A 54,514-nucleotide genomic window follows, 5' to 3' on the forward strand; every position below is an offset into this window, starting at 1 on the left:
CGGTCCGGCCGCGCCGCCCGCCACGCCCGAGATCCAGCGCGCCGCCCGCCAGGCGCCGCGTCCCGGCGCCGCCAGCCTCGACCGGCGGCCCGACGAGGACGACCGCCGCCGCGACGCCGGCCCCGGCAAGGCGATCAGCCGCGTCAAGGGCGCGCCGAACCGCCGCGAGGGCCGGCTGACCATCCAGGCCGTGGCCGGGGACGCCGACGGCGCCGAACGGATGCGCAGCCTCGCCTCGGTGCGCCGGGCCCGCGAACGCGAGCGTGAGAAGCGCAAGGGCGGCCAGCAGGAGCAGGCGCGCGTCGCCCGCGAGGTGGTCATCCCCGACGTCATCACCGTGGGCGAGCTCGCCAACCGGATGGCGACCCGCGGCGTCGAGGTCATCAAGTTCCTGATGCGTCAGGGCGTGATGCTCAAGATCAACGACGTGATCGACAGCGACACCGCCGAACTGGTGGCCACCGAATTCGGCCACACTGTCAAGCGCGTGTCCGAAGCCGATGTCGAAGAGGGCTTCATCGGCGCCGAGGACATCGACGACCACCTGGAGCCGCGGCCCCCCGTGGTCACGGTCATGGGCCACGTCGACCACGGCAAGACTTCGCTGCTCGACGCCCTGCGCTCCACCGACGTGGTGTCGGGCGAGCACGGCGGCATCACCCAGCACATCGGCGCCTACCAGGTCCGCCTGGAGAACGGCCAGCGCGTGACCTTCCTGGACACGCCCGGCCACGCGGCGTTCTCGGCCATGCGGATGCGCGGCGCGAACGTGACGGACATCGTCATCCTGGTGGTCGCCGCCGACGACGGCGTGATGCCCCAGACGATCGAGGCCATCCAGCACGCCAAGGCGGCCGGCGCCCCGATCATCGTGGCGATCAACAAGATCGACAAACCCGACGCCGATCCGACCCGGGTGATCAACGAGCTGCTGCAGCACGAGATCGTGGTGGAAAGCCTGGGCGGCGACACCCAGGCGGTCGAGGTCTCCGCGACCCAGAAGATGGGCCTGGACGACCTGATCGAGGCCATCCTGCTGCAGGCCGAGGTCCTGGACCTGAAGGCCAATCCGGACCGCACCGCGGACGGCATGGTCATCGAGTCCAAGCTCGACAAGGGGCGCGGCGCCGTGGCCACCGTGCTGGTCAAGCGCGGCACGCTGAAGCGCGGCGACATCGTCGTGGCCGGCCCGAACTTCGGCCGCGTGCGGGCCCTGCTGAACGAGCGCGGCGAACAGCTCGCCGAGGCCGGGCCGTCGGTCCCGGTGGAGATCCTGGGCCTGGACGGCACGCCCGACCCGGGCGAGCCCTTCGCCGTGGTCGAGAGCGAGGCCCGCGCCCGCGAGCTGACCGAGTACCGCGTCCGCGTGAAGCGCGAGAAGGCCGGCGCGCCGGTCCAGGGCGCGTCCCTGGCCGACATGATGGCCAAGCTCGCCGACAAGAAGGTCTCGGAGCTGCCGGTCATCATCAAGGCCGACGTGCAGGGCTCGGCGGAAGCCATCGTGGGCTCGCTGGACAAGATGGCGACGGACGAGGTCCGGGCGCGCGTCATCCTGTCGGGCGCCGGCGCGATCAGCGAAAGCGACGTCATGCTGGCCAAAGGCGCCGGAGCCCCGATCCTGGGCTTCAACGTCCGCGCCTCGAAGCAGGCCCGCGACCTGGCCGAACGCGAAGGCGTCGAGATCCGCTACTACGCGATCATCTACGACCTGCTGGACGACATCAAAGGCGTGCTCTCGGGCATGCTGGCGCCGATCCAGCGCGAAACCTTCCTCGGCAACGCCGAGGTTCTCCAGGTCTTCGACATCACCAAGGTCGGCCGCGTCGCCGGCTGCAAGGTCACCGACGGCGTGGTCCGCAAGGGCGCGCGCGTCCGGATCGTCCGTCAGGGCGTGGTGGTGCTGGAGCTGGGCGTCCTGCAGACGCTCAAGCGCTTCAAGGACGAGGTCAACGAGGTCCCGTCCGGCCAGGAATGCGGCATGACCTTCGCCGGCTTCCAGGACATCAAGGTTGGTGACGTGATCGAGTGCTTCAACCTCGAAGAGGTGAAGCGGTCGCTCTAGACCGGGTCCTTCAATATTGAAGCGTTGGGGCGCGGGCCGCGAGGTCCGCGCCCTTTCCGTATCCGCAGATCACGAAGCGCGCACAGCGTTGTGGCGCGGCGCCCAATGGCGCGGCGCCGCCGATTTCCTCCGCACCCCGAAGCGCTCCCGCCGTTGCCCGCCGCACGGACGGCTGGCGAGGTGGCCTCGACGTCGAGGGGATACGACAGACATGAGTGACAGCGTGACGGGTCCGGCTGGCGTGCTGACGCGCCGGCGGTTCTTCGAGCAGTTGATGGCGGTGGGCGGGGTGTCGCTGGCCATGGCCGGCCTGGACGCCCTGGGCTTCGGGTTCGCGTCGGCCCAGGCCGCGCCGCCGGTCCTGTCGGGCGGGGCCAAGGGGGCGAAGGTGGTGATCCTGGGCGCCGGCCTAGCTGGCCTCACCGCCGCCTACGAGCTGGGCAAGGCGGGCTACCAGGTCACCGTCCTCGAGGCCCGGAGCTTCGCCGGCGGCCGCTCCCAGACCGCGCGCAAGGGCTTCCGGCACACGGACCTGGCGGGCAACACCCAGGTCTGCGACTTCGACGAGGGGCTCTACATCAACCACGGGCCCTGGCGGATCCCGTACCACCACCACTCGACCCTGCACTACACCAAGCTGTTCGGCGTGCCGCTGGAGGTGCTCGTCAACGACAACGACGCGGCCTACGTCTATTTCGAGAAGGGCAAGGGCGCGCTGGCCGGCAAGCCGGTGCGCAAGGGCCAGATCGCCGCCGACACCCGGGGCTACGCCGCCGAACTGCTGGCCAAGGTGGCGGGCAAGGGCGACCTGGACGCCGCCCTCTCACCCGCCGACCGCGAGACCTTCATCGCCTATCTGGTCAACGAGGGTCGGCTGTCGAAGGCCGACCTCGCCTATCATGGGACCGAGGGCCGGGGCTTCGACGTGGCCCCGGGCGCGGGCCTCGATCCCGGTCCCGGCAAGGAATCCACGCCCTACGCCCTGACGGACCTGCTGGGCTCGGGCGCCTGGCGGGTGCTGACCTCGGTGGCGGGCTGGGAGCAGCAGCGGACCATGTTCCAACCGGTGGGCGGCATGGACCGCATCGCCGCGGGCTTCGTGAAGAACCTGCCGCCGGACGTGATCCGCTACGAGACCGTGGTCGACCGCATCCAGCAAGGGCCCAAGGGCGTCACCGTCTCGTTCACCGACGCCAAGGGCGCCAAGGGGGCGATCCAGGCCGACTACTGCCTCTGCACCATCCCGCTGTCGGTGCTGAAGAACATCCGCCTGGACGTCTCCAAGCCGTTCCTGGAGGCCATGAGCGGCGTCTCCTACGCGGCGGTGAACAAGATCGGCCTGCAGATGAAGCGCCGGTTCTGGGAAGAGGACCACGGCATCTACGGTGGCCACATCTACACCGACATGGCGGGGATCAATTCGATCTCCCTGCCGTCCACCGGCTGGCAGGGCCAGAAGGGCGTGCTGCTGGGCTACTACGCCTTCGGCGGCGAGGCCGCGCGGATCTCGGCCCTGCCGCCCGACGAGCGGGCGAAGTTCGCCCTCGCCGCCGGCCAGAAGGTGTTTCCGCAGTACGCGGAGAGCTTCGAGACGGCCTTCTCGTTCTGCTGGCACCTGGCCGAGCACAACCTCGGCGGCTGGGCGGAATGGAGCGAGGCCGGCCGCAAGAGCGCCTATCCGACGCTTCTCGAACCCGACGGACGCCTCTATCTGGCGGGCGAGCACCTGTCGTACCTGACCGGCTGGCAGGCCGGCGCGATCGAGAGCGCGTGGCAGCAGGTCGCCAAGCTGCACGCGCGGGTCCAGCAGGCGTGAGGGAGACGATGCGTAAAGTCCTGTTCGCCGCCGCGGTGGCGGCCGCACCCGTCCTGATGCTTCCGGGCGTCGCCCTGGCCGCCGGCCCCGGGGAGGCCCTGTTCAACGACAACTGCGCCGCCTGCCATCAGCGGACGGGCCTGGGCGTGCGCGGCGCCTTCCCGCCGCTCGCGGGCTCCAAGCTCGTCGTGGGGCCGCCCGCGGGCGTGGCGACCACGGTGCTGGTCGGCCGGGGCGGCATGCCCGCCTTCAAGAGCGAACTGACCGATCAGCAGCTCGCCGCCATCCTGACCCACATCCGCTCCTCCTGGGGGAACAAGGCCGGCCCCATCAAGGCCACCGAGGTGGCGGCCTTCCGGTCGCGGGCCTCGGCCACGGCCCAGACCCGCAGCCTACAGGCCCACTGAGCGTTGAGAGGCCGTGATCCGGAGCGCCGGAGGCGCTAGCCTGTGCCCCTGACCCAGTTCGGAGGCTTCCCCTTGCGCACGCTCGTCATCCTGCTCGCCGCCCTATCGCTTTCCGCCTGCGCCTCGGTGCGCAAGCTGGACGCGGCGAGCGACGTCCACGCGCTGCTGGTCGCTATCCGCGACGATGACCAGCAGGCCTTCGACGCCCACGTGGACCGCGAGGCCCTGAAGGACGAGATCGAGGCCCGCCTGACAGCCGAGGGGCGCAAGGACGAGCGGCTGGGGGGCCTGGCGGCCATCCTCGCGCCGGCGCTCGCCGACCTGGCGGGCGAGACCCTGATCCAGCCCAGCGTCTTCCGGGGCGTGGCGGCCTATTACGGCTACGACCGCAACACGAAGATCCCCAATCCCATCGCCATCTCCCAGGCGTTGAAGCCGCTGCCCGACGGCCGGGTCTGCGCCACGCGCAAGAAGGACGGCCCCTGCCTGCTCATCTTCACCAAGGGGCCGGACGGCCAGTGGCGGCTCTCGGGCTTCGAGGGTGAACTTTCCGAACTGCGCCTGAAGGGCCGATAGGCTTAAGCTCCCTCCAGCACGGGGGAGACGAGATGGGCTACGAGGCGGCGCTTTCGGAGTACGCGAAGTTCGGCTTCAGCCACGGCCGGTGGACGCGCGACGTCTATCGGCGCGGCTCGGGGCCGGCGGTCATCGTCATCCACGAGATGCCGGGCCTGCACCCCGACGTCATCCGCTTCGCCGACCGGGTGGCGGCGGCGGGCATGACGGTCTTCTGTCCAGTGCTGTTCGGCGTTCCGGGCCGGCCCGCGACCCATCCGGCGGGCGCGCTCACCATGCTGGGCGGGCTGTGCATCCGCCGCGAATTCAACGTCTGGGCGGGCGGCCGCTCCAGCCCGATCGTCGACTGGCTGAATGCGCTGGCCCGCCAGGTCCACGCCGAGTGCGGCGGCCAGGGCGTGGGCGCTGTGGGCATGTGCTTCACCGGCGGTTTCGCGCTGGCCATGATGACCGAGCCTTCGGTGGTCGCCCCCGTGCTCTCCCAGCCCTCGCTGCCGATCGGCAGGAAGAACGCCGCCGGGATCGACGCCTCGTCCGCCGAGGTCGCCTGCGCCCGGCGCCGCTTCGTCGAAGAGGGGCTCTCCATGATGGCGCTCAGGTTCAAGGGCGATCCCTTCGTGCCGGACGAACGGTTCGAGACGCTGCGGCGCGAGCTCGGCCCCGCCCTGGAGGTCATCGAGATCGATCCCAAGGACGCCAAGCCCGGCGGCCTGAAGCATCCTCACTCGGTGCTGACCATCAACCTGAAGGAGGACGGCCCCACCAAGGCGGCCGAGCAGCGCGTGATCGCGTTCTTCCGGGAGCGCACCGGGGCGGCGTGACGCTGGACTTGGGCGGCCGACCTCTCTAGAAGCGCGCCCTTCCCTGACGGGCGCGTCCGATCCGCGCCTCAGGCCGAAAGGTTCGAGACCATGAAACGCCCCCAATCCAAAGGTCCGCAGGGCCCCTCCCAGCGCCAGCTCCGCGCCGGCGAGCTGGTCCGCCACGCCCTGGTGGAGATCTTCCGCGAGGAGGAGATCAACGATCCCGTCCTGGCCGGCGTGTCCGTCACGGTGACGGAGGTGCGGGTCAATCCCGACCTGCGGCACGCCACCGTCTTCGTCGAGCCCCTGGGCGGCGACAACGCCGACGAGGTGGTCAAGGCCCTGAACAGGCACTCGCGCTTCATCCGCGGCCATCTGGGCCGGGCGATCGAGCTCAGGTTCACGCCCGACCTGCATTTCCGGCACGACGAGACCTTCAACGAGGCCGCCCGCATGGCCAAGCTGTTCGATGATCCCCGGGTGCGCCAGGACCTGTGGCCGGACGCGCCGTCGGATGCTTGGAAGGACGAGGACTGATGGGCCGCCGCAAGAAGGGCCAGGCGGTCTCGGGCTGGATCAATCTCGACAAGCCCTATGACCTGGGCTCGACCCAGGCCGTCAGCCGCGTCCGCCGGATATTCGACGCCCAGAAGGCCGGCCACGCCGGCACCCTCGATCCCTTGGCCACGGGCATCCTGCCGATCGCGCTGGGCGAGGCCACCAAGACCGTCCCCTTCCTGATGGACGCCGACAAGGCCTACCGCTTCACCATCGCCTGGGGCCGCACCACGGCGACCTACGACCGCGAGGGCGAGGTGCTGGCGACCTCGGACGTCCGCCCGACGCTGGCCCAGGTGGAGGCCGTGCTGCCCCGTTTCGTGGGCGAGATCGACCAGGTTCCGCCGGCCTTCTCGGCCATCAAGGTCGACGGCGAGCGCGCCTATGACCTCGCCCGGGCGGGCGAGGCGGTGGAGCTCGCGGCCCGCAAGGTGGTCGTCCACTCGGCGCGGATCGCCGACGCGACGGACCCCGACCACGTGACCATCGAGATCGAGTGCGGCAAGGGCGCCTACGTCCGCGCGCTGGTGCGCGACATCGCCGAGGCGCTCGGGGCCTGCGGCCACGTCAGCGAGCTTCGCCGCACCCGCGTGGGGGCGTTTACCGAGCAGGATTCCGTGACGCTGGAATTCCTTGAGGATTTGGGGCATAAGGCCCGCCAGGCGGAGGCCCTGCTTCCGGTCGAGACCGCGCTGGACGACATCCCGGCGCTGGCCGTGACCGATGAAGACGCCTTCCGACTGAAGCAGGGACGGTCGATCGTTCTCGTTCCCCGACAGGTCGAAGTGGTCAAGGCCGGGCTCAAGCCGGGCTCCAGAACCGTTTCAGCCATGTCGGGCGGTGCGATCGTGGCGCTCTGCGAGATGCGTGCGGGCCGGCTCGAACCCTCGCGCGTCTTCAACCTTTGACGAGAGCGGAGAAACCCGATGTCGATCACGGCCGAACGCAAGGCTGAGCTCATCAAGACCCATGCCCGCGGCGAAGCGGACACGGGCAGCGCCGAGGTCCAGGTGGCGATCCTTTCCGAACGGATTGCGAACCTCACCGAACACTTCAAGACGCACAAGAAGGACAACCATTCGCGCCGGGGCCTGCTGAAGCTGGTCTCCCAGCGCCGCTCGCTCCTCGATCACCTGAAGAAGTCCGACGCGGCTCGCTATCAGGACCTGATCGAGAAGCTCGGCCTGCGCCGCTAGTCTGGTTCTTCGGGGACCCGTCCGGCCAGCCGGCGGGTCCTCGTCACATTTACCGCCGCTCCCTTCGCGACAGGCCGAAGGATCAGGGCGGCGGGACGGGCCCTGAAGGTCAGGCTCCCCGTTCTTCGTACGTGAGGGTTCGAACGAAATCCTCGCCCCCGCCTGTCTGACTGGAGAGGATTTCGGAAGTCCGACGCCCTGTCCGCCCCCGCCGGGAATACGCCCGCGGGATGAGAAAGAAGCCAAAATGTTCGATATCAAGCGCAAGACCATCGAGTGGGGAGGCAAGACCCTCACGCTCGAAACCGGCCGCATGGCCCGCCAGGCCGACGGCGCCGTCCTCGCCACCTACGGCGAGACCATGGTGCTGGCCACGGCCGTTTACGCCAAGCAGGCGAAGCCCGGTCAGGACTTCTTCCCGCTGACGGTCAACTACCAGGAGAAGTTCTACGCCGCGGGCAAGATCCCCGGCAGCTTCCCCCGCCGCGAGGGCGCGCCCTCCCAGAAGGAAACCCTCACCAGCCGCCTGATCGACCGTCCGATCCGCCCGCTGTTCGTGAAGGGCTTCAAGAACGAGGTCCAGGTGGTGGCGACCGTGCTCGCCCATGACCTCGAGAACGATCCCGACATCGTGGCCATGGTCGCCGCCTCGGCCGCCCTGGTGCTGTCGGGCGCGCCCTTCATGGGCCCGATCGCCGGCGCGCGCGTCGGCTTCATCGACGGCGAGTACGTCCTCAACCCGACGCTCGACGAGATGAAGGACAGCAAGATGGACCTCGTCGTGGCCGGCACCGCCGAAGCCGTGATGATGGTCGAATCCGAGATCCAGGAACTGTCCGAAGAGCAGGTCCTGGGCGGGGTCACCTTCGCCCACAAGGGCATGCAGCCGGTGATCGACGCGATCATCGAGCTGGCCGAGCACGCGGCGAAGGAGCCGTTCGACTTCCAGCCGGACGACACCGAGGCGCTGGCCGCCAAGGTGAAGGAGCTGATCGGCGGCGACCTGCGCGCGGCCTACCAGATCACCGGCAAGTCCGAGCGCCACGCGGCCATCAGCGCGGCCAAGGACAAGGCCGTCGGCCACTTCGGCAAGTCCGAGGCCAACCCGGACGGCTACGACGTCAACAAGCTTTCCGGCGTGTTCAAGGAGATCGAGGCCGACATCGTGCGCCGCTCGATCCTCGAGACCGGCAAGCGCATCGACGGCCGCACCGTCGACCAGGTCCGCCCGATCGTCTCGGAAGTGGGCGTGCTGCCCCGGGCCCACGGCTCGGCGCTGTTCACCCGCGGCGAGACCCAGGCGCTCTGCGTGGCCACGCTCGGCACCGGCGACGACGAGCAGCTCATCGACGCCCTCGAAGGCAAGTACTTCGAGAAGTTCATGCTGCACTACAACTTCCCGCCCTTCTCGGTGGGCGAGACGGGCCGAATGGGCGCCCCCGGGCGTCGTGAGGTCGGCCACGGCAAGCTGGCCTGGCGGGCCGTCCGCCCGATGCTGCCGTCCTACGAGGAGTTCCCGTACACGATCCGCATCGTGTCCGAGATCTTCGAGTCCAACGGCTCGTCCTCGATGGCCACGGTCTGCGGCAGCTCGCTGGCCCTCATGGACGCCGGCGTCCCGCTGAAGAAGCCGGTGTCCGGCATCGCCATGGGCCTGATCCTCGAGAAGGACGGCTTCGCGGTCCTTTCCGACATCCTCGGCGACGAGGACCACCTCGGCGACATGGACTTCAAGGTGGCCGGCACGGCCGACGGCATCACGTCCCTGCAGATGGACATCAAGATCGCCGGCATCACCGAGGAGATCATGAAGAAGGCCCTCGAACAGGCGAAGAGCGGCCGCGACCACATCCTGGCTGAGATGAACAAGGCCATGACGGCGCCGCGCGCCGAGCTGGGCGAGTTCGCGCCGAAGATCGAGTCCATCAAGATCCCGGTCGACAAGATCCGGGAAGTGATCGGCTCGGGCGGCAAGGTGATCCGCGAGATCGTGGAAAAGACCGGCGCCAAGATCGACATCGGCGAGGACGGCACGATCAAGATCGCGGCCGCCGACCAGGCCAAGATCGACGCGGCCAAGGACTGGATCAAGTCGATCGCCTCGGAGCCCGAGGTCGGCCAGATCTACACCGGCAAGGTCGTGAAGATCGTCGACTTCGGCGCCTTCGTGAACTTCTTCGGCGCCAAGGACGGCCTGGTCCACGTCTCGCAGATCTCGAACGAGCGCGTGAACAAGGTCTCGGACGTGCTGACCGAAGGCCAGCAGGTGAAGGTCAAGCTCCTGGGCTTCGACGACCGCGGCAAGACCCGCCTCTCCATGAAGGTCGTCGACCAGGAGACCGGCGAGGACCTGTCGGCCAAGCAGGAGGAGAAGGAAGAGGCGTAAGCCTCCGACTTCATCGCAGTAAGCGTTGGAAGGGGCGGCCGGAGCGATCCGGCCGTCTTTTTTCATGAAACCACGGAAAACACAGAAAGACACAGAATGGCGCTGCGGCTCTTTTGTGCAGGCGCGCTCGCGCGCCTTCCGTGTTTTCTGTGGTTCCTGGAAGGCCGGCCCGCCGCTCCGCGGCCATTCCCGGTTCCAGAAGTTCAAAGCAAAAGGCCCGCCGTCGCCGGCGGGCCTTTCGTCAGTCGCTCTCCGGTAGGCGTCAGCCGCGCAGTTTGCGCAGCAGGACGTCGATGTCGCGCGCGATGGCCGCGTCCTCGGCCTTCAGGGCCTCGATGCGGCGCACGGCGTGCAGGACGGTGGTGTGGTCGCGCCCGCCGAAGCGGCGGCCGATGTCGGGCAGGGACCGGGTGGTGATCTGCTTGGCCAGCCACATGGCCACCTGGCGCGGGCGGGCCACGGCGCGGGCCCGGCGTTCCGAGATCAGGTCGGCCTGCTTCAGCGCGTAGTGTTCGGCCACGGCCTTCTGGATCATGTCCACCGTCACCTTGCGCTCGGTGCACGACAGGTGGGGGCGCAGGATCGCCTGGGCCTCGTCCAGCGTCAGGCGGGCGATGTCGCCGCCCACCCGGGCCACCAGGGTGTTCAGGGCGCCTTCCAGCTCGCGCACGCTGTCGGTGAAGCGGTCGGCCAGGAACTGCAGCACCTCGCCGCGGGCGGCGGGGTGGAAGCGGCCCTGGGCGGCCAGGGTCTGCAGCTTGCGCTCCAGGATGCCCAGGCGAAGGCTGCGGTCGGCCGGCTCGATGCCGCATACCAGGCCCGCCTGCAGGTGCGAGCGCAGGCGCGGCTCCATCTCGGAAAGCTCGGTGGGCGAGCGGTCGGCGGTCATCACCACGCGGCGGCCGTCCTCGACCAGGGCGATGAGCGTGTGGAACAGCTCTTCCTGGGTCTGGGTCTTGCCGGCCACGAAGTGCACGTCGTCGATCAGCAGCAGGTCGGCGTTGCGCAGCTCGTCCTTGAACGCCTGGGTCTGCCGGTCCTGCAGGGCCTTCACGAAGGTGGTCGTGAAGCGCTCGGCGGTCAGATAGACCACCCGCTTGCCCGGCGCCGAGCGCATGGCCTCCCAGGCGAGCGCGTTCAAGAGGTGCGTCTTGCCGAAGCCGTAGGGGCCGTGGAACAGCACCGGGTTGAAGTGCCCGTCGGCCCAGGAGGCCACGCGGCGCGCGACCGCGAAGGCGAATTCGTTGGCCGGGCCCGAGACGAAGGTCTCGAACGAGAACCGCTCCTGCAGGCCCTGCAGGCGGCCCTGGCGGGCGGCCACCGGCGCGGGGGCCTCCACTTCGAACACGTCCGGCGCGGCGGCGCCTCCGTTGGCGGCAGATGGCGTGGCGGCCGGGGCCGGCGCGACGGTGCCGGCGGACTCCACCTCCATCCGCGACTTCAGGTCCAGCCGGCGGCCCAGCGGATCGTTCTGCGCCCAGATCTCCCCGATGCGGCGCCACGCATGGCGCCGAATCCAGTCGCGCGCGACCCCGGTGGCGGCGACCACGCACACTTCGTCGCCCTGCTCCCTGAGCGCCGCCTGGCCCAGCCACGACCCGAACGTGGCCTCGCCCAATTCCCGCTTCAGGATCAGGCAGGTCTTGGTCCACACGGCTCCCGCCGGCGCCACCGCCATTGCTCCCGCAGCCCCCCCGCTTGTCATCCCTTCAACCCCATCGAACCTGCCGACGCCCGGTCCGGGCCCCGAACCCCCAGACCGGAGATTTTCAAACACAAACAGACTCTTGTCCGGCGAACGCATGTGCTCCGCCGGCGTCCCGTTTTTGCCCGGGATCAGCTTGAAGACGCCTGTAAGACCTCGAAGACTAGTCGGGGCCTTCCGCCGGTCAACGGTGATTCTTCGCGCTGTCGACGGATATTTCGGTTGACTCACAGCCGAGCCTTTTGGGGCCAAGGGAAAGCCTGAAAACTCGCTCCGCCGGCGGACCAGATTCGCCGCGACCGGGGCCTCCGGAAGCGCTCCGCGCACGAAAAAACAGCGCCCGGAGCCGGGCGCTGTTCAGAAAGAATACCGAGTGGAATGGAGGGGAAAGCGTCCCCTCCGGATCGGCCCTCAGGCGGCCGACAGCTTCTTCAGCTGGGCGGCCAGGCGCGAGACCTTCCGCGAGCCCGTGTTCTTGTGGAACACGCCCTTGCTGACGGCGCGCATCAGTTCGGACTGGGCCTTCACGAAGGCGTCCTTGGCCGCGGCGGCGTCGCCCGAGGACACGGCCTCTTCGAACTTGCGCAGGTAGGTGCGCACGCGCGAGCGGCGGGCGGTGTTCACTTCAGTGCGGCGGGCGATCTTGCGGACCGCTTTCTTGGCGCCGGGCGTGTTGGCCATTCGTCAAAGCTCTCGAAACGGATCGCGCCCGGCCACGGACCGGGCGGGCGAAAATGGAGGCGCGGATATACGCAAGGGCGGGCTGCGGGTCAACCTGTCTCCCCCGCGAAAGCGGCGGGGGGGGGAGGGTCACCGCCCCTTGAACTGCGGCTTCCGCTTCTCGACGAAGGCGGCCATGCCCTCCTTCTGGTCCTCGAAGGCGAAGAGGGAGTGGAACAGGCGCCGTTCCATGGCCACGCCGGCGCTCAGGGTGGTCTCGTAGGCGGCGTCCACCAGCTCCTTGTTCATCAGCACGGCCAGCGGCGACTGGGCGGCGATCCTGGCGGCCGCCGCCAGGGCCTCGTCCAGCAGCTTTTCGGCGGGGACGATGCGGCTGACCAGGCCCGCGCGCTCGGCCTCGGCCGCGTCCATCATCCGGGCGGTCAGGATCATGTCCATGGCCTTGGACTTGCCGACGTAGCGGGTCAGCCGCTGGGTGCCGCCGATGCCCGGCATGACGCCCAGGTTGATCTCGGGCTGGCCGAACTTCGCCGTCTCGGCGGCGATGATGAAGTCGCACAGCATGGCCAGTTCGCAGCCACCGCCCAGGGCGTAGCCCGCCACCGCCGCCACGATCGGCTTCCGGAACTGTTCGATCCGCCGCGCGGCGGGCGTGAAGAAGTCCATGGAGAACATCTGGGCGTAGGTCTTGTCCGACATCTCCTTGATGTCGGCGCCGGCGGCGAACGCCTTCTCCGAACCGGTCAGCACCACGCAGCGCACGGCCTCGTCGGCCTCGGCGGCGTCCAGGGCCTGCGACAGTTCGCCCAGCAGCTTGGTGTTCAGCGCGTTCAGCGCCTCGGGCCGGTTCAGGCGGATCAGGGTCACGCCCGGGCTGGGGGTCTCGACGAGGATGGTCTCAAAGCTCATGGCCGCTCCGCCTCTCCTATGGCTGGCGCGGCTTTACGGCCCCTCGACGGAATAGCCAAGCGCGCGCAGGCGGGCCGGCACCCCGCCCGGCCCGATCAGGTGGCCCATGCCGACCACCACCACGGTGCGGCCCCGTCCCTTGAGGCGGGCGTCGAGCTGCTCAGTCCAGCGGGCGTTCCGCGCGTCCACCAGGCGGCGGTAGAGGGCGGGCGAGGCCTGGCGCAGCGGCTCCAGGGCCTCGCGGTCGAGGGTGGCGAGGTCGCCGGCGGCCCAGGCGCGCACGAGCGCCTGGTAGGCGTCCGGGTCGTCCTCCATCTCGCGGACGGTCTGGCTCAGCGAGGCGAGCTGGTCGGCGAGCGGCGCCTCGTCGAAGAGCGCGATCTGCTCCTCGGGGGTCTCGAAGGCCCGGCGCCGGGCGCTGGGCGGGGCGGCGGCCGCGATGGCCCGCTCCACGCCGTCCTGGGCGCCGGCCCCGGCCTTGCGGAAGGCCGCCGCCGCGAGCGCGATCTCGGCCAGCCAGGGTTCCAGCCGGTCGAGCACGGCCTTGTCCGCCCCGTAGGCGTCGGCCACCCTCGCCAGCCGCTCGGCGTCCTTGGGCGGCAGCAGGCGGAACAGGGACTGGTCGGGCGCGAGCACGCCGCGGGAGCCCGCGAGCCTGGCCACCTCCTGGTCGGCGGCCGGTCCGATAGGCAGCTCGAACCACAGGTCGTCGGCCTCGGCCAGCGCCCGGGTCAGGGCGGCGGGCCGCCAGTCCAGCCCGGGCGGCAGGATGTGGACCGAGCCGAACAGGATCATCTCGGAATCCTGGTCCCTCACCACCCACACCGGCGGCTGGGCCAGCGCCGGGCCTGCGAACAGCAGGGCGGCGAGCGCCCCCGCGATCAGTCGTCTCATGGCCGCGATCATTTCTGGCAAACCGGGCAATAGAAGGTCGAGCGCCCGGCCTGGACCTGGCGGGCGATCACGCCCCCGCAGCCGGCGTTGGCGCAGGGGCGTCCCTCGCGGTCGTAGACCCGGAAGCTGTGCTGGAAATAGCCCAGGGCTCCGTCCGCCTGGGCGTAGTCGCGCAGGGTGGAGCCGCCGGCGGCGATGGCCTCGGAAAGCACGTCGCGAATGGCCTGGACCAACGGCTCCAGCCGGGCCCTGGCGATCTTCCCGGCCGGCTTGAAGGGCGAGATGCGCGCCCGGTGCAGGGCCTCGCAGACATATATGTTGCCCAGGCCCGCCACGATCCTCTGGTCCAGCAGCAGGGTCTTGGGTCCCTGCCTGCGTCCCGCGAAGGCGGCCTTCAGGCGGGCCGCGTCGAAGGCCGGCGACAGCGGCTCTGGCCCCAGCTCCGAGAACCAGGGGTGCAGCTCCAGCGTCGCGGTGTTGACCAGCGCCATGTAGCCGAACCGGCGCGGGTCGTAATAGGTGATCCGCACGCCGGCGTCGGTCTCGAAGACCACGTGGGCGTGCTTCGGGTCCGGCGGCGCCGCGTAATGAAAATGGCCCGGCCGTTCCTGGCGCTCCGGCGTCTCGATCTCGAACCGCCCCGTCATGCCCAGGTGGACGACCAGGGTGTCCTCCCGGTCGAGCCGGGCCAGCAGGTATTTCGCCCGCCGCTCCAGCCTGACGACCGTGGCCCCGGTCAGGACCTGGACGAAGTTCTCGGGGAAGGGGAAGCGCAGGTCGGGCCGGCGGGCCTCGACGCGCACCAGCCTTCGGCCTTCCAGGACGGGGGCCAGGCCGCCGCGGACCGTCTCGACTTCCGGCAATTCGGGCATGGCCCCTGGTTGGCACGCCATCGCCGGCGCGGGCTAGTTTTTTCCGCGCCTCCCGGGCGCAAAACCGGTTTCCACTTTTGCTGGAGGCGCGCGAACCGCTAAGACGCGCGCCATGACCGGACCTTCCGCCACCTTCGGGTTCCGCGACGTCGACGCCAGCGAGAAGGCGGGCCTCGTGCGAGGCGTCTTCGACCGGGTCGCGCGCCGCTACGACCTGATGAACGACCTGATGAGCGGGGGCGTCCACCGCCTGTGGAAGGACGCGGTCGCCGCGCGCCTCAACCCGCAGCCGGGCGAGACCATCCTGGATGTGGCCGGCGGCACGGGCGACATGGCCCGCCGCTTCGCCCGCATGGCCCGCCGCGCCCAGGAACGCCGGGGCGGCCCGGACGCCCGCGTCTTCGTGATCGACTACAACGCCGAGATGATCGCGGCCGGCCGCGAGCGCGGCTTCGAGCCCGAGATGGCCTGGGCCGTGGGCGACGCCCAGCGCCTGCCGCTCCCCGACGCCTGCGCCGACGCCTATGTGATCAGCTTCGGCATCCGCAACGTGACCGACATCTCCGCCGCCCTGCGCGAGGCCCGCCGGGTGCTGAAACCGGGCGGCCGGTTCCTGTGCCTGGAGTTCTCGCGCCCGACCACCGAGGCCCTGCGCAAGCTCTACGACGCCTATTCCTTCAAGGTGATCCCCGAGATCGGCGCCCGGGTGGCCGGCGACCGCGACAGCTACCAGTACCTCGTGGAGAGCATCCGCCGCTTCCCCGACCAGCGCCGCTTCGCCGCCATGATGGGCGAGGCGGGCTTCAGCCGGGCGGGCTTCACCAACTACACCGGCGGGGTCGCGGCCCTGCACACCGGCTGGGCGATCTGAGACCGTGGCCGGCGTCGGCGCCTTCCTGCGGCTGGTCGGAGCCGGCTGGACCCTGGTCCGCAACGACGCCCTCATGCCGCGCGAGCTGGACCCGCTCTATTCCTCGGCGGTGCGCACGGCGGCCCGGGCCTTGCGGGCCTTGGCCGGACCCCAGGCCCGGCAGGGGCGGCCCGGCGAGCGGCTGGCCCGCGCCCTCGAACAGCTTGGGCCGGTGGCCATCAAGCTGGGCCAGCTCCTCTCCACCCGCGCCGACATCTTCGGCCGGGAGTTCGCCGAGGACCTCAGCCGCCTGAAGGACCGGCTGCCGCCCTTCCCGACCTCGGTCGCCCGGGCCGAGGTGGAATACGCCCTGGGCCGGCCCGTGGAGACCCTGTTCGCGAGCTTCGGCGAGCCGGTGGCCGCCGCCTCGCTCGCCCAGGCGCACGAGGCGACGCTGGTCGACGGCCGCCGGGTGGCGGTGAAGGTGCTGCGCCCCGCCATCGCCCGCCGCGTCGCCGACGACGCGGCGGTGCTGACCCTGGCCGCCCGGCTGGTGGACCGCTGGGTCCCCGCCGCGCGCCGGCTGGAGCCCAGGGGTTTCGCCACGACCGTGGTCCGCGCCACCGAGCTGGAGCTCGACCTGCGCCTGGAGGCCGCCGGCGCCGACGAACTCGCCGAGGTGATGGCCCACGACGGCTACATGACCGCGCCCAAGGTCGTCTGGGAAGGCGTCGGCAAGCGGGTGCTGACCATGGAGTGGGCGCAGGGCCGGCCGCTCTCCGAGGACGATGCGCTCGCCCAGCCGGGGCTGGACCGCAAGGCGCTGGCCGACAGCCTGATCCGCGCCTTCCTGGCCCAGGCCCTGGACCACGGCGTCTTCCACGCCGACCTGCACGAGGGGAACCTGTTCGTGGCCCCGCCGGCCCGGATCACGGCGGTGGACTTCGGCATCATCGGCCGGCTCGGCGCGCCCGAGCGGCGCTACCTGGCCGAGATCCTCTGGGGCTTCCTGCAGCGCGACTACGAGCAGGTGGCGCGCGTCCACTTCGAGGCCGGCTACGTCCCGGCGACCCACAGCGTCTCGGCCTTCGCCCAGGCGCTCCGGGCGGTGGGCGAGCCCATCTTCGGCCGCGCCGCCAGGGACGTGCCGATGAGCCGGGTGCTGACCCAGCTCTTCGAGATCACCGCCCTCTTCGACATGCGCCTGCGCCCCGAGCTGGTGCTGCTGCAGAAGACCATGATGACGGTCGAGGGCGTGGCCCGCCGCATCGACCCCGACCACGACATCTGGGCGGCGTCCGAGCCGGTGGTGCGCCGCTGGATCGCGCGCGAGCTCTCGCCCGCCACCCGCGTCCGCCGCTTCGCCGCCGAGGCCGAGAGCGCGGTGCGGAATCTGGCCCGCTTGGCCCAGACGGCGCCGCAGCCCACCGCCGTCGCGGTGGTCGAGGAACGCCGCGGGGGAACGCCGCTCCTCTGGTTCGCCCTCGGCGCCGCCGCCTCGGGCCTGGCGTTCCTGCTGGCGGCGCTGCTGAGCTAGATCTCCTCTCGCCGGCGAAGCGAAAGGGAGAGGGTGGGGAGGAGCCCCTACGCCTCGTCGTCGGCGTCGCGCCGCGCGGTCTGCCGGCCCTGGGCGCGCCTGGCCTCGCGGGCCTTGACCTCTTCCCAGTAGGCCGGGCCGTCGTCGGGCTTGAACATCGTCCGCGGCGCGCCGGCCTTGCTGGCCACGGCGAAGACGTTGCCTCTGGGGTCGTAGAACAGCCGGTCGCCGTTGGCCCGGGTCAGGGTCAGCGTGCCCTTGGGCGGCTTCTCGACGAAGGCGTGGGCGGTCCTCACGAATTCGTCCACCGACCGAGCGCCGAAGTCCTGGCCGTTGCGCTCGAACGCGCGCCGCGCGTTCTCCTCGGCGGAGTAGCGGCGGCTGGCCGACCACATGGGCTTGCCGTCCACCAGCTTCACCGGGTCCTCCCGGTGATCCATGCGCGGCGTCTCGCGCGCCCCGGACCTCGGCGCGGCTTCCGGCGCCTCGGCCACCGCCATCTGGGTCCCCGCCGCCTGCTGCTGGGCCACCGCCGAGGGGCCGTTGTCGCACGCCGCCAGCGCCAGGACCGCAGCGCCGCCCAAGAGGGCCAGCGCAATCTTCACCCGAGCCATCCCAAACCTCCCGTCAAAGCCGAGCTGGAACGAAATGAGAACACAGCTCCGCCGGTTTGTCGAGTCCTCCCCATTGCCCTACATGAGGGCCCTCTTTCGCGAAGGGGCGGCGAGCTTGGACGGGAAGCGGGTTCTCCTGATCGTCGGCGGTGGCGTCGCGGCCTACAAGGCGCTCGAGCTGACGCGGCTGCTGCGCAAGGCCGGGATCGGCGTGCGCCCGATCCTCACCAAGGCGGGCGCCGAGTTCGTCACCCCGCTCTCCCTCTCGGCGCTCGCCGAGGACAAGGTCCATTCCGAGCTTTTCTCGCTGACCGACGAGGCGGAGATGGGCCATATCGAGCTGTCGCGCTCGGCCGACCTCGTGGTGGTGGCGCCGGCCACCGCCGACCTGATGGCCAAGGCGGCCAACGGCTTGGCCGGCGACCTCGCCTCCACCACCCTCCTCGCCACCGACAAGCCGGTGCTGATGGCCCCGGCCATGAACGTGCGCATGTGGGAGCACCCGGCCGTCCGCCGAAATCTCGCGACCCTGAAGGCCGACGGCGTGCTGTTCGTGGGCCCCGACGAGGGCGTCATGGCCTGCGGCGAATACGGCCCGGGCCGCATGGCCGAGCCCGCCGCCATCTTCCAGGCCATCCAGGACGCGCTGGCCGGCGCGGCGGCGAAGCCTCTCAAGGGCCGACGCGCCATCGTCACGGCGGGCCCCACGGCCGAGCCCATCGACCCCGTCCGCCTCATCACCAACCGCTCGTCCGGCAAGCAGGGATACGCCATCGCCCGGGCCCTGGCCGACCTGGGCGCCGAGGTGACGCTGGTCAGCGGCCCCACCGCCCTGCCGGCGCCCGCCGGCGTCACCCGGGTGGACGTGGAGACGGCGCGCCAGATGCTGGCCGCCTGCGAGGCGGCCCTGCCGGCCGACATCGCCGTCTGCGTGGCCGCCGTGGCCGACTGGCGGCCCGAGAGCCTGGGCGATCGCAAGGTGAAGAAGGGGGAGGGCGGTCCGCCGCCGATCGCCCTCGTTGAGAACCCCGACATCCTGGCCACCCTGTCGAAAGCCAAGGCCCGGCCCAAGCTGGTGGTGGGCTTCGCCGCCGAGACCCACGACGTGGAGGCCTACGCCAAGGCCAAGCTGGCCAAGAAGGGCTGCGACTGGATCGTCGCCAACGACGTCAGCGTGGCGGGGACCATGGGCGGCGACGACAACGCCGTGGCCATAGTCTCCAAGAGCGGAATCGAGCGATGGGAGCGGGCGCCCAAGGCCGAGGTGGCCCGGAGGCTAGCCGCCCGCATCGCCGAGGAGTTCAAGTGACCGCGCCGACCGTCCCGATCCTGCGCCTGCCCCACGCCGAGGGCCTGCCGCTGCCGGCCTACGAGACCGCCCAGGCCGCCGGCATGGACCTGCGGGCCGCCGTGGCCGACGGCGAGACCCTGACCATCAAGCCCGGCGCGCGGGCCGCGGTGCCGACCGGTTTCGCCTTCGCGCTTCCCGCCGGCTACGAGGCCCAGGTGCGGCCGCGCTCGGGCCTGGCGCTGAAGTCCGGCGTCACCTGCCTGAACACGCCCGGCACCATCGACGCCGACTATCGGGGCGAGGTGAAGGTGATCCTCGCCAACCTCGGCGAGGAGGACTTCCACGTCCGTCGCGGCGACCGCATCGCCCAGCTCGTCGTGGCGCCCGTGGTCCAGGCCGCCTGGACCGAGGTGGCGAGCCTCGACGAGACCGCCCGCGGCGCCGGCGGCTTCGGCTCGACGGGCTCCAGCTAGGCGAACGCCGGCGGCGGCTCGAAGCTGCGCACCCGCTCGTCCAGGGCCTGGGCCAGCGCGAGCAGCCGCCCGTCGCCGCCCTGAGGCCCGATGAGCTGCACCCCCACCGGCAGGCCGCCCGACGTGCGCCCCGCCGGGACCACGGTGGCCGGCAGCCGCAGCGCCGTGGCCAGCGAGATCCAGGTCAGGAGGGTGTTGTAGGCGATCTTCCGCCCGTCGGACGGCATCAGCCACCTTTGCTGGAAGGTCCGGTGGTCGTGCGGGAAGGCCGGCACGGGAGCCACGGGCGCCAGGATCGCGTCGAAGCGGTCGAACACCCCGGAGATCTCGTGCCGCAGGCGCGCGCGCACCGCGTCGGCGGCCATCCAGTCGGTGTGGCGGGCGGTGTAGGCGAGCGTCATGGCCGCCAGCGACAGGGGCCCCGCGCCGCGCCGCAGCGCCAGGCGGGCGAGCGGCCGGGTGGTCTCCATGCGCCTGAGCGCGCCGGGCGGCAGGTCCTCGCCCAGCACGGCCCCCAGCAGGGTCTGGTAGGCTTGGAGCAGCGCCCGGGCGTCCACCGGCGCGGGGATCGGCTCCACCGCCGCGCCCGCCGCCCCGATGTCGCGGGCGAAGGCGGCGACGACTTCGCGCACCTCCGGGTCGAGCGGGAAGGCCGGCTCGTCCAGCCAGACGCCGATGCGCGCGGTCCTGAGGTCCATGGGCGGCGCCTTGGGCGCGAGAGGCCCGTCCTCGATCACCGAGAGCAAGAGGCGCAGGTCCCGGGCCGAACGGGCCATCGGCCCCACAACGTTCAGGTCCCGCTCCACGAACGAGCCGGGCCTGGGCGGCACGTGGCCCCGCTGCGAGACCATGCCCCAGGTGGGCTTGTGCGAGAACACGCCGCAGAAGCTGGCCGGGATGCGCAAGGATCCGCCGATGTCCGAGCCGATCTCCAGGGGCGTCACCCGCGCCGCCAGCGCCGCCGCCGCCCCGCCCGACGATCCGCCCGGCGTGCGGGCGAGGTCCCAGGGGTTGTTGGTCGCGCCGTAGAGGCCGTTGAAGCTCTGCCAGTCCGCCGCCAGCACGGGGACGTTGGTCTTGCCCCAGATCACGGCGCCTGCCTTGCGCGCCAGGGCCACGGCGACGGCGTCCTCGCACTGCCGGCGGCGATAGTCGGCGAGGCCCGACGAGGCCGGCATGCCGACCACGTCCAGGGTGTCCTTGATGGTCATGGGCACGCCGGCCAGCGGCCCCACCGGCGCGCCCTTGAACCTCAGGTCGTCGATGGCCCGCGCGCGCTCGAAGGCCCGCTCCAGGTCGGCGTTGACCACCGCGTTCAGGCTGGCGTGGGTCTCCTCGTGGCGGGCCAGGGCCGCCTTCAGCAGCTCGACCGCCGAGACCCGCTTGGCGTCGAGCGCCTGGACCAGGGCCGTGGCGTCGAGGTCCGCGAGCCCGGCCATGCCCTTCAGCGCCCCTTCAGGCCCAGCACGTCCTGCATGTCGTACTCGCCGGGCTCGCGCCCCGCGGCCCAGCGGGCGGCGGCGACGGCGCCCCTGGCGAACAGGCCCCGGTCGCGGGCGGAATGGGAGAGGATCAGGATCTCGTCCTCGGCGGCGAAGACCACGCTGTGCTCGCCGACGATGCCGCCGCCGCGCATGACCGAGAAGCCGATCTCGCCCTCGGGCCGGGCGCCGGTGAGGCCGTCTCGGGCATGGCGGGCGACCTGGCTCAAGGACACGCCCCGGCCCTCGGCGGCCGCCTCGCCCAGCATCAGGGCGGTGCCCGAAGGCGCGTCCACCTTGCGCCGGTGGTGGGCCTCGAAGACCTCGATGTCGTAGGCCTCGGCCGGCAGAGCGCGGGCCGCCTGGGCGACCAGCCCCATCAGCATGTTGACGCCCAGCGAGAAGTTGCCGGCCCGCACCACGGCGACCTTGCGGGCCGCCTCCGAAATCGCGCCGAGCTGCGCCCCGTCGAAGCCGGTGGAGCCGATCACCAGGGCCACGCCCGCCTGGGCCGCGCGGCCCGCCAGCTCGGCCGAGGCCGCGGGCGTGGTGAAGTCGATGACCACGTCGGCGGCGGCGAGCGCCGCGTCCACCGGAACCAGGCCTTCCCCCTCTGCGCCGGGCCGGTCGAAGCGGGCGGCGAGCGCGAGCGCCGGATCGGCCTCCACGGCCAGGGCCACGGCCCGGCCCATCCGCCCCAGCGCGCCCGCGATGGCGATCCTGACTGGCTGGCCCACGACCCCTCCGAAAAATGCTGGGCCTAACTCGCGCGACGCGGCGGCGCGGGTCAAGCGCGGCTCACCCGGGCCTGCATCAGGCGGCGCTCCTGCCCCTCCAGCCGCACGGCGGTCAGCACGCCCGTCGCATAGGCCCCGGTGTCGATCCCCAGGCGATGCGGCGTGAGCTGCGCCTCCTCGGCGGGCGTGTGGCCGTGGACGATGGCCTTCCCGAACGGCCCGGGCGCGCTCAGGAAGTCCTGGCGGATCCACAACAGGTCGCGCTCGGCCTGGTCCTCCAGCGCCACGCCCGGCCGCACGCCCGCATGGACGAAGGCGTAGTCGCCCGCCGTCACCATCAGCTCCAGGCCCCGGTAGAAGGCGAGATGCGCGGGCGGCAGGGCGTCCGCGAACGCGTCGCGGGCCCGGGTCCAGGCCGCCTCGTCGGTGCGGGCCGCCGGCGGCTGCACGCCATAGTCCGCCAGCGTCGGCCCGCCGCCATTCTCCATCCACACCGCCCCGAACGCCGGGTCGTCCAGGAAGCGCAGCAGCGCCTCCTCGTGGTTGCCTTTCAGGAGCCGCGTCTCGAAGGCCGGATCGGCGGCGAGCGCGATCAGCCGCTCGACCACGCCCCTGGATCGCGGCCCCCGGTCCACATAGTCGCCCAGCATGACGATCAGCGGCTTACCCCCGCTCTCGCGCGCATCCGCGGCGATGTCGGCCAACAGCGGCTCCAACAGGTCCAGCCGCCCGTGCACGTCGCCCACCGCATAGACCAGCCGCCCGCCGGTCGACGCCGGGGCTTCGGCCTTGCGCTTTCGGAACAGGCTGAACAGGGGCGGGCTCCTTGGGAAGCCCAGAGGATAGGCTCGCGCTCCCTTACGGACAACGAACGCCGCCGCCCGGGCCAGCGGGCGCCGTCCGGCGTCAGGAGTTCAGCGACACGAGCACGGCGCCGCCGGCGATCAGGGCCACGCCCGCCCAGTTCCAGCCCGACAGCCGCTCCCCGAGGAACACCACCCCGAATACCGCCACGAGGACGACGCTCAGCTTGTCGACCGGCGCGACGCGAGCCGCGTCGCCGAGCTTGAGGGCGCGGTAGTAGCAGAGCCACGATGCGCCGGTGGCCAGGCCTGAAAGCGTCAGGAACAGGTAGGTCCTCGCGGAGATCGTCGAGAGCGGCTGGAGCTGACGCGTCGCCGCCAGGATGCCGGCGAGCACGACGATGATCACCAAGGTCCGGATGAGCGTGGCGAAGTCGCTGTTGATGTTCTCGACCCCGACCTTGCCGAAGATCGCGGTCAGGGCGGCGAAGCCGGCGGACATCAGAGCCCAGGCCTGCCACGGTATGGCCTGCATGAGGCGCCTCCCTCAGGGTGGGGCGATCGGCGGAGCCTGCCGGATCACAGGTCGCCGTCGCCGTAATGTACGACCTGCACGTTCTCGGTGGTCACCAGGCCGAGGTCGCGCATGTCGCCCAGCGCCTCGAGCAGGGCGTCGACCTTCTCCCTGGTGTCGACGATCTCGATCACGAGGGGCAGCCTGGCCGAGAGATCCAGGATCTTGGCGGTGTGGATCGCGTGGGTGTGGCCATAGCCCATCGGCCCCCGAAGCACGGTCGCTCCGGCCAGGCCAAGTTCGCGGGCCTTCAGGACGATGGCCTCGTGGAGCGGCCCATCGCCGTTCCGTTTGCCCTCCTCGGTGTAGATGCGGACGAGGACGGCGGATTGTGGGGCTTTCATGCTCAGCCTCCCTTCACAGAATTGAGCGCGGCGGCGGCGACGTAGCCCGCCCAGACGGCGACCAGGCAGGCCAGCACCGAACCGCCGACGTTGGCGCCCGCGCGCAGCATCTCGCCGTCCTGCGCGAGCGCGAGCGTCTGCAGGCTGAACGACGAGAAGGTCGTGAACCCGCCGCAGAGCCCCACCATGACGAACTGGCGCGCATCCGAGGGGACCAGGACGCGGCCGTCCGGACCGGTGAGCGTCGCGAAGAAGCCGATGACGAAGGAGCCGACGACGTTCACGACCAGCGTGCCCCATGGAAACGTCGGCCCGATCCAGTTCGAGATCAGGCTTGAGCAGCCATAGCGCGCCATGCCGCCCAGCGCGCTGCCGAGGGCTATCCAGAGGTATGTCGCCACGCGACCTCCTGCGTCGCCGACCGCGATGGTGTCGGCCGGTCACTCATGTCGGGGGAGAACGGGTCTGACGCGGCAGGCCCCCGGACAGAATCCCACCGCGTGTTCACGTCGGTAGGAGTCATCAGCCTCACGGCGGTTTTAAGGGGGACTCCATCCCCACGCCCTGATTGGCGCGCGAGAGGCGCCGGGTCAAGCTCCGTCGCGGCGACGCCCGCGCCGCGGCGCTCCGCGACCGGCTTCGGCATGATCTTGCTGGGCAATTCAGCGTTCCCGGGGGCCAATCCGGAAGGATTGGTGGAGCCGAGGGGAGTCGAACCCCTGACCTCCTCATTGCGAACGAGGCGCTCTACCAACTGAGCTACGGCCCCAGGAAGGCGCGGAATAAGGCGATTGGCGGGGCGCCTGTCAAGCGCGCGGTTCGGAAGCCCCGCTTTGCCGCCGCCCGAAAGCCCGCTAAACCCTTCCCCGATGGGCAGCTTTCTCTATTTCATCGTCTCCACCCTGCTGGAACTGCTGGTCTGGGCGATCATCATCAGCGCGGTGATGAGCTGGCTGGTGGCGTTCAACGTCATCAACCTGCGCAACCAGTTCGTCTATGGCGTGGTCCGCTTCCTGGACGCGGTGACCCGGCCGGTGCTGGCCCCGTTCCAGAAGGTCATCCCGCCGCTCGGCGGCGTGGACATCAGCCCGATCATCGCCATCCTCGTGCTGCAGGGCGTCATCCGCTACCTGCTGCCGATGATCTTCACCCCCGTCATCGCCGCGCTGGGCTAGGGCCATGGCCCGCCTCGCCGTCCGGGTGACGCCCAAGGGCGGGCGCGACGCCGTGGACGGCTGGAGCGTGGACGAGGCCGGGCGGCCGGTCCTGAAGGTGCGGGTGAGCGCGGCGGCCTCGGACGGCGCGGCCAACGCCGCCGTCACCGTGCTGATCGCCAGGGCCCTGAAGGTCCCCAAGTCGGCCGTGCGGATCGCCAGCGGCGAGACCTCGCGGGTGAAGCGCCTGGAGATCGACGGCGCCGACGAGGCCGATTTCGCACGGGTGTTCGGCGCGCCGGGCTGAACAGGCCGCGTCGCGGCCCATTCCAACCACGGATTTCACGGATTCCACGGATCGCGGAGGTCATCCGTGAAATCCGTGCAATCCGTGGTTCCCTCCCGGACGGGACCGAATTTTCCGCGCACGCCGGAACCTGTAATTTGAGAAGCGGTTATTCCCCCGACCCTCCAACGACTTGCCTGTCGGACACGGACGGTCACGGATCGGCCCGGCCTCACACCCCTGGCGCCCCCCCCCGACCGCGACCGGGCCGATCCCCCTCCCGACGAGGCCCCGCCGGCGCTAACCTCGGCGCCATGTCCAGAGCCGACCTCGCCCGGATGATCGCCGACGCCCGCCGCATCGTGGTGTTCACCGGCGCGGGCATATCGACCGAATCCGGCATCCCCGACTTCCGCAGCCCGGGCGGCGTGTGGAGCCGGATGAAGCCCATCTATTTCCAGGAGTTCGTCTCCAGCGAGGAGAAACGCCGCGAGGCCTGGGAGCGGGCGTTCTCCGGCGCCGCGGGCTGGGTGGGCCGCGCGCCCAACGCCGGCCACCACGCCGTCGCGCGCCTCGTCGCCCAGGGCAAGGCGTCCAGCGTCATCACCCAGAACGTCGACAACCTGCACCAGGCCTCGGGCGTGCCGCCGGAGAAGGTGATCGAGCTGCACGGCAACGCCAGCTACGCGGCCTGCCTGGAATGCGAGGAACGCCACGAGCTGCCCGAACTGAAGGCCCTGTACGAGGCCACCGGCGACCTGCCCTCGTGCCGCGTCTGCGGCGGCCTGGTGAAGACGGCGGTGATCTCCTTCGGCCAGGCCATGCCGCCCGAGCCCATGGCCCGCGCCGAGGCCGAGACGCTCGCCTGCGACCTCTTCCTGGTGCTGGGCTCGTCCCTGGTGGTCTATCCGGCGGCAGGCTTCCCGATCCTGGCCAAGCGCCACGGGGCCAGGCTCGCCATCGTCAACCGCGAGCCCACCGACCTCGACCCTTACGCCGACCTCGTGCTGCACGACGAGATCGGGCCGGTGATGACGGCGGCGGCGCCGGCGCCCTAAAAGGCGCCTTCCCGCGGATTCGTCACAACGGCGCCTTGATCGGCGCGTTAAGGGCTCCGCTTCCTCGATTTCGCGGAGCTCGCGCCTTGATCCTTCGTCCCGCCGCCGCCGTCCTGTCGCTCAGCCTGTTGCTCGCCGCCTGCGGTTCGGGCGGGGGCGCGGCCGACTCCAGCGACCCCTACGCCGGGCTCGACGCCCAGGTGCTGGCCTGGCGCGGCGACATCGAGGCCGGCCATCCCGCCTGCAAGGCCAAGGTGGACGGCAAGGGCTGCGAAGGCTTCGAGGTCACCTGCAAGGGCGCCCAGGAGATCACGCCCGAGGCGCAGTCGAAGGGCGTCACCGCCCAGGTCGTGGCCGCCATGCGCTTCTCGGGTCGAAATCCCGACGGCTCGACCGGCAAGTCCGGCTCGGCCTTCGCGCGCTTCACCAAGGCCGGCGGCCAGTGGACCCGCGCCGAGGCGGGGCCCGTCAACCTCTCCACCTGCGCGCCGCTCTGACGCGCCCGCCGGCATGCGGCCGCCTCTGGCGGGAAGGGGAAGGCTGCGGCTAAGCTCCGCATTCCTGTCGCTGGAGCCGGTGCGGAGCCCGTATGGAGAGACTGCATAGGCGGCTGAGGGGCGCCGCGACCTTCAAGAATCTCGGGCCCGGCCTCATCACCGGGGCCGCCGACGACGATCCCAGCGGCATCGCCACCTACAGCCAGGCCGGCGCCCAGTTCGGCTTCGCCATGCTGTGGACGACGGTGCTGACCTATCCCCTGATGTGCGCGGTGCAGCTCGTCAGTGCGCGCATCGGCCGGGTGACCGGCAAGGGCCTGGCCATGAACATGGGCGAGGTGATGCCGAGGCCCGCGGTGTCCGGCCTGGTCGTCCTGCTGTTCGTGGCCAACACCATCAACATCGGCGCCGACCTGGCGGCCATGGGCGAGGCGGCCGAGCTGGCGCTTGGCTGGAACGCCCAGGCCATGACGGTGGCCTTCGCGCTGGTCTCGCTGGTCCTGCAGCTCTTCGTGCCCTACGCGCGCTACGCCCGCTTCCTGAAGTGGCTGACCCTGGTGCTGCTGTCCTACGTGGCGGTGGTGCTGGTGGTGGGCGTCGACTGGGGCGCGGCGCTGACGGCCGTCCTCATCCCGCGCTTCGAGCCCAGCCGCGAGGCGCTGATGATGATCGTCGCCGTCTTCGGCACCACCATCAGCCCCTACCTCTTCTTCTGGCAGAGCAGCCAGGAGGTGGAGGAGATCGGCAACCACCGGGGCGCGAAGCCGCTCCGGGAGGCCCCGCGCCAGGCGCGGCGCGAGCTGCGCCGCATCAACGTCGACACCTTCGCCGGCATGGCCGCCTCGAACCTCGTGGCCTTCGCCATCATGCTGAGCACGGCGGTGACCCTGCACGGCCGCCCGGGCGGCGCCCAGATCGAGACGGCGGCCGAGGCGGCCGAGGCCCTGCGGCCGGTGGCGGGCGATTTCGCCTTCGCCCTGTTCGCCCTCGGCATTGTCGGCACCGGCCTCCTGGCCGTGCCGGTGCTGGCGGGTTCGGCCGCCTACGCCTTCGGGGAATCCCGCGGCTGGAAGTGCGGCCTGGAGAACAAGCCGTGGGAGGCGGTGGGCTTCTACGGCGTGATCGGCGCCGCGACCCTGCTGGGCGTCGGCATCGGCTTCTCGCCGCTGGATCCGGTGAAGGCCCTGCTCTGGAGCGCGGTGATCAACGGCGTCGCGGCCGTGCCGATCATCGCGGCGATGATGTGGGTGGCCAGCCGGCGGCGGCTGATGGGCGGCTTCCGGGAACATGGCGCGGTGCTGGTCCTGGGCTGGCTCACCACCGCCGTCATGGCGGCGGCCGCGCTGGCCATGGCCTTCGCGGGCTGAAGCCGCTACCCACGTTACATGAGCCGCATCGTCTATCTCGGGTTTCCGACCGGCCAGGTCGCCGGCGGCCAGAAGATGATCCTGCGCCATGTGGAGACGCTCCGGGCGCTGGGCTTCGACGCCGTCTTCTGGCGCAGGGCCGCCAACGTCATGCCCCGGTGGACGACCTATCGGGGCCCGGTGGAAGTGGAGACGGACTTCCGCCCGGACGACATCCTGGTCGTTCCCGACGACGCGCCCAACGCCATCGCCCACGCCGCGGACCTACCCCTGCGCTCGGTCGTCTTCTGCCAGAACCAGTTCACCTTCGCCGCCCTGGGCTACGCCGGCGTGGCCCGCTTCCCGCCCGGACGCTTCCCCGACTTCATCTCGGTGGGTCGGACCTGCACCGCCTCGATCCTGCGGGCCTTCCCCGAGGCCCGGGTGGAGCTCGTCCCCTGCTTCGCCGACGAGCGGGTCTTCCGGCCCGGCGCCGCGAAGGCCCTCGCCATCGCCTGCGCGCCGCGCAAGCGGCCCTTCGAGGCCCAGGCGATCCAGGCCATGTTCCGCCGTTTCCATCCCGCCCACGCCGGCATCGGCTGGGCGATCCTGGACGAGGCGCCCGAATCGACGGTGGCCGACGTCTTCGCGAGGTCGGCGCTGTTCCTCAGCCTGAGCCGGCTGGAATCGGTGGGCATGACGCCGCTGGAAGCCATGGCCAGCGGCTGCGTCTGCGCGGGGTTCACGGGGATCGGCGGCCGCGACTTCGCCACCCCCGAGAACGGCTTCTGGGTCGCCGAGGACGATTGCGAGGCCGCCGCCGATGCGCTCGCCGAGGCCGCCGACGTGGTCCGGACGGCCGGTCCGGAGCTCGCCCGCCGCGTCGAGGCCGGCCGCGCCACGGCCGAGCTGTGGTCCCACGCGCGCTTCCAAACAGCCCTGGAGGCGGCCTGGATGCGGCTGGCGCCCGACGCCCGCGTCTCCGCCGGCCCCCTGCCCGCATGATCCGCGCGCTCAGGGACGCCGCCTGGCTGGATGGCCCCCGCGCGCATCTGGCTGCGGACCTACTTTGTCGCCGACCGGGCCGACCGCGCCCGCCTGGGCGCCAGGCTGGAGCTGCTCACGCCGGCCCCGCCCGCCCGGCCCAACGACATGCGCTGGCTCTCCGACAAGGAGCTGGTCCGCTACGCCATGGTCACCGCGGAGGCGGCAGGCTGAGGTCCGCCTCGGCCGTCAACGGCTCGGCCTTCAGGTCCTTCACCCAGGCGCCGAAGCGGCCGAGTTCCTGCGCCAGATGCGCCTGCGCCTGCGGCGTCCGCAGGGTCTCGCCCAGGGCCAGGGCGGCGTCGATGGCGGCGGACATCTGACCGGGCTCCACGATCTGGATGCACCGGGGCAGCGGCAGTCCGAAGCGCAGCAGCGGCGGCGGCTCCGGCGCCCGGGGCACGATCATCGGCAGGTGGGCGGCCAGCGCCTCCAAGTTGGCCTTGCCGCCGCTTTCCGGGAAGCTCGACAGGTAGATCTCGGCCCCGCTCTCGACCAGGGCCCGCGGCAGGTTCGGCGCGTATCCCGTGAAGACGTACCGGGCCGGGTCGACGCCCGCGGTCTCCAGGGCCTGCCGGACGGCCCCCTCCAGTTCGGGCGTCGTCGGGCCGATGTGGACGACCTCGGTGTCGGGTCGGGCGAGCACGGCCGCGGCGTAGTCGCCCCAGGTGTGGCCGGCCAAGGTCCCGGCGTACTTGTGCGGACTGCCGCAGGTCGCCAGCCGGACGGGCCGCCCGCCGCGGCCGGACCGGGGCGGCAGGTCGACGTGGGGGGCTGTCAGGCCGACATAGACGGCGTCCAGCCCCGCCGCCCGGCAGGCCAGGTGGCAGGTGAATGTCGGGTCGGCGTGCCCGGAGAACGGCAGCGTGACCCCCAGCGCCGGCACATGGTCGGCGTGGTGCACGAAGTCGACCACGTCGCGGAACGGCCAGCAGGCCAGGACGGCGGCGACGTCCATCGGATGGCACAGCAGGAAGATCCGCGTGGGCCTGAGCGCCGCCAGGGTGGAGTAGATGGCCGCGGCCAGCTCCGGCACCGTCTCGCCGCGCACGATCATCGTCGCCCGCTCGCCCATGTCGGTGCGCAGGCCGTGCGCCCCCATGAAGGCGCGGTAGCGCAGCTCGCGGTAGAGGTCGGTATGGATGATGGCCGCCGTGGCCGGCCGCAGGTGGTTCAGGATGTCGGCCACCACCCGGCTATGGCCGCCGGTGCCGTAGAGGCGGGTGTCGACGATGCAGGGGTTGTCGTTGGATTTCACGCCCGGCCGGTCGCCGAGGCCCAGGCGGCCGGCGACCATGGGGATCAGGGCGTCCAGCCCCGGGGCGAACAGCTTGCGGCCGTAGATTTCCGGCGTCCTGAACTTCCCCGGGAGCCGGATCAGCCTGGTGAAGACGGCGTTGAGGGCCGAGTTCCGGGCCGTCGGATCGGCGATCGCCGCGGCTTCGGCGATCTCCTGTTCGAGCGCGGCGTCCTCGAAGGCGTAGTCCATCGAATTCCCCCTTGCCCGCCTCCTAGCCGATTGCCGGGCGGCCCGGAAGCGCGACCCGGGGTTGGCCGGGTTGCCGATTCGCCCGGACCATGTTCCGCTGGAATCAAGCTTGGTCATGGGGATGGAAGACATGCGGGCTTGGGCGATGTTCGGCGCGGCGGCGGGGGCGGCCGCGATCCTGGGACTGGCGCTTTCCGTCGCGCCCGCGGGCGGGGCCCAGCCGGCGGAGCCCCCGCCCGCCGAAGCCGCGCCGGCCGACGCGCCGAAGGTCAGTCCGGCGCCCGCGCGCCTGGGCGACGACAACGGCCGGATGTGCTGGGACTGGCAGACGCCCGGACCGCCGCCGGCCAGGCCGATCCCGCCCCCGTCCTGCACCACCCTGCCCGACGACGTCACGCTCCGCGACGACGGCCTCTATTCTCAGGGTCAGCTCTGGTGCCCGTCGGCCTGCATCGATCTCTGGCAGGGCCGGTACTTCTGCTGCGCCGCGCCGCCCTACTGAGGGGAGGCGGCCCGCGCCGGGCGGCGCGTCGTGTTCAGGGGGAGGGGTGGTGCCGCCAGGGTGACTCGAACACCCGACCTACGCATTACGAATGCGCCGCTCTACCGGCTGAGCTATGGCGGCCCAAAAGGGCTTTCCGGCCGCGGGCGGGACGGGCCCGGCCGCGAAGGAGCGCCTATTTAGCGGCTCTCGGCGCGCTCGCCAAGCGCCGCCTCGCAGTCCTTCGCCGGACAGGCGCCGCGGGGGGACCCGGGAGGGTCGGCGGCTCGTCCCCGCCGAAGTCGTCCCCGCCGAAATCGTCGCCCCTTGGAGGCTCGTCCACGGGATAGAGCACCGGCTCGGTCAGCATGGGCTCCGAATCGTAGGCCAGCGGCAGGTCGGGCAGTTCGCGCAGCGCGCGCTCGCCGCGGTCGTGGCGCGGGTGGATGAGCTCGCCCGCCTCGGCGAAGGTGATCACGAGGCGCGCCCAGTCCTGGGCGTGGTAGGCGAAGGCGCGGCCCTCGGGGTCGAGGTCGGACCAGTCGGGCTCGTGCGGGGCGCTGATGCCGCGCGCCAGCCATACCCGCGCCTCGTCCGGCGCGCCCGCCGCGAAGGCCACCCGCGCCATCAGGCCGGCGATGCGGGCGGTGACGGGCTCCGCCTCCAGGGCCCCGGCCGCCTCGCGCGCCGCCGCCGGGTCGCCGGCGATCAGCGCCTGTTCCACATAGAGGATCAGGCTCTCCCGGTGGGTGGGGTTCACGGCGGCGAGCTCCGACAGCCGCTTGGCCCGCTCGCGCGGGGTCTCGTCGGTGCGCAGGTCGCGGTAGGCCAGCCACAGCGCCGGGTGCGGCGCGGCGCGCCAGGCGTTCTCCAGGGTCGCGGCCGCCCGGCCGACCTTGCCGCCCTGGGCCAGCAGGCGGGCGGCCATGACCACGCCCGGCGCGAAGCCCGGCTGCAGCTTGGCGGCCTCGACCGCCTGGTCCATGGCGACGGCCCGGGCCTTGGCGTCGGGGGCGTGCTCGAGCTGGGCCGCCGAGGCGGCCAGCAGGGCGGCGCGGGCCCGCTCGGCCACCACGGGCGGCACGATCTTGCGATCCAGGGCGCTCTTCACGAGCTCCAGCGCCGCGGCCCAGTCGCCGGCCTCCAGCTTGTTTTCCAGCAGGGCGCGCCAGGCCCAGCGGGCGCTGCGCGCCTCGCCATAGGCCTCCTGGGCGTGGCGCAGCGCCGTCTCGCGCTGGCCCTGGGACTGGGCGAGCTGCATCAGGCCCTTGTGGCCGGCCAGCCGCATCTCGGGGAAGCCCAGCATGGCGGTGTAGGCGGCGTGGGCCTCGGCCACGTCGCCCGCGGCCTCGGCGGCCTGGGCGGCCAGCACGCGCACCAGCCCCGGCGCGTCCGAGGCGAGCTCGGCGGCCTTGCGGGCCAGCCTGCGGGCCTCGGAGCCGTCGCCGCCGGCCGCGGCCAGGAAGCCGCGCGCCAGGACGTCGTTGGCCTGCCGCCGGCGGGCCTCGGCCCGGGCCCGCTCGGCCCTCTGCGGGGCGTCCAGCACCCAGAGCACCGTGCGCCAGATCAAGGCCGCCAGCAGGCTCGCGATCAGGGCGATCAGGATGGCCGCGGCGGCGGTCATGTCGGCCCGCCAGCCCAGCCAGACGACGCTGGCCTGGCCGGGGTCGCCGGTGAGGGCCAGCACGGCCACCGCGACGGCGGCCACCAGGAAGAAGACGATGGCGGCCCGGATCATGCGTCGTCTCCCCCGGTCTGGGTCGCAAGGTCGTCGGAGGCCCGCGTCCGAAGGGCCGCGACCTGCCGGTCGATCTCGGCGCGGCGCTCGGCCTCGGCCCGCCAGGGCGCCAGGGCGTCGCGGGCGGCGGGCGGCAGGGCGTCCAGCGCCTTGAGCGCGCGGGGCACGTCGCCCTCGGCCAGGGCCCGCTCGGCGCGGGCCAGGGCGGCGTCGGGGCCGGACCCGGAGACGTCCCCCACCCGGCGCACGCTGACCACGCGGGACATCACATAGACGATCCGGTCGCCCAGCCGGGCCCCGTCGGCGGGCCGGCGGGCGGCCGTGGCGGCGCGCGCCGCGTACTCGGGGAAGGTTGCGGCCAGCGCCGCGCGGCTCGGCGCGCCCGTTTCGGCGACGCGGGCGAGGGCGGCGAGCTCCGGCAGGTCGGGGGCGGCCCGGCGCAGGGCGCCGAGTTCGCCCGCGAAGGGCCGAGAGCCCTGGGTGGTCTCCACGAGGACGCTGGCGGCGAGCGCGGCGGCGGCGGCCTCGCTGGTGCGCGCGCCCTGGCTCTCCAGCGTCGCGATGCGTGCGTTCAGCCGGGCGATCTCGGCCGTGTCGGGGTCCTCCGCGACAGGCGGCGGCGCGGGCGGCGCGAGGGGCGTCGCGGGCGCGGTCGCCACGGCCGCCGTCGGCGCCGGCGCGGCAGGGGTCCGGCCGGGCAGCAGGCGGGGGGCCACGACCGCGACCCCGGCGCCGACCAGCAGGCACAGGCCGCACAGCGCCAGCAGCGACCAAAGGCCCAGCGCCGGCCGCGCGCCGCGGCGGTAGTCGGCGGGATCCTTGGGCAGGGCGGGGTCGGTCTGCGCGGTCATGGGCGGCGGTCGATCAGGTTGAGCAGGGCCGCTTCCAGGGGGAAGGGCGGATAGGCCTTGGCCGCCAAGGGCGTTCGCTGCAAGGGCTTGATGACGGCTTTCGACAGGCCGAGCGCCCGGAGGTCCGGCGCGGGGTGGACCTTCAGCATCTTCGCCAGCACCTGGGCGGCGCGCGGCGAATGCAGCAGGGCCGCGTCGCACCGGATCAGCGTCTCGGTCTCGGCGTCGCTGATCGCCACCGGGGCGGTCTTGTAGAGGATCAGGTGGCGGGCCTCGACCCCGTGCTTGCGCAGCGCCCCGGCCAGGTCGCCGGCCGGCTCGGCGGCGCCGGGATGCAGCACCGTCCCCTTCAGCTCGCCGCGCCGGATGCCGATGCCCTCGGCCAGGGCCTCCACGTCGCCGTCGGCCGACAGCACCGAGCGGAAGCCGGCCTGCCGCGCCGCCTGGGCGGTGGCCGCCCCCACGGCGAAGACCTTCAGGCTGCGCTCGCCGCAGGCGTCGGCGAAGGCCCGCACGCCGTTGGCCGAGGTGAAGGCCAGCGCCGCCACGCCGGTCAGGTCGACGTCCACGTCCGGCAGGATGCGGACCGCCAGCAGCGGCGCGACCACGGCCTCGTGGCCCAGCGCGCGCACGCGCTCGGCGGTGACGTCCGCGCCGGGCTGGGCGCGGGTGATCCAGATGCGTTGGCGTCGGGCGGCCATGCTCTGCTTGTCGCCCCGAACCTCTTTAGCTTTTGGAAATAACCCTGGGACAGCGCGCACTTTTCTTCAATCCCCGCGTGTCCCCGCGCCACACCTCCCACGCGAGCGTGACGCGGATGCGACGCCGCACCTCTTCTCCCCCCGAGCGCAGCTCGGAGAGGGAGAGGGCAGGGAGAAGGCCGGCGCGGGCGAAATGGCGAGGCCCGGCCGCGAAGCGGCGTCTGACCACGGATTGCACGGATGATCCGCCGCGCCCCAATCCGTGAAATCGGTGAAATCCGTGGTTCAAAGGGACCGGGCGCGGCGCCCGCCGAACTAACGCCCCTCTGCGTCCTTCGGTGTCTTCCGTGGTCCGACGTCGCCTCGCCCACGGGCGAGGCCTGCCTCACAGCACGATGGCGTCGCCGGCCTCGGCCCTGATGGCCAGGCCCAGGCCCATGCCCAGGTCGCGGGCCGAGGCTTCCGGGGCGGCGAGCTGGGCCACTTCGGTCTGCCCCTCGCGGCGGAAGCGCAGCCTGCCGTCCGGCGACAGGGCCTCGACGATCAGCTTCAGCGTCCCGCCCTCCAGCCAGGCGTGCGCCCCGATCGGCGTGCGGCAAGAACCCTCCAGGGCGACGAGCGCGCCGCGCTCGGCGGCCACCGCCACGGTGGTCGGGTGGCAGCGGAGCGCCTGGACCCACGGCAGGTCGCGGTCGGCGACGCGCGTCTCGATGGCCAGCGCGCCCTGGCCGGGGGCGGGCGGGGCGAGCTTGGGGTCGATCAGGCTCTTGGGCAGGTGGCCGAGGCCCAGGCGCCGCAGGCCCGAATAGGCCAGGAGGATGGCGTCGGCCTCGCCGGCCTCCAGCTTGGCCAACCGGGTGTCGACGTTGCCGCGCAGGAGCTGGACGTCGAGGTCGGGCCGCCGGTGCAGGCTCTGGGCCTGGCGGCGCAGGCTGGCGGTGCCGAGGATCGCGCCCTGGGTCAGGTCTTCCAGGGTCTCAGGCCCCCGGCTCAGGAAGGCGTCGCGCGGGTCCTCGCGCTCGGGGATGGCGGCGATGCAGAGGCCCTGCGGCAGCTCGCCCGGCATGTCCTTCATCGAGTGGACGGCGCAGTCGATCCGCCCGTCCAGCAGGGCGTCCTCGATCTCCTTGGTGAAGAGGCCCTTGCCGCCGATCTCCAGCAGGCGGCGGTCCTGCACCCGGTCGCCGGTGGTGGTGATGACGATCAGCGGCGCGACGCGCTCCACCTGGGCGGCGTCCAGCGGATCCGCGCCAAGGGCCTCGGCGATCCGGCGCTGCATCATGCCCGCCTGGGCGAGGCTGAGCTTGGAGCCGCGGGCCCCGATCCGGACGGGCGCTTGGCCTGCAGGTTGCGTGGGCACGGTGGGCGGTCTACCTCGGAGCGGAAAGACAAGAAGGGCCTGCTAGCCCAGCAGGCCGCCCCCGGCAACCGGATGACCACCGCCACCCAACCCGACCACACCGTGCTTGGCCTGGAGACGAGCTGCGACGAGACCGCCGCCTCGGTGGTGCGCCGCCATGCCGACGGCCGGGTCGAGGTGCTGTCCTCGGTGATCGCCAGCCAGGTGGCCGAGCACGCGCCGTTCGGCGGCGTGGTGCCCGAGATCGCCGCCCGCGCCCACGTCGAGAGCATCGATTCCATCGCCGCCCGGGCCATGGCCGAGGCCGGCCTGGGCTACGGCGACCTCACCGGCGTGGCCGCCACGGCGGGACCGGGCCTGGTGGGCGGGGTGATGGTGGGCCTGTCGTTCGGCAAGGCTGTGGCCCTGGCCCGCGGCCTGCCGCTCGTGGCCGTGAACCACCTGGAGGGCCACGCCGTCTCGGCCCGGCTGGGCGCGGACCTGCCCTATCGCTTCCTGCTGCTGCTGGTCTCGGGCGGGCACTGCCAGCTCCTGGACGTGGCGGGCGTGGGCGCCTGCCGCCGCCTGGGCTCGACCATCGACGACGCGGCCGGCGAGGCCTTCGACAAGATCGCCAAGACGCTGGGCCTGCCCTATCCCGGCGGCCCGGCCCTGGAGAAGCTGGCCGAGGGTGGAGATCCCGCCCGCTTCCCCCTGCCGCGCATGCTGCTGGGACGGAAGGACTGCGACTTCTCGTTCTCGGGGCTGAAGACCGCCGCCGCCCGCATCGCCGAGGGCCTGACCTCGGAGGTCGACCGCCGCGACCTCGCCGCCGCCGTCCAGGCCGCCATCGCCAGCCAGCTCGCCGAGAAGTCCGACCGCGCGCTCCAGATCTACGCCCGCGAGCACCAGGGACGCGACCTGCGCTTCGTCGTCGCCGGCGGAGTGGCGGCCAACCGCCTGGTCCGCGCCCGCCTTACCGAGACCGCCGCCGCCCGCGGCTTCTCCTTCCACGCCCCGCCGCTCGCCTACTGCACGGACAACGCCGCGATGATCGCGCTCGCCGGCGCCGAACGCCTCGCGCTCGGCCTCACCGATCCCCTCGACGCCCCGGCCCGGCCCCGCTGGCCGCTGGACGCGGCCGCCGCCGCGGCCAGCCCCACCCACGTCCCCGGCCGCAAGGGGGCCAAGGCGTGAAGCGGGCCGGCGTCATCGGCGGCGGCGCCTGGGGCACGGCGCTCGCCCAGGTCTGCGCGCGGGCGGGGCTTGAGGTCGTGCTCTGGGCCCGCGAGCCCGACGTTGTGGCCTCCATCGACGCCCACCGCGAGAACCGCCTGTTCCTGCCGGGCGTGGCCCTTGAGCCCGCGATCCAGGCCGTCGCCGACTTCGCCGAACTGGCGTCCTGCGACCTGATCCTGGCCGTGGCGCCCGCCCAGTTCCTGCGGCCCACGCTGGAAGCCTTCGCCCCCCACGCCCGCGACGGCCTGCCCGTCGTGCTCTGCGCCAAGGGGATCGAGCAGCGCACGCTGAAGCTGATGACGCAGGTGCTGGCCGAGACCGTGCCGCACGCCGCGCCGGCCGTGCTCTCGGGGCCCAGTTTCGCGGGCGAGGTGGCGCGCGGCCTGCCCACCGCCGTCACCCTGGCCTGCCCGGACGAGGACCTGGGCCGGCGGCTCGCCCAGACCATCGCCACGCCCGAGTTCCGGCCGTACGTCGCCCTCGACATGATCGGCGCCGAGGCCGGCGGGGCGGTGAAGAACGTGCTGGCCATCGCCTGCGGCATCTCCGAGGGCCGGGGCCTCGGCCGTTCGGCCCACGCCTCGCTGATCACCCGCGGCTTCGCCGAGCTGACCCGCCTGGCCGTGGCGCTGGGGGCGCAGGCCGACACCCTGCGCGGCCTCTGCGGCCTGGGCGACCTCGTGCTCACCTGCTCCAGCGCCCAGTCCCGCAACATGAGCGTCGGCCTGGCGCTCGGCCGGGGCGAGACCCTCGAACAGGCGCTCGCCGGCAAGCTCTCGGTGGCCGAGGGCGTGGCCTCGGCGCCCGCCGTCCGCGACCTGGCCGCCAGGCTCGGCGTGGAGGTCCCGATCTCGGAAGCCGTCGCCGCCATCCTGGCCGGCGAGGTGAACGTCGACACCGCCATCCGCGGCCTGCTCGCCCGGCCGCTCAAGGACGAATTCTAAGGATCATCATGGCCCTCTACGCCCTCGTCTGCCTCGACAAGCCCGACGCGCTGCAGGTCCGCCTGGGCGCCCGCGAGGCGCACCTGGCCTATGTCCGCGAGCGCATCGCGCAGGTGAAGCTGGCCGGGCCGCTGCTGTCGGACGAGGGCGAGATGGCGGGCTCCCTGCTGATCCTCGACGTGGCCGACCGCGCCGCCGCCGAGGCGTTCAACGCCGCCGACCCCTACACCCTGGCCGGCCTCTGGCAGTCAGTGACCATCAAGGAATTCAAGGCCTCCATTGGCCAGCTCTGAGCCCGACAATCCGGCCCGGCCGCCGCCGGGGACGCGGCTCTGCGCCGTGGCCGACCTGGCCGATCCGGGGACCAGGGGCTTCCGCTTCCGCGAGGGTTCGCGCCTGTTCGCCGGCTTCGTGGTGCGCGAGGGCGAGGCCGTGCGCGGCTTCGTGGATTCCTGTCCCCACGCCGGCTGGCCGCTCGCCGCCCTCGACGACCGCTACCTGACCCGCGACGCCCGCCACATCCTGTGCGCCGGTCACGGGGCGCTGTTCCGCCTGGACGGCGCCTGCGTGGCGGGGCCCTGCACGGGCGAGCGCCTCCGCCCCTGGCCGGTCGAGGTCCGGGACGGCGAGGTCTTCACCGCTTGACGGTCAGGCCGGCGCGGCCTCCGCCGAGAACGCCGCCACGTCCTCCAGCAGGGCCGCGGCCGCCGTCCGGACGAGTTTGCCGCCCTTCTCGGGCGTGGCCTGGCCGGGATCGGAGCCCATGCGGCCGTCGGCGTAGCGGGCGCGGAAATCCATGGCCTCGCGGATCGGGCCCGTCGGCGCCACCTGGGGCGCGTAGTTGGCCGCCTTGATGGCGTCGGGATAGGCCCACTGGGTCACCGCGATCTCGGACGGCGTCGCGTGGCTGCCGTGGCCCGTGGGAAACTGGCGGTTGGCGAGCGCCGTCACCCCCGACAGGTCCCACCAGTTCCTGAGCTTGCAGGCGAAGCCGCGCTTGACCCCCGCATAGCTCGCCTCGGCGTAGAGCTCGGAGAACGCCGCCTCGATGGTCGCCACGTTCCCGCCGTGGCCGTTCAGGAAATAGAGCCGGGTGAAGCCGTGGTGGGCCAGGCTCCGGCACCAGTCGCCGATCGCCAGCATGAAGGTGGACGGCCGAAGCGCGATGGTGCCGGGGAAGTCCAGGTGGTGCTGAGCCATGCCGATGTTGAACGTGGGCGCCACCAGGATGTCGCCGGTCTTCTGCGCCTCGTGGGCGATGATCTCGGGGCACAGCCAGTCGGTGCCGAGCAGGCCCGTGGGCCCGTGCTGCTCGTTGGACCCGATCGGGACCACCACCGTCTGCGAGCGCTTCAGGAAGGCCTCGATCTCGGCCCAGGTGGACAGGTGCAGCAGCATGGGAGGCTCCGGCTCGGGGGGATCAGTCGCCAGCCTCGGCGACTTCGACGGTCAGGTCCATGGCCTGCATGCCCACCAGCCGCCAGCGGTCCTTCTGGCCGCTCTTCTCCTTGGCGAAGGTCAGCAGACAACGGCCGCCCTCGCCCGGCAGGCAGGCCTTGCCGCCGGTCATCTTCAGGCGGTCCTTCATCGGCTGGGCCGGGCCGGCGCGGACCACGCGGATGGCGTTGGGGCCGATCATGCGGTCCAGGGCGAGGTCCGAGGGGCCGCCGTCCACCTCGACGCCCGTCTCGCGGGCCAGGTCGATGATCTGGCGGCGCACGTCCTCGCGCACGGCGCGGCGGTCGATCTCGGCCTCGAAGGCGACGCGGTCGCCGGCCTCGGCGGCGGCCAGCAGCCGCTCGGCGCTTTCGGCGGCGTCGGCCTTCGCCCGGCCCTCGCAGCCGCCGAGACCCAACGCCAGCGCCGACAGCGCCACGACCGCACCCATCCGAAGCATCGGCGGAAAATGCCCAGGCCCCTGAGTCCCCGCAAGCTTGGCCGGACGACTTCCGCTGCGGCGAGTTGCGCAGGGCCCCCGCGTGGGAATACTGCGTGGCGCAAAGGTCTTGAGTTCGGAGGCGCCCCCCCATGTCGGACAACGAGGTTTTCCCGGTTCCCGAGGAATGGGCCAGGCGGGCGCACATGAACGCCGCCGCCTACGAGGCCGCCGTCGCCCGCGTCGAGCAGGACCCCGAGGGCTACTGGCGTGAGATCGGCCGGCGCCTCGACTGGATGAAGCCCTTCACCCAGGTGAAGGACGTCTCCTTCAACCGCGAGGACTTCCGCATCCGCTGGTTCGCCGACGGGGTGCTGAACGTCTCGGTCAACTGCCTGGACCGCCATATCCCGACCCGCGGCGACGAGGTGGCGGTGATCTGGGAGAACGACGACGGCTCGGCCTATGACGCGCTCACCTACAAGCAGCTCCTGGCCGAGGTCTGCCGCTGGGCCAATGTGCTCAAGGCCAAGGGCGTCCGGAAGGGCGACCGGGTCACCATCTATCTGCCGATGATCCCGGCGGCGGCGGCGGCCATGCTGGCCTGCGCCCGTATCGGGGCCGTCCACTCGGTGGTGTTCGGCGGCTTCTCCCCCGACAGCCTGGCCGGCCGCATCCAGGACTGCGATTCGAGGATCGTCATCACCGCCGACGAGGGCCTGCGCGGCGGCAAGGTCGTGCCGCTGAAGGCCAATGTGGACGAGGCGCTCAAGTCCTGCCCCGGCGTGACCGACGTCATCGTCGTGCGCCGCACAGGAGCCGCCGTGCCGATGCAGGCCGGCCGCGACGCCTATTTCGGCGAGCTGAAGAAGGCGGTCGCCGACACCTGCGACCCCGAGCCGATGAACGCCGAGGACCCGCTGTTCATCCTCTACACCTCGGGCTCGACGGGGAAGCCCAAGGGCGTCCTCCATACCACGGGGGGCTACCTGGCCTGGGCCGCCTGGACCCATGAGGTGGTCTTCGACTACCGCCCGGGCGAGGTCTTCTGGTGCACCGCCGACGTGGGCTGGGTCACCGGCCACAGCTACGTGGTCTACGGCCCGCTGGCCAACGGCGCGACGACCCTGATCTTCGAGGGGGTGCCCAACTACCCGACCTCCTCGCGCTTCTGGGAGGTCTGCGACAAGCACAAGGTCGAGATCTTCTATACCGCCCCCACCGCCATCCGCGCCCTGATGCGCGAGGGCGAGGAGCCGGTGCGCCGCACCTCGCGGTCCTCCATCCGCCTGCTGGGCACGGTGGGCGAGCCGATCAACCCCGAGGCCTGGCTCTGGTACCACCGCGTGGTGGGCGAGGAGCGCTGCCCGATCGTCGACACCTGGTGGCAGACCGAGACGGGCGCCTGCCTGATGACCCCGCTTCCGGGCGCGCACGCCCTGAAGCCCGGCTCCTGCGCCAAGCCCCTGCCGGGCGTGAAGCCCATGCTGGTGGACGCCGAGGGCAAGGAGCTGACGGGGGCCGTCAGCGGCAACCTGTGCATCACCGATTCCTGGCCGGGCCAGATGCGCACGGTCTACGGCGACCACGAGCGCTTCATCGTCACCTACTTCACCACCTATCCGGGGAAGTACTTCACCGGCGATGGCGCCCGCCGCGACGAGGACGGGTACTACTGGATCACCGGCCGGGTGGACGACGTCATCAACGTCTCGGGCCACCGCCTGGGCACCGCCGAGATCGAGTCAGCCCTCGTCGGCCACCCCGCCGTGGCCGAGGCCGCCGTCGTGGGCTACCCGCACGAGATCAAGGGCCAGGGCATCTACTGCTACGTCACGCTCAAGGTCGGCCAGCAGCCCTCCGAGGCGCTCCAGGCCGAGCTGCGCGGCTGGGTCCGGCGCGAGATCGGCCCCTTCGCGGCGCCCGACGTGATCCAGTTCGCGCCCGGCCTGCCCAAGACCCGCTCGGGCAAGATCATGCGCCGCATCCTGCGCAAGATCGCCGAGGACGACCTCTCCAACCTGGGCGACACCTCGACCCTGGCCGATCCCGCCGTGGTCGAGGACCTGGTCGCCAACCGCGCCGCCGCCGGCCCCGACGACATGATCCAGGTGGGCGGCCACCGGCTCTCGGCGACCGAGCTGGAGCAGATCCTGGTCAAGCACACCCCGGTGACCGACGCGGTGGTCGTGGCTGGCCCCGATGCGGGCGGGAACCGGGCCCTGTGGTGCTACGTGGCCCTGCAGCCGGGCTTCCAGGCCAGCGACATCCTCAAGGCCGACATCCGCGCGGTGCTGCGCCGGGAGGTGGGCGAGCACGCCGTGCCGGCCGCCATCTTCATCCCGCGCGACCTGCCGCGCAGCCAGGGCGGCGAGGTGGTCCGCAGCATGATCCACCGCATCGCCGAGGGTGGCGAGCCGGGCGACCGCACGGGCCTGGCCGATCCCTCCGTGGTGGACGATCTCCTGAAGGCGCGGGCCGAAGCTGTCGCCTGATCTTCCCTCCGGTCTGAAGGCCGCCGTCGACCGCGAGCTGGAGGGGGTCCCGCGCAAGGGGCTCGCCGAGCGCACCGCCGCGACCACCGCCGCCTATCGGTCGGGCGGGACCTCGGCGTCCGTCATCCGGGGCCCTGAGGACGCGCTCGCCTATGCGCTGGCGAGGTTGCCCGCCACCTACGCCGCCTGCGCCGCCGTCTTCGCCGAGGCCCGCCGGCTCGCGCCGGGCTTCTCGCCGCGGCGCCTCACCGACGCCGGCGCCGGGCCGGCCGGCGGGAGCTGGGCCGCGCTCGAGGCCTGGCCGGGGATCGAGGCCGCCGCCTGGCTGGACTCGTCCGCACCCTTCCTGGACCTCGCCCGCAGGCTCGCCGCCGACGGTCCCCCGGCGCTCCAGGCCGCCCAGGCCACTCGCCTCGACCTCACCGCCGGCGGCCCGTTCCCCCGGGCCGACCTCGTCATGGCCAGCTACGCCCTGGCCGAGATCGCGCCGCCCGCCCAGGCGCCGCTGGTCCGCGCGCTGTGGGACGCCTGCGAGGGGGTGCTGGCCCTGGTCGAGCCCGGCACGCCCGCCGGCTTCGCCCGGCTGAAGGCCGCCCGCGAGGCCTTGATCGAGGCCGACGCGGTGATCCTCGCCCCCTGTCCGCACCAGGGACCTTGCCCGATCGTCGCCCCCGACTGGTGCCACTTCAGCGTCCGCCTGCCGCGCTCGCGCGACCATCGCCTGGCCAAGGGCGCCGAGGTCCCGTTCGAGGACGAGCGCTTCGCCTACCTGCTGGCGGTCCGGCCCGGACTCTCGGCGGCCCCCGCGCCCGCCCGCATCCTCGCCCCGCCGCGCGCGGCCAAGCCGGGCATCGAGTTCAAGCTCTGCGGCCCGCAAGGGTTGGAGACCCGCTTCGTCCCCCGCCGCGACAAGCCCGCCCACGCCAAGGCGCGCCGCCTCGACTGGGGCGATCCGTTCGATTGAACCTCCTCTCCCTTCCCGTTCATGGGAAGGGGGGACCGCGCCCCGCAGAGGGCGTGGTGGGAAGGGAAGGCTTCAAGCGCCGTGAGGGGCGCTATTTCACGCCGCCCTGCGCCTTAGCATAGGCGCGAAGGACTGCATTCATCCGAGTTTGCCAGCCGCGGCCCTGTGACCTGAACCAGTTCATCACGTCACTATCGACCCGTATGGAAGTCGCAATCTTCGGGGAGGGTAGCGCCAACTCGGCGCTTCGGAACCAGTCCTCATCCAAAACCGGCGCTGCATCGGCGTCCGCCGAAATGGCGCGCGCGATATCCTCATCCGATTGTTGGTCGACCCTTCGCCAGTCCGATGTGCCTAGCCGAAGCTGATCGGCCGATCGCCTGATCGTATTGCTTCCGCTCATTTGTCCTCGCCGCTCTGGCTGAAATGATCCGGATCGCACCGTCGCGTGGTGTCCACACAACAACGATCAACCTTCCCTCTGCGATGCAGATGGAAGTGAATCGGGTCTCTTCGTAGCCCGAGCTTTCCTGTGTAAGCGCCAGCCCCAGAAGGGCATATGCGGCGTCGTCGAACGAAATTCCGTGCTTCCGCAGATTCAGCTCTGCTTTGCCTTCGTCCCATTCGAAGTACGACGTTTCTTGCTCTGACATGTCAGCCTTGTCGCTTGGAACGTAGCCATAGATCTCTCCAGTCTGTGTCCACTCCCAAGCCGCTGACGCGGTCGGGTTACTACAAGCTCCCCACGGCGGGGTCGTATATACAATCGAATATACGGATTGTCAAGCGCGAGGACCGGGCCGCCTAGCTCGACGCCGCGCCCGCTTCGTCCGTTCCGCTGAGGTCGTTGGCCGCCGAGGCCTGGGCCTGCATCTGCCGGCCGCGTTCGATCTGCAACCGCGACTGCGCCTGCAGGTAGGGGACGATGAAGTCCAGGAAGGCCCGCACCCGCGGGGCGTCCTTCAGCTCGCGCCGGGTCAGGATCCAGGAGGACGGCCGCGCCTCCTCGATGATCCCGGAACAGCGGATGAGGTTGCGGTCGGCGTCCGCCGCCTCGCAGGCCATGGGCGCCACCCCCAGGCCGGCCTTCAGGGCGTGCAGCAGGTTGCTCATGGTGTTGGAGCGGGTCACGGGCGCCTTGCCGCCCGCCAGGCTGAACATCCAGGCCATGCCGGGGCCGTCGGCCATCTCCATGTCGCCGCCGATCAGGTCGTGGTCGGACAGCGTCTCGGGCGTCGGCGTCCCGCGCCGGGCCGCGTAGTCCCGGCTGCAGTAGAGCGCGAAGTCGTGGTCGCCGAGCTTGCGGGCGATCAGGTCCGAGGCCGGCAGCGCCAGGCCCGTGCGGATGGCGATGTCCGCCTCGCCGGCCTCCACGTCCAGGGCGCGGTCGGTGACGATCAGGTGGACGTTCACCTCGGGGTGCTTCTGCCGGAACGCCGCCACGCCCGGCATCAGCACGTGGTTGGCCATGATCTCGGTGGCGGTCACCCGGATCGAGCCGGCCATGCCCCGCTGGTGGCCGGCGGCGCGGTTGGCGAAGCGCTCGGCGGCGCGCTCGACGCGCTCGGCCTCCTCCACAAGATCGCGTCCCGCCTGGGTCAGCCGGCTGCCGGTCTGGCCCCGCTCGAACAGCTTCAGCGACAGGGCCGCCTCCAGCCCCTCGATCCGGCGGGCCACGGTGGTCTGGTTCACGCCCAGCGCCCGCGCCGCCGACAGGGTCGATCCGCCCCGCGCCACGGCCAGGAAGGCCTTCAGATCGTTCCAGTCGAACATGGTCCCACTCTGCGCCCATTCTGCGGTTGCGCAGAACCCCGCTGCAAGGACGCAACTTGCGGCTTCGCCGTGACATGGGTAGTCCCGCCGCTCGTTTCCAGAACGGCGCTCGCCGAAACGTTCCGCGACGCGCCCCCGGGGGATTTCCATGAAGCTCTACTGCGACCCGCTCTCCACCACCGTGCGTCCCGTGCTGCTGTTCGCGGCCGAACATGACATCCCCCTTGAACGTGTCCATGTCGACCTGATGAGCGGCGGGAACCGCGATCCGGAGTACCTGACGCTCAATCCCAACGGCATCGTGCCCTTCCTGGTGGACGGCGATTTCGGCCTCGGCGAAAGCGCCGCCATCCTCCGCTACCTGGCGGCCAAGGTCGGCTCGCCCGCCTATCCCGCCGACCTCAAGGCCCGCGCCCGGGTCGACGAGGCGATCTCGTGGTTCTCGACCCAGTTCCACGAGTATTTCTGCCTGATGGTCTGCTACCCGCACATGGGCGTGCCCAAGGGCATGTCGCCCGAGATGCTGGCGGGCCTCACGGCCTATGGCGCCGAGGCCGCCGTCAAGTGGCTGGAAATCCTCGACCGCCACATGCTGGCCGGCCGCGACTTCGTCTGCGGGGACCAGATCACGCTGGCCGACTACCTGGGGATCTCCTACGTGCTGCTGGGCGAGATTCCCGGCTTCGACTTCTCGCCCTATCCGAACATCCAGGCCTGGATCGCCCGCATGCGGGCCCGCCCCCACTTCGCCCCGGTCTTCGAGACCTTCTTCACCGCGCTCGCCCACTTCCGCGCCCAGCAGGCGGCGTAGGCCCCCTTCCGCGGGGATGACCGGGTGGAAGGCCCCTGCGGCCGTCTCCACCATGACAACCTCGTAACCTTCGCGCGTCCCGATTGGGTGCTAGGTGTTGGCCAGACCCTCGCCCATTCGGGATGCCTCATGCTCCGCACCGCTCGCCGTCTTGGCCTCGCCGTCCTCCTCGCCACCTCGGCCCTCGCGCCGGCCGCGCTGGCGCAACCCGCCCCCGCCGCCGCCGCCTCCAGAGCGGCGGAGGTTCCGCCGATCGTCTTCAAGCAGCGGACGCTGGCGAACGGGCTGAAGGTGTTCTCCTCGCTCGATCCGACCACGCCGAACGTCTCGGTGCAGGTCTGGTACGGGGTCGGCTCCAAGGACGATCCGCAGGGGCGCTCGGGCTTCGCGCACCTCTTCGAGCACATGATGTTCAAGGCCACCCGCAACCTGCCGGCCGAGAGCATCGACCGGATGACCGAGGACGTGGGCGGCTTCAACAACGCGTCGACCTGGGACGACTTCACCAACTACTACGAGGTGGTGCCGGCCAATCACCTGGAGCGGCTCCTGTGGGTCGAGGCCGAGCGCCTGTCGGCCCTCGTCGTGGACGAGCCCACCTTCAGGTCCGAGCGCGACGTGGTGAAGGAGGAGTTCCGCCAGAACTACCTTTCCCAGCCCTACGGCCGCCTGTTCGGCCTCTACGTCCCCCAGGCCAGCTACGCGGTCCATCCCTACAAGCGCCCGGGGATCGGCAACATCGAGGAGCTGGACGCCGCCACCATCGACGACGTGCGCGCCTTCCACCAGACTTGGTACCGGCCCGACAACGCCGCCCTGATCGTGGTGGGGAACTTCGACGAGGCGAAGCTGAACGCCTGGGTCGACAAGTATTTCGGCGCCCTGAAGCCGCCGCCGGCGCCCATGCCGCGCGTCACCGCCGTCGAGCCGCCGCGCACGAAGGCCGGGGTCTTCGAGGGCTATGGCCCCAACGTGCCGCTGCCGGCGGTGGTCATGACCTGGCAGGCGCCCAGGGCCGCCGACCCTGACGCGCCCGCGCTCATCGTGCTCGACGCCATCCTGTCGTCGGGCAAGTCGTCGAGGCTCTACAACAGCCTGGTCTATGAGAAGCAGATCGCCGTCGAGGCGATGTCCAACGCCGACCTGCCCCAGGACCCGGGCCTGTTCATGGTGGGCGCGGTCATGTCCAGCGGCCACACGATCGCCGAGGGGGAGGCCGCCCTGCTGGCCGAGGTGAAGCGCCTGCGCGACGCGCCGCCCACCGAGGCCGAGCTCTCGGAAGCCAAGAACGAGCTCGTGGCGGGCAAGCTGCGCGAGCGCGAGACCATCGACGGCCGGGGCTTCGCGCTCGGCCAGGCGCTGATGCTGACCGGCGATGCCGCCCGCGCCAACACCGAACTGGCCGACCTCCAGGCGGTCACCGCCGCCGACGTCCAGCGGGTGGCCCGCAAGTACCTGGCCGACGACCGCCGCATGACCATCCGCTACCGCGCCGAGTCCGAACGGCCGAAGGGTCAGGCGGAGGTCAAGGCCCCGCCGCCGCCCAGGACCGTGGCGACCTACACCGGCCCCGTCCTCACCCTCGCGCCCGAGGGCCAGCGGGAGACGCCGCCCCCCATCGGCGAGCCGATCCAGCCCGTCCTGCCCAGGCCCGCCGAGCGGACGCTCGCCAACGGCCTGAAGGTGATCGTCGCCCGCTCGTCCGACCTGCCGCTGGTCACCGCCGACCTCACCGTGAAGACCGGGGCCTGGGCCGATCCGCGGGGCCTGTCGGGCGCGGCCTCCATGACCGCCGGCATGCTGACCGAGGGCACCAAGACCCGCTCGGCTCAGCAGATCGCCAGCCAGACCGAGGCGCTCGGCGCGACCCTCGCCGCCGGCGCGGGCCTGGAATCCTCGTCGGTGACGCTCAGCGCCATGCCCGACAAGCTGCCCGCCGCGCTCGCCATCATGGCCGACGTGGCCCGCAACCCGGCCTTCGCGGCCGAGGAACTGGAGCGCCAGCGCCATCAGTCCCTGGACAGCCTGCAGGTGGCCTACCAGCAGCCGGGGTCGCTCGCCGCCTTCGTCGTGGCCCCGGTGGTGTTCGCCGGCACGCCCTTCGGCCACCCGCCCCAGGGCACGCCGGCCTCCATCGCCAGGCTGAAGCCCGAGACGCTCGCGGCCATCCACCAGGGCTTCTTCCGGCCCGACAACGCCATCCTCGTGCTGACCGGCGACATCGCGCCCGAGCATGGCTTCGCGCTCGCGGAAGCCGCGTTCGGCGACTGGACCGCGCCCATGACGCCGCTGCCGGCCGCGCCCGACGTGCGGCCCGAGCCGAAGCCGCGCGCCGTCGTCATCGACCTGCCCGGCACGGGCCAGGCCTCGGTGAACGTGGTCCGGCCCGCCATCGCCCGCACCGACCCCGACTACTATCCGGGCATGGTGGCCGGCACGGTGCTGGGCGGCGGCTATTCGGCCCGCCTGAACGCCGAGATCCGCATCAAGCGGGGCCTGTCCTACGGCGCCCGGGCCGGGCTCTCGACCAACCGCACCACGGGCTCCTTCCGCGCCTCGGCCCAGACCAAGAACGAGTCGGCGCCGCAGGTGCTGGACCTGATCAAGGCCGAGATGACCAAGCTCGCCGCCGAGCCCGCCTCCGCCGAGGAGCTGAAGGCCCGCAAGTCCGTGCTGGTCGGCGGCTTCGGCCGCGAGGTGGCGACGTCGGGCGGCCTCGCCGACATCCTCGGCAACTTCGCCCTCTACGGCGTGCCGCTGGACGAGCTCACCCTCTACACCCGCAAGGTGGAGGCGGTGGACGCGGGGGCGGTCCAGGCCTTCGCCCGCAAGGTCTTCGACCCCGCGACCTCCAGCGTCATCGTGGCCGGCGACGCCAAGGCCTTCGCGGAAGGGCTGAAGTCGCGGCTCCCCAACCTCGAGATCGTCCCCGCCGCCGACCTCGACCTGGAGAACCCGACGCTCAGGAAGTAGCCGCCCGCATGGTCCAGGCGCCGAGGTCGCGTTCGCGGCCCATCAGCGCCAGGCCCGAGGCGATGGATTCCAGCTCGGCGCCGGTCTCGATCCGCTCGCGCGGGAAGCGGCGGTGGAAGACCTCGCGCACGGCCGGGACCAGCGACGAGCCGCCGGTGAGGAACACCCGGTCGACGCCCTCGGGGCCCAGGCCGGCGTCGGCCAGCGCCCGGTCCACGGCGTCCTCGATCAGGGCCAGTTCCGGGGCGATCCAGGCCTCGAACTCGGCCCTCGCCACGTCCGCCGCGATCGAGATCGAGCCCGCCTCGAAGCGGAACTCGGCGTCGTCCTCGAACGACAGCGCCTCCTTCAGCTTCGAGACCGACCGGTACAGGCGGTAGCCGTGGTTCTCGTCCAGCACCTCCACCAGGCGCTCGATCTTCTCGGGCTCGTCGGCGTCGCGGACCATCCTGCGGATGTCCCGCATGTCGCGCCCGGCGCGCATGAGGGCGAGCTGGTCCCAGCGGGCGAAGGCCGTGTACCAGCGGTTCGGCATCGGCAGGGTCTTGCCGAGCGACGTGTAGGACGAGCCCTTGCCGAGCGCCGGCGAGACCAGCCGGTCGATGATGCGGTAGTCGAAGGCGTCGCCCGCCACGCCCACGCCCGCCCGGCCGAGCGGCGTCGAGCGCAGCTCTCCGCCGTGACGCTCGAAGCGGATGATCGAGAAGTCCGAGGTGCCGCCGCCGAAGTCGCCCACCAGCACCGTGGCGTCGTGGGCAAGCTCGCGGGCGAAGAAGAACGCCGCCCCCACCGGCTCGTAGGCGTAGAGGATCTCCTTCACCCCCATCCGCCTGAACGCCGTCTCGTAGCGGGAAAGCGCCAGGGCCTCGTCGGGGGCGGCCCCCACGAACCGCACCGGCCGGCCCACGATCACCCGCTCGGGAATCTCGCCCAGGGCGTCGCCGGCGTAGTCCCGCACCTTCAAGAGGAAGGTCGAGAGCAGGTCCTCGAAGCGGTAGCGCCGCCCCAGGATCTGGGTCTCGGTGAAGCTGCCTTGCGCGGCGAAGCTCTTGAAGCTCTGGATGAACCGCGTCTCGGCCGGGTCCTCGACGTAGGCCTCGATGGCCCAGGGCCCGGCGGCGATCTCCCGCCGCGTCGGGTCCTCGGCCGGGGCGTGGAAGGACAGGCAGCTCCGGAAGGCGAAGAGCTCGCCCCCGGAGGCGCCGTCGGCGCCTCCATCCAGCAAGGAGGCCGGCGCGGGGAACCTGACGAGGCTCGCCGGCCCGGCCGCGCCCGCCAGGGCGAGCACGGTGTTGGTGGTGCCGAAGTCGATGCCCAGCTGCACGGGGACGCGCTCCTCATCTTCCGGGGAGGGACGACGGATCGCCCGCTCCCCCGAACGGCGCGCGACCCCTAGCTCAGGCGGGTAAGGCCCCGCATCAGGCGTCCACCTCGGCCAGCGGGCGGTCGTAGGCGCACAGGGTGGCCTGCTGGATGATCCGCGACACCGAGGCCGACAGCGGGCATATCTGCACCGCCTTGGAGAGCCCCAGCAGGATCGGCCCGATCACCGTCGCCCCGCCCATGGACTTCAGGAGCTGGGTGGAGATGGCCGCCGAGTGGATGGCCGGCATGACCAGCACGTTGGCCGGCCCGGACAGGCGCATGAACGGGTAGTTGCCCCGCCGTTCCGGCTCCAGCGCCAGTTCGGGCGGCATCTCGCCCTCGTACTCGAACTCCACGCCGTCCATCTCGTCCAGCATGGCCACGGCCTCGCGCACCTTCTCGGAGCGCTCGCCCATGGGGTTGCCGAAGGCCGAGTAGGACAGGAACGCCACCCGCGGCTTGAAGCCCAGGGTCTTGACGGCCCGGGCCGCCTCGACGGCGATCTCCACCAGGTCGGCGGCCTCGGGCATCTCGGTGACGTTGGTGTCGGCGATGAACAGGGTCCGGCCCTTGGCCAGCACCACGCTCATGCCGATGACCCGGCCGTCGGGGGCGGGGTCGATCACCCTCAGAACCTCCTCCAGCACCTGATCGTAGGCGCGGGTGACGCCCGTCACCATGCCGTCGGCGTGGCCCAGCGCCACCATCGAGGCGGCGAAGGCGTTGCGGTCCTGGTTGATCAGGCGCTGCACGTCGCGGCGCAGGTAGCCCTCGCGCTGGAGGCGGGCGTAGAGGTTGTCGACGAACTGCTCGTTCCAGTGCGACAGGCGCGCGTTGATGATCTCCAGCTTCGCCTCGGCCGGGTCCAGGCCGGCCTGGCGCATGTTCTCGTGGACCAGCTCCTCGCGGCCGACCAGGATGGCCTGGCCCAGGCCCGCGCTCTGGAAGCCGTAGGCGGCGCGGATGACGCTGGGCTCCTCGCCCTCGGCGAAGACGATCTTCTTCTTCGGCCCCGACAGCACCGCCCCCTGCAGCTTCTGCAGAAAGGCCGCCGTGGGGTCGAGCCGCTGGGCGAGGCTGGCGCGGTAGGCGTCCATGTCCTCGATCGGCCGGCGCGCCACGCCGGTGTCCATGGCCGCCTGGGCCACGAACGGCGGGATGTACCAGATCAGCCGGGGGTCGAACGGCGTCGGGATGATGTATTCCGGCCCGAAGCGGAGCTGGGTGCCGTGGTAGGCGGCGGCCACCTCGTCGGGCACGTCCTCGCGGGCGAGCTGGGCCAGCGCCCGGGCGCAGGCGATCTTCATCTCCATGTTCACCCGCCGGGCGCGCACGTCGAGGGCGCCGCGGAAGATGTAGGGGAAGCCCAGGACGTTGTTCACCTGGTTCGGATAGTCGCTGCGGCCGGTGGCCACGATGGCGTCGGGCCGGACCGCATAGACCTCTTCAGGGGTGATTTCCGGGTCCGGGTTGGCCATGGCGAAGATGATCGGCTTCGGCGCCATGGCCTTCACCAGCTCGCCGTCCAGGGCGCCCTTGGCCGACAGGCCGATGAACACGTCGGCGCCGTCCAGCGCCTCGGCCAGGGTGCGCTTGTCGGTGTCGACCGCGTGCGCGCTCTTCCACTGGTTCATGTCTTCGGGCCGGCCGCGCCACAGCACGCCCTTGCGGTCGACGGCCAGCACGTTGTCGTGCGGCACGCCCATGGCCTTGATCAGCTCCAGGGTGGCGATGCCCGCCGCGCCGGGGCCGTTCAGCACCACCTTGATCTTCGAGATGTCGCGGCCGGTGATCTCGCAGGCGTTGATCAGGCCCGCGGCGGTGATGATCGCCGTACCGTGCTGGTCGTCGTGGAACACCGGGATGTCGAGCAGGTCCTGAAGCTCGGTCTCGATGCGGAAGCACTCGGGGCTCTTGATGTCCTCGAGGTTGATGCCCCCGAAGGTGACGCCGATGTTCTTGACGACGGTGATGATCTCGTCCGGGTCGGTGGCCGAGACCTCGATGTCCAGCGCGTCCACGTCGGCGAAGCGCTTGAACAGCACCCCCTTGCCTTCCATCACCGGCTTGGACGCCAGCGCGCCCAGGTCGCCCAGGCCGAGGATCGCGGTGCCGTTCGAGATCACCGCCACCAGGTTGCCCTTGGACGTGTAGTCGTAGGCCGCCTCGGGGTCCTCGGCGATCTTCAGCACCGGCACCGCCACGCCCGGCGAATAGGCGAGCGACAGGTCCCGCTGGGTGGCCATCGGCTTGGTGGCCGCGATGGCGATCTTCCCGGGGCGCGGGAGGCGGTGGAAGCTCAGGGCTTCCTCGTCGGTGAAGGTGCGTTTTTCGGCGTCGCTCATGCGCGCGTGGGATCCCTCTGCTCGGGCGCGGCTCAATGGAAGGCCGGCAACCTATAGAGCCGGGCCGTGACAAACAACCTTCCGCGCCCTCTGTCCCAACGGGATGCAAGGGGAGAGGCGGGCGAATTTCCGCGGAACCGGATCGCGCCCCGGCGGTTATGGGCCTCGCAGGGGTGTGTGGGGGCGTGCAGGGAGCACGTCTATCATGATGAAAGTCCTTTCCGCCGCCGCGGCCATCGCGGCGCTCACGGTCGCGCCGGCCGCGTTCGCGCAGTCCACGGGTTCGGCCGCGACCTCGTCCACGCCGCCGGCCTCCGGCGAAGCGACGGAGACGCCCGCGGGGGCCCATGCGGGCTCCCATGCCGGCATGAGCGGCGCTTCGTCGGCCGCCCAGGCGGGCGCCGACGCCAGCGTCACCACCGGCATGACCGTCAAGGACAAGTCCGGCGCCAGCATCGGCCAGGTCGCCGACGTCAAGAGGGAGGGCGGCAAGACCATGGCCACCATCAAGATGGGCGCCGACACCTTCGCGGTGGACGCGGCCAACCTGGCGGTCGACGGCGGGGCGGCGACGATCAACGCCACCCAGGCCGAAATCCAGCAGATGCTGAAGAAGTAGTCCCTCGCCTGGAGGGACAGGGAAGGCGGCTCCGGCGACGGGGCCGCCTTTTTCCTTTCCTCCCCCTCCCCCGACGGGGGAGGAGAGGGGCGAGTCACCCCGCCCTTCCGTGGCTTCCGTGTTCCCCCCTCCACCCGCCTTCGCCTATCGCCGGTTGACAGCGGCACGCACTGCCCCCAAACCACGCGCCTCCTGCAATAACGTCCCCCATCGGAGGCCCACATGCGCGTCGGCGTGCCCCGCGAGATCAAGCCGGACGAATATCGTGTGGGCCTGACGCCCGCCGCCGTCCGCGAATACGTCGCCCACGGCCACGAGGTGGTGGTCGAGGCGGGCGCCGGGGCCGGCGCGGGCTATGTGGACGAGGCCTATGTGCGGGCGGGCGCCAAGATCCTGCCGACCGCCGAGGCCGTGTTCGACGCCGCCAGGATGATCGTGAAGGTCAAGGAGCCCCAGGCCGTCGAGTGGGCTAGGCTGGGCGCCGACCACATCCTCTTCACCTACCTGCACCTGGCGCCCGACCCGGCCCAGACGGAGGGGCTGCTGAACTCGGGCTGCGCGGCCGTGGCCTACGAGACGGTGACGGATGCGCAAGGCGGCCTGCCGCTGCTCGCGCCGATGTCCGAGGTCGCCGGCCGCATCGCCGTCTTCTCGGCGGGCGAGACCCTGCTCAAGCACAACGGCGGCATGGGCCTGCTCATCTCGGGCGTCCCCGGCGTGCCGCCCGCCCGCGTCTGCATCCTGGGCGGCGGCGTCGTGGGCGCCAACGCGGCGGTCATGGCCGCGGGCCTGGGCGCCGAGGTGGTGGTGATGGAGCGCTCCATCCCGCGCATGCGCTACATCGACGACATCTTCGCCGGCCGGGTCATCACCCGCTACTCGACCTACGATTCGGTGGAGGAGGAGATCCTCAAGGCCGACGTGGTCATCGGCGCGGTGCTGACGCCCGGCGCCGCCGCGCCCAAGCTGGTCCGCCGCGAGCACCTGTCGCGCATGAAGCCCGGCTCGGTGCTGGTGGACGTCTCCATCGACCAGGGCGGCTGCTTCGAGACCTCGCGTCCGACCACCCACAAGAACCCGACCTACGTCATCGACGGCGTGGTCCACTACTGCGTGGCCAACATGCCGGGCGCCGCGCCCCGCACCTCGTCCGAGGCGCTGGGCCACGCCACCCTGCCCTTCGGCCTCCAGCTCGCCGACAAGGGCCTGGACGCGCTCAAGGCCAACAGGCACCTGGCCAAGGGCCTGAACGTGCTGAAGGGCCAGATCACCCACCCCGCCGTCGCCGAGGCCCTCGGCAAGCCCTTCGCCGACCCCTACGGCGCCTGGGCGTAACAGGCTTCCTGGCTCGAACGACAAAGCGCCGGTCGAAAGGCCGGCGCTTTTCCTTGTCCACGAACCCACGACCGTCATGGCCGGCCTTGTGCCGGCCCCCCAGAGACGCAGGCCTTAGTCGGGCTGGAGATCGGTCGGCGCATATGGGTCCCCGGGACAAGCCCGGGGATGACGAGGGGGGAGACGCCGAGCCCTTCTGCGCAGGCGCGCGCAGCGCGCCTT

Annotated in this window: 55 protein-coding genes, 2 tRNA genes, 1 pseudogene and 1 riboswitch; of the genes and pseudogenes, 32 read left to right on the top strand and 26 right to left on the bottom strand. The window is 71.8% G+C overall.

Annotated elements, in window-relative coordinates; genetic code table 11:
• The 9 genes from infB to pnp all read left to right on the top strand — a co-directional run.
• Window positions 1–2,062 (top strand): translation initiation factor IF-2 (gene infB, locus ACK4TT_RS08160; protein WP_410212774.1); only part of this gene is annotated, 2,062 nt, incomplete at its 5' end.
• A gap of 211 nt (window positions 2,063–2,273) precedes the next feature.
• On the top strand, window positions 2,274–3,878 hold the full coding sequence (locus tag ACK4TT_RS08165; RefSeq protein WP_410212775.1) for an NAD(P)/FAD-dependent oxidoreductase: 1,605 nt from the start codon (window positions 2,274–2,276) through the stop codon (window positions 3,876–3,878).
• An 8-nt stretch (window positions 3,879–3,886) separates the two neighbouring features.
• The gene (locus tag ACK4TT_RS08170; RefSeq protein ID WP_410212776.1) at window positions 3,887–4,285 is read left to right on the top strand and encodes a c-type cytochrome; all 399 of its coding nucleotides are present in this window, start codon (window positions 3,887–3,889) and stop codon (window positions 4,283–4,285) included.
• Window positions 4,286–4,357: 72 nt separating this feature from the next.
• Entirely contained in the window at window positions 4,358–4,861 is a 504-nt protein-coding gene (locus ACK4TT_RS08175; protein WP_410212777.1) for a DUF2939 domain-containing protein, read from the top strand.
• A gap of 32 nt (window positions 4,862–4,893) precedes the next feature.
• On the top strand, window positions 4,894–5,682 hold the full coding sequence (locus ACK4TT_RS08180) for a dienelactone hydrolase family protein (protein ID WP_410212778.1): 789 nt from the start codon (window positions 4,894–4,896) through the stop codon (window positions 5,680–5,682).
• 90 nt (window positions 5,683–5,772) lie between these two features.
• Window positions 5,773–6,201: a 30S ribosome-binding factor RbfA gene (gene rbfA / locus ACK4TT_RS08185; RefSeq protein WP_410212779.1), complete on the top strand. Its 429-nt coding sequence runs from the start codon at window positions 5,773–5,775 to the stop codon at window positions 6,199–6,201.
• A complete protein-coding gene (truB, locus tag ACK4TT_RS08190; RefSeq protein WP_410212780.1) occupies window positions 6,201–7,130 on the top strand; it encodes a tRNA pseudouridine(55) synthase TruB in 930 nt (309 codons plus the stop codon). The genes rbfA and truB overlap by 1 nt, the downstream gene beginning before the upstream one ends.
• 18 nt (window positions 7,131–7,148) lie before the next feature.
• On the top strand, window positions 7,149–7,418 hold the full coding sequence (gene rpsO / locus ACK4TT_RS08195; RefSeq protein ID WP_410212781.1) for a 30S ribosomal protein S15: 270 nt from the start codon (window positions 7,149–7,151) through the stop codon (window positions 7,416–7,418).
• Between the two features lie 247 nt (window positions 7,419–7,665).
• Window positions 7,666–9,804, top strand: a complete 2,139-nt coding sequence (gene pnp, locus ACK4TT_RS08200; protein WP_410212782.1) for a polyribonucleotide nucleotidyltransferase — start codon at window positions 7,666–7,668, stop codon at window positions 9,802–9,804.
• 262 nt (window positions 9,805–10,066) lie between these two features.
• Here the strand turns inward: pnp and dnaA are convergent, their stop codons facing one another.
• From dnaA to mutM, 5 genes are all read right to left on the bottom strand, one after another.
• On the bottom strand, window positions 10,067–11,509 hold the full coding sequence (gene dnaA, locus ACK4TT_RS08205; protein ID WP_410212783.1) for a chromosomal replication initiator protein DnaA: 1,443 nt from the start codon (window positions 11,507–11,509) through the stop codon (window positions 10,067–10,069).
• Between the two features lie 411 nt (window positions 11,510–11,920).
• Window positions 11,921–12,190, bottom strand: a complete 270-nt coding sequence (rpsT, locus tag ACK4TT_RS08210; protein WP_410212784.1) for a 30S ribosomal protein S20 — start codon at window positions 12,188–12,190, stop codon at window positions 11,921–11,923.
• Between the two features lie 129 nt (window positions 12,191–12,319).
• Window positions 12,320–13,099 carry an enoyl-CoA hydratase gene (locus ACK4TT_RS08215; RefSeq protein ID WP_410212785.1) on the bottom strand — a complete coding sequence of 260 codons (780 nt, stop codon included), beginning with the start codon at window positions 13,097–13,099 and terminating at the stop codon, window positions 12,320–12,322.
• 33 nt (window positions 13,100–13,132) lie between these two features.
• On the bottom strand, window positions 13,133–13,993 hold the full coding sequence (locus ACK4TT_RS08220; protein ID WP_410212786.1) for a TraB/GumN family protein: 861 nt from the start codon (window positions 13,991–13,993) through the stop codon (window positions 13,133–13,135).
• An 8-nt stretch (window positions 13,994–14,001) separates the two neighbouring features.
• Window positions 14,002–14,865 carry a bifunctional DNA-formamidopyrimidine glycosylase/DNA-(apurinic or apyrimidinic site) lyase gene (mutM, locus tag ACK4TT_RS08225; protein ID WP_410212787.1) on the bottom strand — a complete coding sequence of 288 codons (864 nt, stop codon included), beginning with the start codon at window positions 14,863–14,865 and terminating at the stop codon, window positions 14,002–14,004.
• A 112-nt stretch (window positions 14,866–14,977) separates the two neighbouring features.
• On the opposite strand from mutM, the gene ACK4TT_RS08230 reads away from it, so the two are divergent.
• Both ACK4TT_RS08230 and ubiB read left to right on the top strand, forming a co-directional pair.
• Entirely contained in the window at window positions 14,978–15,736 is a 759-nt protein-coding gene (locus tag ACK4TT_RS08230; RefSeq protein ID WP_410212788.1) for a class I SAM-dependent methyltransferase, read from the top strand.
• Window positions 15,737–15,740: 4 nt separating this feature from the next.
• Complete coding sequence (ubiB, locus tag ACK4TT_RS08235) at window positions 15,741–17,252, top strand: 2-polyprenylphenol 6-hydroxylase (RefSeq protein ID WP_410212789.1); 1,512 nt, start codon at window positions 15,741–15,743, stop codon at window positions 17,250–17,252.
• 47 nt (window positions 17,253–17,299) lie between these two features.
• On the opposite strand, the gene ACK4TT_RS08240 is transcribed toward ubiB, so the two are convergent.
• Window positions 17,300–17,866, bottom strand: a complete 567-nt coding sequence (locus tag ACK4TT_RS08240) for a hypothetical protein (protein ID WP_410212790.1) — start codon at window positions 17,864–17,866, stop codon at window positions 17,300–17,302.
• 82 nt (window positions 17,867–17,948) lie between these two features.
• On the opposite strand from ACK4TT_RS08240, the gene coaBC reads away from it, so the two are divergent.
• Window positions 17,949–19,175 carry a bifunctional phosphopantothenoylcysteine decarboxylase/phosphopantothenate--cysteine ligase CoaBC gene (gene coaBC / locus ACK4TT_RS08245; RefSeq protein WP_410212791.1) on the top strand — a complete coding sequence of 409 codons (1,227 nt, stop codon included), beginning with the start codon at window positions 17,949–17,951 and terminating at the stop codon, window positions 19,173–19,175.
• Window positions 19,172–19,630, top strand: a complete 459-nt coding sequence (gene dut / locus ACK4TT_RS08250; RefSeq protein ID WP_410212792.1) for a dUTP diphosphatase — start codon at window positions 19,172–19,174, stop codon at window positions 19,628–19,630. Before coaBC ends, dut begins: the two co-directional genes overlap by 4 nt.
• Here dut and ACK4TT_RS08255 read toward each other — a convergent pair.
• The 7 genes from ACK4TT_RS08255 to ACK4TT_RS08285 all read right to left on the bottom strand — a co-directional run bounded on the left by ACK4TT_RS08255 (window position 19,627) and on the right by ACK4TT_RS08285 (window position 24,338).
• Window positions 19,627–21,069, bottom strand: coding sequence for an amidase family protein (locus ACK4TT_RS08255; protein WP_410212793.1), 1,443 nt, complete (start codon window positions 21,067–21,069; stop codon window positions 19,627–19,629). The genes dut and ACK4TT_RS08255 overlap by 4 nt on opposite strands.
• A gap of 5 nt (window positions 21,070–21,074) precedes the next feature.
• The gene (dapB, locus tag ACK4TT_RS08260; RefSeq protein WP_410212794.1) at window positions 21,075–21,848 is read right to left on the bottom strand and encodes a 4-hydroxy-tetrahydrodipicolinate reductase; all 774 of its coding nucleotides are present in this window, start codon (window positions 21,846–21,848) and stop codon (window positions 21,075–21,077) included.
• A gap of 50 nt (window positions 21,849–21,898) precedes the next feature.
• Complete coding sequence (locus ACK4TT_RS08265) at window positions 21,899–22,594, bottom strand: metallophosphoesterase family protein (RefSeq protein WP_410212795.1); 696 nt, start codon at window positions 22,592–22,594, stop codon at window positions 21,899–21,901.
• A gap of 160 nt (window positions 22,595–22,754) precedes the next feature.
• Complete coding sequence (locus tag ACK4TT_RS08270; RefSeq protein WP_410212796.1) at window positions 22,755–23,186, bottom strand: EamA family transporter; 432 nt, start codon at window positions 23,184–23,186, stop codon at window positions 22,755–22,757.
• 44 nt (window positions 23,187–23,230) lie between these two features.
• The gene (locus ACK4TT_RS08275) at window positions 23,231–23,569 is read right to left on the bottom strand and encodes a DUF190 domain-containing protein (protein ID WP_410212797.1); all 339 of its coding nucleotides are present in this window, start codon (window positions 23,567–23,569) and stop codon (window positions 23,231–23,233) included.
• A gap of 2 nt (window positions 23,570–23,571) precedes the next feature.
• The gene (gene crcB / locus ACK4TT_RS08280; protein ID WP_410212798.1) at window positions 23,572–23,970 is read right to left on the bottom strand and encodes a fluoride efflux transporter CrcB; all 399 of its coding nucleotides are present in this window, start codon (window positions 23,968–23,970) and stop codon (window positions 23,572–23,574) included.
• 105 nt (window positions 23,971–24,075) lie between these two features.
• A riboswitch (Fluoride riboswitch) is annotated at window positions 24,076–24,137 on the bottom strand.
• 125 nt (window positions 24,138–24,262) lie between these two features.
• A tRNA-Ala gene (locus ACK4TT_RS08285) sits at window positions 24,263–24,338 on the bottom strand.
• Window positions 24,339–24,438: 100 nt separating this feature from the next.
• Between ACK4TT_RS08285 and ACK4TT_RS08290 the strand changes: the two genes are divergently transcribed.
• From ACK4TT_RS08290 to ACK4TT_RS08320, 7 genes are all read left to right on the top strand, one after another.
• Window positions 24,439–24,744: a YggT family protein gene (locus ACK4TT_RS08290; protein ID WP_410212799.1), complete on the top strand. Its 306-nt coding sequence runs from the start codon at window positions 24,439–24,441 to the stop codon at window positions 24,742–24,744.
• 4 nt (window positions 24,745–24,748) lie between these two features.
• On the top strand, window positions 24,749–25,030 hold the full coding sequence (locus ACK4TT_RS08295) for a DUF167 family protein (RefSeq protein WP_410212800.1): 282 nt from the start codon (window positions 24,749–24,751) through the stop codon (window positions 25,028–25,030).
• Between the two features lie 293 nt (window positions 25,031–25,323).
• Window positions 25,324–26,067: an SIR2 family NAD-dependent protein deacylase gene (locus ACK4TT_RS08300; protein WP_410212801.1), complete on the top strand. Its 744-nt coding sequence runs from the start codon at window positions 25,324–25,326 to the stop codon at window positions 26,065–26,067.
• Between the two features lie 86 nt (window positions 26,068–26,153).
• A complete protein-coding gene (locus tag ACK4TT_RS08305; protein ID WP_410212802.1) occupies window positions 26,154–26,564 on the top strand; it encodes a hypothetical protein in 411 nt (136 codons plus the stop codon).
• A 92-nt stretch (window positions 26,565–26,656) separates the two neighbouring features.
• A complete protein-coding gene (locus ACK4TT_RS08310) occupies window positions 26,657–27,931 on the top strand; it encodes an Nramp family divalent metal transporter (protein ID WP_410212803.1) in 1,275 nt (424 codons plus the stop codon).
• A gap of 18 nt (window positions 27,932–27,949) precedes the next feature.
• Window positions 27,950–28,915: a glycosyltransferase gene (locus ACK4TT_RS08315; protein WP_410212804.1), complete on the top strand. Its 966-nt coding sequence runs from the start codon at window positions 27,950–27,952 to the stop codon at window positions 28,913–28,915.
• Window positions 28,916–28,945: 30 nt separating this feature from the next.
• On the top strand, window positions 28,946–29,128 hold the full coding sequence (locus ACK4TT_RS08320; RefSeq protein ID WP_410212805.1) for a hypothetical protein: 183 nt from the start codon (window positions 28,946–28,948) through the stop codon (window positions 29,126–29,128).
• Here the strand turns inward: ACK4TT_RS08320 and ACK4TT_RS08325 are convergent.
• Window positions 29,106–30,443, bottom strand: coding sequence for a hypothetical protein (locus ACK4TT_RS08325; protein WP_410212806.1), 1,338 nt, complete (start codon window positions 30,441–30,443; stop codon window positions 29,106–29,108). The two genes, ACK4TT_RS08320 and ACK4TT_RS08325, sit on opposite strands and share 23 nt — an antisense overlap.
• Before the next feature lie 130 nt (window positions 30,444–30,573).
• On the opposite strand from ACK4TT_RS08325, the gene ACK4TT_RS08330 reads away from it, so the two are divergent.
• Window positions 30,574–30,945: a hypothetical protein gene (locus tag ACK4TT_RS08330; protein ID WP_410212807.1), complete on the top strand. Its 372-nt coding sequence runs from the start codon at window positions 30,574–30,576 to the stop codon at window positions 30,943–30,945.
• 47 nt (window positions 30,946–30,992) lie between these two features.
• Here ACK4TT_RS08330 and ACK4TT_RS08335 read toward each other — a convergent pair.
• From ACK4TT_RS08335 to hemC, 5 genes are all read right to left on the bottom strand, one after another.
• Window positions 30,993–31,068 (bottom strand) — tRNA-Thr (locus tag ACK4TT_RS08335).
• Between the two features lie 52 nt (window positions 31,069–31,120).
• Window positions 31,121–32,662 (bottom strand): heme biosynthesis protein HemY, encoded by a 1,542-nt coding sequence (locus tag ACK4TT_RS08340; RefSeq protein ID WP_410212808.1) that lies wholly within the window; start codon window positions 32,660–32,662, stop codon window positions 31,121–31,123.
• On the bottom strand, window positions 32,659–33,513 hold the full coding sequence (locus ACK4TT_RS08345) for a COG4223 family protein (RefSeq protein WP_410212809.1): 855 nt from the start codon (window positions 33,511–33,513) through the stop codon (window positions 32,659–32,661). Before ACK4TT_RS08345 ends, ACK4TT_RS08340 begins: the two co-directional genes overlap by 4 nt.
• The gene (locus ACK4TT_RS08350; protein ID WP_409638216.1) at window positions 33,510–34,214 is read right to left on the bottom strand and encodes a uroporphyrinogen-III synthase; all 705 of its coding nucleotides are present in this window, start codon (window positions 34,212–34,214) and stop codon (window positions 33,510–33,512) included. The genes ACK4TT_RS08345 and ACK4TT_RS08350 overlap by 4 nt, the downstream gene beginning before the upstream one ends.
• Window positions 34,215–34,599: 385 nt before the next feature.
• Window positions 34,600–35,574 (bottom strand): hydroxymethylbilane synthase, encoded by a 975-nt coding sequence (gene hemC / locus ACK4TT_RS08355; RefSeq protein WP_409638219.1) that lies wholly within the window; start codon window positions 35,572–35,574, stop codon window positions 34,600–34,602.
• A 72-nt stretch (window positions 35,575–35,646) separates the two neighbouring features.
• On the opposite strand from hemC, the gene tsaD reads away from it, so the two are divergent.
• The 4 genes from tsaD to ACK4TT_RS08375 are packed head-to-tail and all read left to right on the top strand — an operon-like array spanning window position 35,647 to window position 38,381.
• Entirely contained in the window at window positions 35,647–36,750 is a 1,104-nt protein-coding gene (tsaD, locus tag ACK4TT_RS08360; RefSeq protein WP_410212810.1) for a tRNA (adenosine(37)-N6)-threonylcarbamoyltransferase complex transferase subunit TsaD, read from the top strand.
• A complete protein-coding gene (locus ACK4TT_RS08365; protein ID WP_409638225.1) occupies window positions 36,747–37,736 on the top strand; it encodes an NAD(P)H-dependent glycerol-3-phosphate dehydrogenase in 990 nt (329 codons plus the stop codon). The genes tsaD and ACK4TT_RS08365 overlap by 4 nt, the downstream gene beginning before the upstream one ends.
• Before the next feature lie 8 nt (window positions 37,737–37,744).
• Window positions 37,745–38,029: a YciI family protein gene (locus tag ACK4TT_RS08370; RefSeq protein WP_409638228.1), complete on the top strand. Its 285-nt coding sequence runs from the start codon at window positions 37,745–37,747 to the stop codon at window positions 38,027–38,029.
• The gene (locus ACK4TT_RS08375; protein WP_409638231.1) at window positions 38,016–38,381 is read left to right on the top strand and encodes a Rieske (2Fe-2S) protein; all 366 of its coding nucleotides are present in this window, start codon (window positions 38,016–38,018) and stop codon (window positions 38,379–38,381) included. Before ACK4TT_RS08370 ends, ACK4TT_RS08375 begins: the two co-directional genes overlap by 14 nt.
• Window positions 38,382–38,384: 3 nt before the next feature.
• Here the strand turns inward: ACK4TT_RS08375 and ACK4TT_RS08380 are convergent, their stop codons facing one another.
• Together ACK4TT_RS08380 and ACK4TT_RS08385 are read right to left on the bottom strand one after the other, a co-directional pair.
• Window positions 38,385–39,134: a creatininase family protein gene (locus ACK4TT_RS08380; RefSeq protein WP_410212811.1), complete on the bottom strand. Its 750-nt coding sequence runs from the start codon at window positions 39,132–39,134 to the stop codon at window positions 38,385–38,387.
• 22 nt (window positions 39,135–39,156) lie between these two features.
• Window positions 39,157–39,633, bottom strand: coding sequence for a hypothetical protein (locus ACK4TT_RS08385; RefSeq protein WP_410212812.1), 477 nt, complete (start codon window positions 39,631–39,633; stop codon window positions 39,157–39,159).
• A gap of 131 nt (window positions 39,634–39,764) precedes the next feature.
• On the opposite strand from ACK4TT_RS08385, the pseudogene acs reads away from it, so the two are divergent.
• From acs to ACK4TT_RS08400, 3 genes and pseudogenes are all read left to right on the top strand, one after another.
• Window positions 39,765–41,696: pseudogene (acs, locus tag ACK4TT_RS08390) on the top strand (acetate--CoA ligase); the annotation flags it as partial.
• 18 nt (window positions 41,697–41,714) lie between these two features.
• Window positions 41,715–42,107, top strand: a complete 393-nt coding sequence (locus ACK4TT_RS08395) for an AMP-binding enzyme (RefSeq protein WP_410212842.1) — start codon at window positions 41,715–41,717, stop codon at window positions 42,105–42,107.
• A 124-nt stretch (window positions 42,108–42,231) separates the two neighbouring features.
• On the top strand, window positions 42,232–43,071 hold the full coding sequence (locus tag ACK4TT_RS08400) for a small ribosomal subunit Rsm22 family protein (RefSeq protein WP_410212843.1): 840 nt from the start codon (window positions 42,232–42,234) through the stop codon (window positions 43,069–43,071).
• Between the two features lie 91 nt (window positions 43,072–43,162).
• Here the strand turns inward: ACK4TT_RS08400 and ACK4TT_RS08405 are convergent, their stop codons facing one another.
• The 3 genes from ACK4TT_RS08405 to ACK4TT_RS08415 form a co-directional block, all read right to left on the bottom strand.
• Window positions 43,163–43,474, bottom strand: coding sequence for a BrnA antitoxin family protein (locus tag ACK4TT_RS08405; protein WP_409638240.1), 312 nt, complete (start codon window positions 43,472–43,474; stop codon window positions 43,163–43,165).
• Window positions 43,386–43,724, bottom strand: coding sequence for a BrnT family toxin (locus tag ACK4TT_RS08410; protein WP_409638243.1), 339 nt, complete (start codon window positions 43,722–43,724; stop codon window positions 43,386–43,388). The genes ACK4TT_RS08405 and ACK4TT_RS08410 overlap by 89 nt, the downstream gene beginning before the upstream one ends.
• A gap of 151 nt (window positions 43,725–43,875) precedes the next feature.
• The gene (locus ACK4TT_RS08415; protein ID WP_409638246.1) at window positions 43,876–44,844 is read right to left on the bottom strand and encodes a LysR family transcriptional regulator; all 969 of its coding nucleotides are present in this window, start codon (window positions 44,842–44,844) and stop codon (window positions 43,876–43,878) included.
• A 148-nt stretch (window positions 44,845–44,992) separates the two neighbouring features.
• On the opposite strand from ACK4TT_RS08415, the gene ACK4TT_RS08420 reads away from it, so the two are divergent.
• Both ACK4TT_RS08420 and ACK4TT_RS08425 read left to right on the top strand, forming a co-directional pair.
• Window positions 44,993–45,655: a glutathione S-transferase family protein gene (locus ACK4TT_RS08420; protein WP_410212813.1), complete on the top strand. Its 663-nt coding sequence runs from the start codon at window positions 44,993–44,995 to the stop codon at window positions 45,653–45,655.
• Between the two features lie 129 nt (window positions 45,656–45,784).
• Window positions 45,785–48,628: a M16 family metallopeptidase gene (locus ACK4TT_RS08425; protein ID WP_410212814.1), complete on the top strand. Its 2,844-nt coding sequence runs from the start codon at window positions 45,785–45,787 to the stop codon at window positions 48,626–48,628.
• Here ACK4TT_RS08425 and ACK4TT_RS08430 read toward each other — a convergent pair.
• Together ACK4TT_RS08430 and ACK4TT_RS08435 are read right to left on the bottom strand one after the other, a co-directional pair.
• Window positions 48,618–49,952 (bottom strand): Hsp70 family protein, encoded by a 1,335-nt coding sequence (locus ACK4TT_RS08430; RefSeq protein ID WP_410212815.1) that lies wholly within the window; start codon window positions 49,950–49,952, stop codon window positions 48,618–48,620. The genes ACK4TT_RS08425 and ACK4TT_RS08430 overlap by 11 nt on opposite strands.
• Before the next feature lie 94 nt (window positions 49,953–50,046).
• Window positions 50,047–52,338 (bottom strand): NADP-dependent malic enzyme, encoded by a 2,292-nt coding sequence (locus tag ACK4TT_RS08435; RefSeq protein ID WP_409638257.1) that lies wholly within the window; start codon window positions 52,336–52,338, stop codon window positions 50,047–50,049.
• A 208-nt stretch (window positions 52,339–52,546) separates the two neighbouring features.
• On the opposite strand from ACK4TT_RS08435, the gene ACK4TT_RS08440 reads away from it, so the two are divergent.
• On the top strand, window positions 52,547–52,957 hold the full coding sequence (locus ACK4TT_RS08440; RefSeq protein WP_410212816.1) for a hypothetical protein: 411 nt from the start codon (window positions 52,547–52,549) through the stop codon (window positions 52,955–52,957).
• Between the two features lie 222 nt (window positions 52,958–53,179).
• A complete protein-coding gene (gene ald, locus ACK4TT_RS08445) occupies window positions 53,180–54,292 on the top strand; it encodes an alanine dehydrogenase (protein ID WP_409638264.1) in 1,113 nt (370 codons plus the stop codon).
• Window positions 54,293–54,514: the final 222 nt, after the last annotated feature.

The sequence above is a fragment of the Phenylobacterium sp. genome (assembly GCF_046463815.1).
Lineage (GTDB): Bacteria > Pseudomonadota > Alphaproteobacteria > Caulobacterales > Caulobacteraceae > Phenylobacterium.

Bases quoted from the DNA above. Each gene is read 5' to 3' on its own strand.
- ACK4TT_RS08435 (WP_409638257.1), bottom strand. From the start codon at position 52,338: ATGAGCGACGCCGAAAAACGCACCTTCACCGACGAGGAAGCCCTGAGC.
- dnaA (WP_410212783.1), bottom strand. From the start codon at position 11,509: ATGACAAGCGGGGGGGCTGCGGGAGCAATGGCGGTGGCGCCGGCGGGA.
- ACK4TT_RS08370 (WP_409638228.1), top strand. From the start codon at position 37,745: ATGGCCCTCTACGCCCTCGTCTGCCTCGACAAGCCCGACGCGCTGCAG.
- ACK4TT_RS08170 (WP_410212776.1), top strand. From the start codon at position 3,887: ATGCGTAAAGTCCTGTTCGCCGCCGCGGTGGCGGCCGCACCCGTCCTG.
- tsaD (WP_410212810.1), top strand. From the start codon at position 35,647: ATGACCACCGCCACCCAACCCGACCACACCGTGCTTGGCCTGGAGACG.
- rbfA (WP_410212779.1), top strand. From the start codon at position 5,773: ATGAAACGCCCCCAATCCAAAGGTCCGCAGGGCCCCTCCCAGCGCCAG.
- ACK4TT_RS08395 (WP_410212842.1), top strand. From the start codon at position 41,715: ATGATCCAGGTGGGCGGCCACCGGCTCTCGGCGACCGAGCTGGAGCAG.
- ACK4TT_RS08215 (WP_410212785.1), bottom strand. From the start codon at position 13,099: ATGAGCTTTGAGACCATCCTCGTCGAGACCCCCAGCCCGGGCGTGACC.
- mutM (WP_410212787.1), bottom strand. From the start codon at position 14,865: ATGCCCGAATTGCCGGAAGTCGAGACGGTCCGCGGCGGCCTGGCCCCC.
- ACK4TT_RS08325 (WP_410212806.1), bottom strand. From the start codon at position 30,443: ATGGACTACGCCTTCGAGGACGCCGCGCTCGAACAGGAGATCGCCGAA.
- ACK4TT_RS08255 (WP_410212793.1), bottom strand. From the start codon at position 21,069: ATGGCCGGGCTCGCGGACCTCGACGCCACGGCCCTGGTCCAGGCGCTC.
- ACK4TT_RS08440 (WP_410212816.1), top strand. From the start codon at position 52,547: ATGAAAGTCCTTTCCGCCGCCGCGGCCATCGCGGCGCTCACGGTCGCG.
- ACK4TT_RS08165 (WP_410212775.1), top strand. From the start codon at position 2,274: ATGAGTGACAGCGTGACGGGTCCGGCTGGCGTGCTGACGCGCCGGCGG.
- ACK4TT_RS08230 (WP_410212788.1), top strand. From the start codon at position 14,978: ATGACCGGACCTTCCGCCACCTTCGGGTTCCGCGACGTCGACGCCAGC.
- ACK4TT_RS08290 (WP_410212799.1), top strand. From the start codon at position 24,439: ATGGGCAGCTTTCTCTATTTCATCGTCTCCACCCTGCTGGAACTGCTG.
- ACK4TT_RS08415 (WP_409638246.1), bottom strand. From the start codon at position 44,844: ATGTTCGACTGGAACGATCTGAAGGCCTTCCTGGCCGTGGCGCGGGGC.
- truB (WP_410212780.1), top strand. From the start codon at position 6,201: ATGGGCCGCCGCAAGAAGGGCCAGGCGGTCTCGGGCTGGATCAATCTC.
- ACK4TT_RS08420 (WP_410212813.1), top strand. From the start codon at position 44,993: ATGAAGCTCTACTGCGACCCGCTCTCCACCACCGTGCGTCCCGTGCTG.
- ACK4TT_RS08320 (WP_410212805.1), top strand. From the start codon at position 28,946: ATGGCCCCCGCGCGCATCTGGCTGCGGACCTACTTTGTCGCCGACCGG.
- pnp (WP_410212782.1), top strand. From the start codon at position 7,666: ATGTTCGATATCAAGCGCAAGACCATCGAGTGGGGAGGCAAGACCCTC.
- rpsO (WP_410212781.1), top strand. From the start codon at position 7,149: ATGTCGATCACGGCCGAACGCAAGGCTGAGCTCATCAAGACCCATGCC.
- ACK4TT_RS08350 (WP_409638216.1), bottom strand. From the start codon at position 34,214: ATGGCCGCCCGACGCCAACGCATCTGGATCACCCGCGCCCAGCCCGGC.
- ACK4TT_RS08270 (WP_410212796.1), bottom strand. From the start codon at position 23,186: ATGCAGGCCATACCGTGGCAGGCCTGGGCTCTGATGTCCGCCGGCTTC.
- ACK4TT_RS08410 (WP_409638243.1), bottom strand. From the start codon at position 43,724: ATGTCAGAGCAAGAAACGTCGTACTTCGAATGGGACGAAGGCAAAGCA.
- ACK4TT_RS08275 (WP_410212797.1), bottom strand. From the start codon at position 23,569: ATGAAAGCCCCACAATCCGCCGTCCTCGTCCGCATCTACACCGAGGAG.
- ACK4TT_RS08345 (WP_410212809.1), bottom strand. From the start codon at position 33,513: ATGACCGCGCAGACCGACCCCGCCCTGCCCAAGGATCCCGCCGACTAC.
- ald (WP_409638264.1), top strand. From the start codon at position 53,180: ATGCGCGTCGGCGTGCCCCGCGAGATCAAGCCGGACGAATATCGTGTG.
- coaBC (WP_410212791.1), top strand. From the start codon at position 17,949: ATGAGGGCCCTCTTTCGCGAAGGGGCGGCGAGCTTGGACGGGAAGCGG.
- rpsT (WP_410212784.1), bottom strand. From the start codon at position 12,190: ATGGCCAACACGCCCGGCGCCAAGAAAGCGGTCCGCAAGATCGCCCGC.
- ACK4TT_RS08220 (WP_410212786.1), bottom strand. From the start codon at position 13,993: ATGAGACGACTGATCGCGGGGGCGCTCGCCGCCCTGCTGTTCGCAGGC.
- ACK4TT_RS08385 (WP_410212812.1), bottom strand. From the start codon at position 39,633: ATGCTTCGGATGGGTGCGGTCGTGGCGCTGTCGGCGCTGGCGTTGGGT.
- ACK4TT_RS08180 (WP_410212778.1), top strand. From the start codon at position 4,894: ATGGGCTACGAGGCGGCGCTTTCGGAGTACGCGAAGTTCGGCTTCAGC.
- ACK4TT_RS08340 (WP_410212808.1), bottom strand. From the start codon at position 32,662: ATGATCCGGGCCGCCATCGTCTTCTTCCTGGTGGCCGCCGTCGCGGTG.
- ACK4TT_RS08300 (WP_410212801.1), top strand. From the start codon at position 25,324: ATGTCCAGAGCCGACCTCGCCCGGATGATCGCCGACGCCCGCCGCATC.
- ACK4TT_RS08405 (WP_409638240.1), bottom strand. From the start codon at position 43,474: ATGAGCGGAAGCAATACGATCAGGCGATCGGCCGATCAGCTTCGGCTA.
- ACK4TT_RS08315 (WP_410212804.1), top strand. From the start codon at position 27,950: ATGAGCCGCATCGTCTATCTCGGGTTTCCGACCGGCCAGGTCGCCGGC.
- ACK4TT_RS08295 (WP_410212800.1), top strand. From the start codon at position 24,749: ATGGCCCGCCTCGCCGTCCGGGTGACGCCCAAGGGCGGGCGCGACGCC.
- ACK4TT_RS08425 (WP_410212814.1), top strand. From the start codon at position 45,785: ATGCTCCGCACCGCTCGCCGTCTTGGCCTCGCCGTCCTCCTCGCCACC.
- ACK4TT_RS08380 (WP_410212811.1), bottom strand. From the start codon at position 39,134: ATGCTGCTGCACCTGTCCACCTGGGCCGAGATCGAGGCCTTCCTGAAG.
- ACK4TT_RS08240 (WP_410212790.1), bottom strand. From the start codon at position 17,866: ATGGCTCGGGTGAAGATTGCGCTGGCCCTCTTGGGCGGCGCTGCGGTC.
- ACK4TT_RS08330 (WP_410212807.1), top strand. From the start codon at position 30,574: ATGCGGGCTTGGGCGATGTTCGGCGCGGCGGCGGGGGCGGCCGCGATC.
- ACK4TT_RS08310 (WP_410212803.1), top strand. From the start codon at position 26,657: ATGGAGAGACTGCATAGGCGGCTGAGGGGCGCCGCGACCTTCAAGAAT.